Below are 57,671 nucleotides of genomic sequence, written 5' to 3'. Positions count from 1 at the left end.
AAATTCAATCTGTGAGCGTGACAACGACAAGCCTTGCACAAGAGAGTCAGCATATAGGATCGGTGCTCGATGTTATTCGGGGTATTGCGGAGCAAACCAATTTACTTGCACTAAACGCGGCAATAGAAGCCGCTCGAGCGGGTGAACAAGGACGAGGCTTTGCCGTTGTTGCAGATGAAGTTCGCACGCTTGCAAGTCGTACGGGTCAAAGCACAGATGAAATCCATAACATGATCGAGCGACTGCAAAAAGAAGCGCAGCAGGCCGTAGCAGCAGTTAAAATTAGCCAACAAATCTCGGAGCAAACGGTTGAACAGGTACAGCTTGCCGATAGCGCATTAACCGAAATTGAGCGCCTTATTGACGCTATCTCGGATATGAGTACCCACATCGCCAAAGCCACCGACGAGCAAAGTCTTGCAGCACAAGAAGTTAATGAGCGAATAGCTCAGCTTTCTGACTCCACCCATCACTCTTTGGATACCACACATTCACTCAACAACACCAGTGAGCAACTCACACGAGCAAGTCACGAATTGAGTGACATAGTTAATCGCTTTAGAGTATGATATCCGCCTTGCAGAGCACTTATAAGTGCTCTGCTTCTTGCCCTATAGATGATTGATATTCCTTATCTTGTCGATAAAAATAATCCGTGAGCATCTAAGCTATTTTACCGCTATATTGCCAATTTATTTGCTGAGCAAAATAGCCCGTGAAAATCTGTTTTATTATGTATCCTTGGGAGCGTGTAGAAGCTGAAAACGACAGCACGCTAAGACTTATCCACGAAGCCGTATCGCGCGGTCACGTCGTTGCCATCACTACCGTAAACAACCTCACTATTCGCGAAAGTGTCGCGAGTGCCTTCTGTGATGTATTTGTTGCGGGCCAAAAAGTATCTGACAACTTCGTGAGCTTTTACAACAAAGCTGAGTTTAAAAAAGTACAGCTTCCTTTGGCAGGTTTTGACGCGATATTTATGCGCGCTAATCCGCCGCTTGATACCTTAGCGATGAACTTTTTAGACTCTGTTCGTGATGACACTTTCATCATCAACGACATTGATGGCCTGCGTATCGCAAATAACAAGCTATACACGGCATCTTTCCAAGGCATTGCGAGAGAGTTTATTCCAAATACGCATGTATCTAAAAACAAAGAGTATTTAGAGCGTATATTCTCTGAGTCAGAGCAAGAGAAAATGATCTTAAAGCCGCTTGATGGCTTTGGTGGTCGCGGTGTTATCGTCGTTGAGAAACGCGCGAAACAAAGCTTTAGCTCACTCCTTGAATTTTATATTGGTGGCGACGAGGCAGGTAAAGGCAGCAACTACGTCATTTTACAAGACTATGTTGAAGGTGCCGACGAAGGTGATGTTCGCATCCTAATGCTTAACGGTGAACCGATTGGCGCCATGAAGCGTGTGCCTGCAGCAAATGAAGTGCGTGCCAACGTACATGCCGGTGGCAGAGTGGTGAAACACAAACTCACCAACCAAGAAAAAGCGTTATGTAAGCACATCGGCCCTAAGCTTGTGCGTGATGGTTTGTATTTTGTTGGCATTGACGTGATAGGCGGCAAGCTTATCGAAGTTAACGTACTCTCGCCTGGCGGGATAACCCGTATTAACCGTTTAAACCGCTGTAAGCTGCAAGTGCAAGTTATCGATTTTGTAGAAAGTGTGGTGCACGCCAAAGAGCTAGTAACGCATCGCAAAAACCAATTCCGTCAAGTAATAGAAGATGCTCATGCTATCTGAACAAGCCATCATTGCCGCGCTTGAAGCCGGCAAACCCATCAGTGGACAATTTGCTGAAGGTGCTTTTCACCTTGAAGTGAGAGAATACGTGCCTTATGTCGCCACTGCTGTACACGCAGGCCACCGTACCCGGGCTAGCCTAAAAGGCTGGTTCGCCATTAGTGATGCTGAGCGTTTACAAGAGGAAGATCCGTTTACCGACGGCATGATTGAATCATTACCCATCACGCTTATCGCGCGTGACTCACGTTACGAATACGATCTTAACCGTGCGCCAGAGCTTGCGATATACAAAGAAGCATGGGGTAAACAAGTGTGGAGCCAAGCGCTACCAAATGCAGACATAGATGTTAGCTTGTCAAAGCATGCAGCCTATTACCGTGTGCTCAGTGCGCTGTTAACCACGCTTGAGCGTAAGTTTGGTGCCTGCTTGCTATTTGATGTGCACAGCTATAACTATCAAATTCGTAGCTACCCTTATGCACCAACCTTTAATATTGGCACTGCACAACTTGATACCTTGCGTTTTCGCGCCGTATTAGATGAGCTGAAAAAACAGCTAGGACTGAAAAAACTGGCAGGCCAGCTGGTGGATTGTGCTGAAAATACCGTCTTTCAGGGCCATGGTTATCAAGCACAATATATTACCAGCCACTTTGATAACACCTTAGTGGTACCGCTGGAAGTCAAAAAAGTCTTTATGGACGAAACCAGTGGCGAATTATTCCCTGTGGTGTTTGAAAAACTACAGCGCAACATGCATGTTGCTTTGAGTAAAACGGCAAAAACATTTGCTAAAAATCACTGCTATAAGCCACTTCGCAAAGCAAAATCAACGTCGCAGCTTGACCCTGCGCTGATTAACGTGGACTCAGCGCTATACCGCATAGCCAGAAACCTTGAAACGCTGCATTACGTTAACCCAAGTAATATCGCACAAGAGAAACGTCGCTTTTTCTCGAAACGTCATTATCAGCCTGCGTTTAAATATCGCCCGCTGAAAATTGACCCGTATGAGTTTAAAGAGCAACTCTATCGCTTGCCCGTTGGAAAAATCCAAGATCCGATCGTAAAAGATTTATATCGTAAAGTGATCGACAGCTACGCCACTAAAATCGAACTGATCACCCAAATTGGTCGCGAGGCCTTTTTGTATAACTCGCTACGCTATTATGGTGAACCGGATTACAACGATATAAATAATGCGACCTTCTTGCTGCACGCGCGCGAAACCGAAACCTTGCCAAAAAAAGACATTACAGCCGAGCAAGCCTTAGTACGTTTTAATCAAGCGATTGAGACCATGGGCTTACCTTGTAAGGTCGCTATATCAAGCAAGCTCGTTGCCAAAGCAATGGTCGACAATAGTAAGCGTCTTCTGCTTGTAAATAGCAGTGCGATGCTATCTGAGCTTGATATCAATGCCTTGATAGAGCATGAAATTGGCGTGCACTTGCTCACGACCTTAAATGCTGACGCCCAGCAACTTAAAGTGCTGCACTTAGGCCTACCTGGCAATACCTACACCCAAGAAGGCCTTGCCATCTATCGCGAGTATCAATCTGGGCAAATAAATCTGACCCGATTAAAAGTATTAGCGCTTAGGGTGATTGCGGTTAACATGCTGCTTAAAGGCGATAAATTCTATCAAGTGTATGAGTTTTTAGCTGACTCGGGTGTATTAAACGTCAATGAAGCCTTTGCGCTGACCACGCGAATTTTCCGTGGTGGTGGTTTTACTAAAGATCATCTCTACTTAAAAGGCTTTAAAGACATAGTGCAGCTTGCCAATACTCGCAGCTTAGATAATTTATATCTCGGTAAAACGGGCATTGCGCACTTAGATGCGCTGGACGCGTTAGTAGAGCAAGGTATATTCACAAGGCCTAAATATCTGCCGGATACGAGCCGAGATCCTAAGCCAGATGCAATCCTAAGTTATTTAATTTCTTCAATTAAATAGGCCAAATTCGCCACTGTGGTTATACTAGTGCCATCTAGTATCTACCCAGTGGCTTTGTTTTGACACAACAGGAAATAGATTTACTCGCTTTTGAGCTGGCAAACCTTCGTCTCAAAGCCGATCTTACACTTGCACCGAAGTACAGTTACTTTTCAGATAAACCCTACCCGCTTGGTCGCTGCCTAGAAATTCGCGATGAAATGTTTAAACTCGTCACCACAGAGCTCAAGCAAAATTCAGAACGTTTATCTGTGCTCAGAAATTACATGCTTAAAGAAAGTGCCGAGCTCAAAAAAGTATGGGGTTCGCTACGCGATGAGTACTTTCAAAATGCGATGTTGGTGGGAGATTGGTATATAGATACCGCAAACGATACGGTCAATGCAAACAAACCCAGAGTTGAAATCAAACCCATCGCACAATCAGGCTTTTCAGCCATCACTAATTTCGAGCAGTTTGTGAAGATTGCTCGCGCTTACTGGCAAGTGGAGGTGTTTAAAAACACCGCCTTTCCAGCCATCGCGCCTTATTTACCGTTAATTTGTGTCAACGCAAAAGGCGCTACTTGGTTAGCTGCGGCCAATGACGATATGATCAAAGTCGCTACCAACAGTGAGTTTAGGTTATCTGAGCAAATCCTCTGTCAGCTGCCAGAGCCTGACACTAACCTAGTATCTCGCTGGCAGCAGACCCTAACTGGCATCGATGCTTTAGATGACATCTTATTGCAGACAGGAAAGCCCGAGGGGTTTTGCCAACTTTACAGAGCTGCCGAAAAAGCAGCGGATTTAGCATTTAGAGATAGAGTTGTACGCGCCTATATGAGCTTACCCAAAGGCGCGTAGCGTAGTGAATTAGAAAGAAGCGGGATAAGTCGGTTTTTCGTCCGTAATTTCCCATTTATCTTCTGTTGGTCTATCCACTCGACATTGATTTTGCTGTTGGAAACACCTGTCCTCACAGTTTTGTACTTGCATCGGATCTGAGTAATCTTTGCGACAGCTCATAGAACACGAACGTGAATCACCTTCGCAATCGACCGGCACATTGCTGACTCTAGTTGTAAAATGTCCACTACAGCCACTCACAAACACAGCGGCGAACACTGCTGCTACCCATAATTTTGTTGTCATTGTTCTGCTCTCAAAAACACCGGTTCTTGGGCCTTTTGCGTTGCTTCTTCACTAAAGCGGTATCCTGCAATATCAAACGCTTTCAGGCTTTCCAAATCCGATACTTGGTTCTCAATGATATACCTTGCCATCATACCGCGCGCTTTTTTCGCGTAAAAACTGATGACTTTGTATTGACCATTTTTACAATCTTTAAAGATAGGAGTGATAATGTCGCCTTTCAGCGCTTTCTTATCTACCGCTTTAAAGTACTCATTTGAAGCTAAGTTTACCAAGTATTGTGTCTGTGCCCCTTCCATGACCTTATTCAGTTTTTCAGCGATAATCGTGCCCCAAAACTCATACAGGTTTTTGCCACGCGGGTTACTTAACTTTGTACCCATTTCTAAACGATAGGCCTGCATTAAGTCAAGTGGTTTTAGGATGCCATACAGCCCAGATAAGATACGTAAATGATTTTGCGCATAATTTAAATTAGCCTCAGTTAGGCTTTGCGCTTCTAAACCAACATACACATCGCCATTAAAAGCAAAAATAGCTTGTTTAGCATTGTCTTGTGTAAAAGGCTCTGACCACTCGGCAAACCTTGCCGCATTTAAGCCAGCGAGCTTGTCGCTTATCTTCATTAAGCTACCGATCTGCTGTGGTGATAAATCGCGACAAACTTGAATAAGTGACTCGCTATGCTCCAGCAGCTCTGGCTGTGTGTGCATCTTGGTTGGTGCGGGTGTTTCATAGTCTAGGTTTTTCGCTGGAGAGATAACTGTGATCATGGTTTGCCTATTGACTTAGCTAGTAATTAATGTCAATTTCAACACTATCCCCAAGTAACTTCAAGTGTTTGTCCGCTTTCACTTGGGTTTAAGCAATTCGCTGTTACAGTACAGCTTCGCTTTACAACTCGACCTTATATAACAATAACCCTAAATAACGAGTGTGATATGTCGCCCGATACGGACATATGACCTATTCAGCTATTTAATGGTGTTGCAACATAAGGCGTCTAATATCACTTCGCTGTTATCAATATTGGAATGAGGAACACATGACTTCAGCATTAGATAGGCTAAAACAACATTCATCAATCGTCGCTGACACCGGTGACATTGAAGCCATCCGCAAGCTACAGCCTGAGGATGCAACAACTAATCCTTCTCTTTTACTTAAAGCGGCAGAGACGCCTGCTTATCAGCCTTATCTAACAGAAGCTTGGAATTATGCCAAAGCCAATGAAAGTGACGCTGAAAAGCAATTAGCGCTTGCTTGTGACTATTTTGCCGTTGTGATTGGTAAAGAAATCGCAAACTCTGTGCCGGGATATATCTCAACCGAAGTAGACGCACGTTTATCTTTTGATACCGAAGCGACTATCGCAAAAGCAAAAACGCTATTAAATTTATATGAAGCGCAAGGCGTAAGCAAAGACAAAATCTTGATTAAGATTGCATCGACTTGGGAAGGTATTAAAGCCGCTGAAGCACTGGAAAAAGAAGGTGTAAAGTGTAACCTAACGTTGCTATTTAGCGAAGCGCAAGCACGAGCATGTGCCGATGCAAACGTATTTTTAATCTCACCATTTGTTGGGCGTATTCTAGATTGGCACGTTGCCAACGGCCTAGAAAAACCAACTGATCCACTACAAGATCCGGGTGTACAATCTGTTCGTAGTATTTTTGAATTCTATAAGCAGCACGGTTATAAAACCGTTGTAATGGGCGCCAGCTTCAGAAATACAGGTGAAATTCTAGCCCTAACGGGTTGCGATAAGCTCACGATTAGCCCTTCTCTATTAGAAGAGCTTGCTGCAATGCCTGCAAACGAAGATTACCTACTTGAGGCTGACTTTGAGCCTAAAGCAAAACCTGCTGCGCTTAGCGAAAGTGAGTTCCGTTGGTTACATAACCAAGACGCAATGGCCACAGAAAAGCTTGCTGAAGGTATTCGCTCATTTGCCGATGCACAAGAAACACTAGTCGCACGCTTTAAAGCACTGTAAGCGCCTTAAACATTCGATTTCGAAACGCCGCATATTGCGGCGTTTTTGTTATCGCTCTCAATACAAAACTTTCTGAACACCTCCTAGATATCACCCGAATTGACCTTCATCAAACTGTCACTTGGTTTTAACTCAAAAGACACAATTGTGTTTTATTTTTATCCCGTCTGTGGTATATCAATATCACTTGAAGTGAAAATTGATGCCGCTACTTTCTGGTTTTGGTACAAAAAGCAAGCAACGCGGGGTTGTTTGTAGCGTACTTTAGCTATCAGACTTTTATCGGTTCCTCATATTGAGGTTTGCCAAATAGTATGAAGAAATCAACGGTGTCATTGCAGTTGTAGTGCTAACAACAGCCAAAGCAAATGCCACTTTAGGTTGTTTTTATCAATAGGAGATTTTCATGGATACCCTAGACGAGTTATTAGAATTATTAGAAAGTCCGGATACTAGGAAAAAAACTTCATCTAAGGGCAAAAAAAGAAAATGGCGTGAAATTGAAGCGCTAAAAGATAAACAGCGACTACGCAAAGAACTACAGGAATTGGATATTTTCGCAGACAGTGTTGATTTAGACGAATTTGATTTTAACTAAAAAGAGCGCCCTTCACGGCGCTCTTTTTTGTTGTTATACCAATTCGCTTAATTAAGTGGTCTATTTTGAGGCGAGAAAATCTTGTCGATAACAAGGCAAAAATTTTGCTATTTAGTTGTTCTAAATAATAAATTTTTAACGCAGTTAGCGTCAGATTTACTCCTTCAAATTGAGCAAGTATTAAGACTAATTGGTATTATAGCTCGGCCAATCGCCAGTCGATTGGCTGCTTATCCATTTGGGTGAGTAGCTGATTGGTTTTACTGAAATGGCCACTACCAAAAAAGCCGCGATGTGCTGAGAGCGGCGAAGGGTGTGGTGCGTGTAAAACATGGTGACGGTTTGTGTCTATGCTTTTACCCTTTTTCTGGGCGTGTGAGCCCCAAAGTAAGAAAATCACACCTTCGCTGTGGGCATTCAGCCTTTCAATCACTACATCTGTAAAGCGCTCCCAGCCCAAATGCTTATGTGAATGGGCTTGGCCTTGTTCTACTGTCAACACCGTATTTAACAGCAGTACGCCCTGTTTAGCCCAGTCAATTAGGTAGCCGTGATTAGGTATGCGAAAGCCGTCAATATCCTGCACTAATTCTTTATACATATTATTTAACGACGGCGGCGGCTTAATCCCTGGTAACACAGAGAAACATAGACCATGAGCTTGATTGGGGCCGTGATAGGGATCTTGCCCTAAAATCACCACTTTAACCTGATCAAAAGGCGTGACTTTGAACGCTTCAAATACCTGTTCATGGGGCGGAAACACATTTATACCTTGAGCGCGACGCTCTGCCACGTAATCCATGGTTTGTTTAAAGTAATCTTGTTGTTTTTCCTGACCTAACACGTCACTCCACGTTGTCATGCTTCACCTTTTTTCATCATATTATAATGGCTTCGAGAAGCGTCGAGTTTACCACATAAATCCGATATTCCCTCGAGCATACGATAGCTATAACGATGAAGCAGATCGGCATCTACCGAAATAGTTTGTTGGTACTTTACTGCAGGGATCGAAGGCCATTGCTGCCATGCAATTGCTTTGACCTCTTGTTTGGTCTTTTCTTCTGGGATCACAATCACTTGTGGTGATTTCAACAGAACATTCTCAATGCTAATTTGCGGATAGTCCGTGGTGGCGTCGGCAAAAACATTTTTCACATTACACACAGTAAATACTTGCTGTAACCAACTTTCGCCTCCCACTGTCATCAGCGGTGATGGCCACAATTGATAAAATACAGCTAAGCTAGCGCTTTGTTTATACTGGGTTTTTAGTTCATTTAAACGTTTAGCAAATAAATCAGCCTGTTGCTGTGCTTGAGCTCCAAGGCCAGTAATTTTACCTAGGCGTAGCAACTCTTCCGGTAGTTTATCTAGATATTTCGCTTCACTATAGATCACGTCAACACCAAAACTCTCTAGCTTTTCAAGCATAGGAACGTGACTTGCGTTTTTCCACGCGATGATAAGATCAGGCTTAAGTGCCAAAATTTTCTCAACCGAAATGCCTTGATAGTCACCAACTTGAGGCAGTTGCTTGGCTGATTCTGGATAATCTGCATAGGCTACCGTGCCTACAATCCGCTCCCCAGCTCCAATTGCATAAAGATTTTCAACAATATGAGGCGCAAGCGCGATGATCCGCTCTGCGGGCTTAGCACTAACACTAAAGGCAAAACCTAAAACAATAAATAAGGCGAATTTTAGCATCAGTAGTCAAACCCTTTTTGCGCCTTAATGCCGGCCTCAAACGCATGCTTCACATTACGCACTTCACTCACGGTATCTGCAAGCTCGGTCAGGCGTCGATGTGCACCGCGCCCAGTTACAATCACTGATTGCATGGTAGGACGGTTTTCTAGCGCCGTTATGACTTCGTCCAAATCTAGATAGTCATAGCTCAACATATACGTAATTTCGTCAAGCAATACCAAATCGATGCGTTCATCTTGTAGCCATACTTTCGCTTGCTGCCACGTCGCCTGGGCAGCGGCAGTATCGGTTTCACGGTTTTGCGTTTCCCACGTAAAGCCTGTTTTCATTACCGCAAATGGCACGCCGACTTTTTCGAGCAAATTGCGTTCACCGCAATCCCAGGTTCCTTTAATAAACTGTACAACTGCAGCGTTCATACCATGACCGACACAACGCGCAACGGTGCCAAAACCAGATGTTGACTTACCTTTACCGTTACCTGTGATCACTTGTAAAATGCCCTGCTCTTGCTGCGCCGCGGCAATTTTTTCATCGACTTGTTGTTTTACTTTTTGCTGTCGTTGCTGATGCTTCTCTTGTTGTTCGCTCATGTTATTCCTCAATTATTTTCATCAATTTTTGCCAATCTAAATGTGCTTCACAGCTGTCGGCAAGACGCGTAATTTGCTGCTCTCTGTGCTTCGCTAAATCAATCGCGGCTGTTCCCGCTTGCTTACAACCAGCCCAAGACAAGATAGCCTGTGTCGCGGTGACCGTATCAAATAAACCATGTAAATAGGTGGCTGCAATTTGATTATCTCGAGAGATAAAACCATCTTTCACACTGTTATTTGGATGTGTGCTAAATCGCAAGAATGGCAGCTCTAGTGCCGCTCCAGAAGAAATCCCTGCATGGATCTCGTAACCACAAATTTCAGCACTTTGCTCATCCAATTGGCAAATGCCAGATACTTGCGTCAGTACTTTTTGCTCTGAAAGTGTAGTATCAAAGTCAGCCAGACCAAGCCCAGCGACTTCACCGAGAGTTGATTCCACCGCATTTGGATCTCTGATGAACTTACCTAACATTTGCAAACCGCCACACACACCTAGTACCTTACCACCGTACCTCAGGTGCCGTTTGATTTCTTCTGCCCAACCCTGTTTGCGTAAGAAGGTTAAATCGCTCAACACATTTTTGCTGCCAGGCAGAATGATTAAGTCACAAGGACCGATAGATTCTTGATAGCGTACATAACGCAAATCCACTTCAGGGTTTAAGCGCAAGGTGTCAAAGTCGGTGTGATTGCTAATATGAGGAAATAGTAAAACCCTGACGCTTAACGATCCCCGTTCACAGATATTGTCCACCGTCACCGCATCTTCTGCATCGAGCGCTAAGCCATGCAAATAGGGCAATACCCCAAGTACAGGCTTACCCGTTTTTTGCTCGAGCCAGTCAAGTCCTGATTGCAATAACGCAATATCACCACGGAAGCGATTGATCACAAATCCTTTAACCAAGCTTTGTTCATAGTCACTTAATAGCGTAAGCGTGCCAACCAAGTGTGCGAACACCCCGCCTTTGTCGATATCAGCGATAATGATCACGGGGCATGCAACTTCAAAGGCAAACCCCATATTGGCAATGTCATTTTCACGCAGATTGATCTCAGCAGGGCTCCCCGCCCCTTCCACTATGCACAGCTCAAATTGTTTGCTGAGGCGTTGATGTGAGGAAAGTACGGCCTCCATCGCTACCTTTTTGTAATCATGATAAGCGGCTGCTTCCATATTGCTAATGGCTTTGCCGTGAATGATCACTTGTGCGCCAGTGTCAGAGTTTGGCTTAAGCAAAATAGGATTAAAGTCTGTAGATAGCGGGACTTTTGCGGCTTCGGCTTGGAGTGCTTGTGCCCGACCAATTTCACCGCCACAAGGTGTGACAGCACTATTTAGTGCCATATTTTGCGGCTTAAAAGGCGCAACAGATAAGCCTCTTCGTTGCAGCACCCGGCAAAGTCCCGCAACCAGTGTACTTTTACCGGCATCAGACGTGGTGCCCTGCACCATTAAGGTTTTCATACGTCTTGACCTTTTAAACATTGTGGCAAGCCTGCAATAACAAAATCGACTCTGTCGGCCACTTTAGCAATGTCTTGATGGAGCCAACCAGATTCATCAACAAACTCACGGCTTAGCTCGCCAAGCGGAATTATCCCATGTCCCACTTCGTTACTCACAAAAATAACAGTGGCAGCACAGCTTTCTAGTGCCGCCAGCACATGTTCTTTTTTGTCTATGGTCGCGGCCTTACCCATTTCGCATAAGCCAAAACTCAACCATAAGGTCAAACAATCGATAAGTAACAGCGCATCTTCGCGTGCAGTAGCAATAAGCTTATCAATATGCCACGGCTCTTCCACTAGCTGCCAGCGGCTATCGCGCTGCATCTGGTGAGCAAACACTCGGCTTTTCATTTCTTCATCTTGAGCTTTTGCAGTTGCAATATAGTAAAGTTCGTTCACCGCACCTTGCTCTAACATTAGAATAGCGCGCTGCTCTGCCAAGCGACTCTTGCCTGAGCGAGCACCGCCCAGTATTAACTGTATTTGTGCCATTAGAGATGACCCACAATAAAAAGCAAAATAACAAGCTCAGCAAGTTGCTGCGCAGCCCCTAAACAGTCTCCGGTGTAACCACCGAGCTGCGCGTTAAACCATTTAATGCACACAAGTCTTAACACAAATAAGCAAGTACACAGCATCAGCAAGTCGAACAGTGAAAGCGCAAGCCATGGCCAACAGAAAATTAAAATCGCGATGGTAGTAAGCGTAAGGCGAGTCGCCGCGGCACTCGATAGATATTTAGCTACAGGCTTAACTTTGCTCAGCTTATCAGCTTGTACATAGTCAAGTGCACCGATTAAAGACACCGCAAAGGCACGGCTTAGGCTATGGGCCAAAATAAGTGCAGCGAGTGTCACAGCAAAGTCATTAAAGAGCATGAGCAAAAGCGAAAATTTGGCCAATAACAGCAATATCAGCGCACAACTACCGTATGTACCAAGACGGCTATCTTTCATGATCTCAAGCTTTTGTTCACGGCTCCAGCCACCGCCAAAACCGTCAAAAACATCGGCAAAACCATCTTCGTGAAAAGCACCGGTAAGTAAAATACTCGCAGCCAGTGCAACAACGGCGCCGAACATTAGCGACACACCACCACTGGCAACATAGCCAAGCATGGCCGAGAAACTACCAACAAATAAACCGACTAAAGAAAAGTAACCACTCACTTCGTTAAGTTCATCGGATGAAGGGGCAGGATCCAAACGAATTGGCACCCGCGTTAAAAACACCACGGCAAGCTTAAACAGTCGCCACTCTTGTTGCCACAGCATTATGCGTCTACCACTTGCGTAACATGAGCATCGGCAAAGCTTGCCATTTCGCAAAAAAAGCCTAGCGCAGCTTGTAATAATGGTAACGCTAGAGCGGCGCCAGTTCCTTCACCCAAGCGCATATCTAAATGTAGTAATGGCTCAGCGTTTAACTGCTCTAACATTAACTTATGGCCTTGCTCCATAGAGCCGTGAGCAAACACCATATATTGCTTACTATGTGGTGCCATTCTACTTGCCAACATAGCCGCTGCAGTGGAGATAAAGCCATCCACTATGATTACTTTTTGTGCCCGTGCAACCGCCAGCATCGCACCAACCATTTGCACAATTTCAAAGCCACCAAGGCGCTGCAAAATGTGTTCTGGCGTCGCAAGCTTATCTTGATGATATTCTAGAGCCTGTTTGATAAGTACCCGCTTTTTGCAAAGCGTTTCATCGTCAATGCCCGTACCGCGCCCGACACATAATTCCACACTCGCCCCACTGAGCGCCGCTAAAATTGCAGCTGCAGAACTGGTATTGCCAATCCCCATTTCACCAAAAGCAATCACGTTGCTACCCGCTTCAATAGCGGACATCACCACTTGCTCTCCATATTCAAGTCCTTGCTTGAGCTGCATTTCGCTCATCGCGGACTGTTTATGGAAAGCATGAGTAATATCGCCAAGTCGCTGTGAGCGCAAATTCGGCGCAGGCTCACATGGCACTAGTGTGCCACAGTCTACTACGGTTAACTGCCAACCAAGTTGTCGACAAAAGACGTTGATCGCGGCCCCCCCCTGCACAAAGTTTGCAACCATTTGCCCAGTCACTTCGCTTGGCGCGATAGAAACCCCGTGACTTGCAATACCATGGTCGCCCGCAAAAACAAACATTGCAGGGCGTGTTATTGCTAACTGCTCTATGTCTAATTGCGTCTGCCCTTGTGAGAAGATCTGTACTAGCTGCACAGCCAAGGCTTCAAGCTTACCTAGCGCACCTAGCGGTTTGGTTTTTAAGTCGATGCGCTGTTGAATAAGCGTGTTTAAGCGAGTATCTAACGGTTTAACCATGGGTAACTCCGACGCCTCCAGAGCGGCGATTTTTGAAAATAAGCAATGCTAAGAAGAACACGCTGCCAATGGCGGCGGTGATCACCCCCACAGGAAGTTCCTGATTATCGATAAGAGTGCGCGACAATACATCCACCCATAGCATCAAAAGCGAACCGCAAAGCGCGGTGGCCACAAGCCCAATGACCTTTGCTTGCGAGATAAAAAAGCGTACGATATGCGGGATCATCAAGCCTACAAATCCGACTCCACCGCACGCAGCCACAAGTACTGCGGTGAGTAAGGAGCTCAATAACAACATACCTATTCGCACTCGTCCTACATTCACGCCAAGCGTGGTGGCGCTCTCATCTCCGAGTAACAAGGCGTTGAGCGGCCGACGCATCACTAAAAGCGTGATAAAACTCAGCAACACGACCAAACATGGAAGCCATAGCCATTGCCAGCTCGCCCTTGCAAACGAGCCTAGATTCCAAAACAAGATTGCACTGATGGCTTGAGGGTCACTCCAATAGAGCAACAAGCTAGTAAAGGCACTGAACAGAAAAGAAAGTGCGACGCCCGCCAAGAGCATAGTTTCCACCTGCTGTAGTGCATTGCGTTTTGCCACAAATAAAAGCAGCAAGATAGACAGCAAACTTCCGACAAATGCAGCCCCAGACATCATTAGGCTAGACTGTGCACCAAATAGCGCAATAAGCACCACCACACCGAATGAAGCACCTGAAGAAATACCAAATAAATAAGGATCAGCTAGCGGGTTACGCGTCACGGTTTGTAAAATAAGACCCGCTATCGCCAGTCCTGCTCCCGCGCTCATCGCCAGTAACGTCCGTGGCAGACGAAGCTCAACTACCACCCGTTGTTGAAGTACGTTGGGATCGAAATTAATAATCGCTCGTATAACCGTATGCCAAGATAAATCAATCGCACCGATCTTAAGTGCCATCAGCATGCTAAAACAGCACAAGCTCAATAGCAGTATCGATATCAACGCGATCCGCTTTGCGGCAATCATAATTGATACCCGTAATGAAAGCGTATATGTGGGATCTCACTGTTATTTGGCGGATGGCGGACAGTAGAAACCTCTGCACATACCCCAAAAACTTGGCTTAATAGGCTTTCGGTAATGACTTCAAGTGGCGACCCATCTGCAACAAGCTCACCGTTATTTAATACTAATAAGCGGTCGCACAAGGCGCTAGCCAAATTTAAGTCGTGAAAAGACGCAATGATAGTAACACCAAGCTGTTTGGCCAGCTCCATAATTTGGATTTGATATTTAATGTCCAAATGGCTGGTGGGCTCATCCATTATCAATACTTGAGGCGCTTGCACCATGGCACGTGCGATCATTGCCCTTTGCTTCTCCCCACCAGACAAGGAGCTAAAACATTGCTCTAATTTATGGCTCAATCCAACCTGCTCAATGGCATGTAAGATTGCCTGTTTTTCAGCAGCCGTCGTTGTCGCGAGCAGTGATTTGTTCGGTGTTAGCCCCATCAATACCATATCAAATAATGGCAGAGTAAACTCAGCGGGGATCTCTTGTAGCACCACAGCAACATGTCTCGCGTAGGCCTTACGGCCATAACTAGCTAGCGGCTTACCATTGAAAAGTAGCGACCCAGAACTTGGCGCTGTGTATTGATATAAAGTGCGCAGCAAAGTCGACTTTCCAGCACCATTCGGTCCGAGCAAACCAATAAATTCACCCGAATTAATAGCAAAGCTGAGTGCCTTTAAGATGGCTTTACCACCAAGCTGTACGCTAAGTTTATCGACTTGAAATTGTGGAGTGACTGCCATAGCACCTCTGATTGGGCACGGCAAAGTAGTAGCTTATAGAGAAGCGACAACTTTGACTTAAGTCTGCCCGCTTAAGTATATAGATAGGCCTTGGTATCTGACTTATGCAAGAGACAAGGCTCATACACTTACAGTTGCGGGGACAGTTGAGGACTCACACCTCATTCCCAATATCTGCCTATCACGAAATTTGCAATATTATGAAGTCTAGACGTCTAAAATACAACTTTTGGCCAAGCAGTTTGGCAGCTGTCGTAAAACACCTCAACTTTTACTATACCCGCATAAGGAATATCTATCTTCGATTGGTATGCAGTAAGCTCAGGCGATAGGTCAAGAATAAGTGCTACAAGCGCTTTTATTACTCCAGCATGTGCTACCACGGCGGTACACTCTTCACTTGGCGACGCCAAAATGCTGTGCCACCATGTGGCAACCCGATGATGAAAATCATACATAGACTCGCCCTCAGGAGGCGTGTGCAGCCAAGGGTTGTGCCAAAAATCGCCAATACTTGGAGATTGGGTTTCTCGCCAAAGCGTATCATATGGTTGTCCATCCCATAACCCAAAATCAAATTCGGCGAGATTTGGCTCCACGTCAACGGGGAGTTGATACTGCTTTGCAAAGGCTGTGGCTGTATTCAGGCAGCGCTTCCTTGGAGAGCTAATAATACGCCGCAGGCCACTTAGACTCGTTAACGATTGCAGCAATTGCTGAGCGCCTATGGTACTGAGTTCGGGATCTGTCACTCCAAGTAAATGGCCTGATAGGGTCGTTTCACCATGACGAACAAAATATAGCTGCCGCTGCATTTTTACTTAACCTAAGGTTTGTTACCCAAAAAGCAAAAACGCAAGCTAAGCTTGCGTTTTCAATTAATATTATTCTACGGTTACAGGATCTGGTTTTCTTTCCACATCTCTTCTTTTGCTAACCGCTTTTTGCGTTTATCGCATGGATCGTCGCAATCACAAATTTTGTCAATGCCCATTGAGCCCAAACCACCACAGCTACTTGCCATGGATTTCTTTTGTACGATAACGCCTACTGCCATCGCAACAGCGATAAGCATAAGTAAACCGAAAGTAAGGAGGAATAAAGACATTATCTAGCCCCTTTTATTGCTACATTGAATTGAGTGACGACGCGCAAATTATACGCTTTCATGACGTCACTCACAATTAAATTATGGGGTGTTGTAGAGCTTAATTCAAGTACGGCTGAAATGCTTCACTCGCGTAACTCTTGATCCCTTCAGGACTTTTATACATCAAATACACGGGGAGTTGATGCTCAGTGGCATACGCCTTTGCACGCTCCGTGCCCATCACAGTCAATGCTGTTGCTAAGCCATCAGCCGTCATCGCAGATGGATGCAGTACCGTTACTGATACTAGCTCATGTTTAACCGGGCGACCTGTTGTTGGGTCAATAAGGTGTGTAAAGGTTTCACCATCCATTTCATAGAAAATACGGTAGTCACCTGAGGTCGCAATGCCATTTTTGCCAGGCTCTATCACACGGTGAATTTGGCGTTGACCAACAGGCGCATCAGGTTTCTCGATAGCAATACGCCACTCACCATCCGGCTTCTTACCTGAAACTCGCAGCTCGCCGCCAATTTCAACCATATAGTCATGAATATCATGACTCTCAATCACCTCAGCGACCTTATCTATACCATAACCTTTAGCGGTTGCAGAAAATGATAATTCAAGTCCAGCAATTGTTTTAGCGAGGCCACTGTCATTTAAAATGAGCTTATCGACACCGATACGAGTGCGCATATCGTCTAACTCAGCCTGTGACGGACGCATTGTTGGTCTTTTGTCAGGACCAAATCCCCACAAATCGATAAGCGGTCCCATCGTAACATCAAGCGTTTTTGTCGACTTCCCAAGGCGGATAGATTCAGCAACTACCAAGCGAAAGTCTTCACTGATAGGCATAACGGTATTTGCCGCTAAACGGTTGAACTGGTTAATCTCAGAATCTGGGATATAGGTGGACATAGATTGATTAACAGTCTTTAATGCTTGTTCAACCTCATCGTGCAGCTGCGCTTGTGAGAGCGACTTTTCGCCAGGGAATACTTTGATGTTGTAGGTTGTGCCCATGGTTTTACCAGACAGCACGATTTCCTTGGCTTCAGGTTTGGCGTCTTGGCACCCTGTTAAAAAAACGAATAAAAACGAAATAATAAAAAATCTAGATAAAAAAGCGTAACTTGCTTGCATCAGAATTCCCTGAATTTAGTACCAACGGGTATAAAAAAGCCCTCGAGCAAAGTATTTTGCTGGAGGGCTTATATTCTAACTTAAGTTCATTGTTAGACCGAAACCTAATTAACCACCGAAGTCATCAAGTAGGATGTTTTCGTCTTCCACACCTAAGTCTTTAAGCATGTTAATAACTGCCGCGTTCATCATTGGAGGACCACACATGTAGAACTCACAATCTTCTGGCGCTTCATGGTCTTTAAGATAGTTTTCAAAAAGTACGTTATGAATGAAGCCCGTGTAACCTTCCCAGTTATCCTCTGGTTGAGGATCTGAAAGGGCAACATGCCATTGGAAGTTATCATTTTCTTCAGCTAGACCGTCAAAGTCTTCCACGTAGAACATTTCACGCTTAGAACGTGCACCGTACCAGAAAGACATCTTACGCTTAGAGTTAAGACGCTTAAGCTGATCGAAAATGTGTGAACGCATTGGCGCCATACCAGCACCACCACCAACAAATACCATTTCTGCATCTGTGTCTTTCGCGAAGAATTCACCGAATGGACCAGAAATAGTAACCTTATCACCTTCTTTAAGTGACCAGATGTACGATGACATCTTACCACAAGGTAATGTTAGGTTATTTGGCGGCGGAGTTGCGATACGTACGTTTAGCATGATGATGCCAAACTCTTCTGGGTAGTTAGCCATTGAGTACGCACGGATCGTTTCGTCGTCAACTTTAGACTCTAGCTTAAAGAAACCAAAACGTTCCCAGTCAGCACGATATTCTTCAGGAATATCATAGTCTGCATATTTAACATGGTGAGCTGGTGCTTCAATCTGAATGTAACCACCGGCACGGAAAGGTACAACTTCACCTTCAGGGATGCCTAGTTTTAGCTCCTTGATGAAAGTTGCTTTGTTATCGTTAGAGATAACAGTACATTCCCACTTCTTAACACCGAAGATTGATTCTTCAACTTCGATTTCCATGTCGTTTTTAACATTAACCTGACACGCAAGACGACAGCCTTCACGTGCTTCACCTTTAGAGATGTGGTCAAGTTCGGTTGGTAGAATATCACCACCACCTTCTTTAATATGTACGCGACACTGACCACATGAGCCACCGCCACCACATGCAGACGATACGAAAATACCCGCGTTTGCAAGTGCACCTAGTAGCTTACCGCCAGCAGGAGTCTTGATCGCTTTTTCAGGATCGCCGTTAATATCAATTGTAACGTCACCGCTTGCTACAAGCTTCGATTTCGCTGCAATGATGATAAGCACTAGCATCACAACGATAGCGATGAACATGCTTACGCCTAATACAATAGTTTCCATCGTATAGTTTCCTCGCTACCTTACAGTGAAATACCAGAGAATGACATGAAGCCAAAGCCCATTAGACCTACAGTAACAAAGGTAATACCTAAGCCACGTAAACCATCAGGAACGTCTGCATACTTCATCTTCTCACGAATACCTGCTAACAATACGATAGCAAGTGCCCAGCCCACACCTGAACCTAGACCATAAACTACAGATTCACCGAAGTTTAAGTTACGCTCAACCATGAATGATACCGCACCGAAAATCGCACAGTTAACTGTGATTAGCGGTAGGAAGATACCTAGTGCGTTATATAGCGCAGGGAAGAACTTATCCAATGTCATTTCTAGAATTTGAACAAGCGCTGCGATTACACCGATAAACGTCAAGAAGCGTAGGAAGCTAAGATCCACTTCAGGGAAGCCTAACCATTCCAATGCGCCCGGCGCTAGCACTGCGTGATAAACCAAGTTGTTTACTGGTACAGAGATACCAAGAACTACAACTACCGCAATACCTAGACCTAGCGACGTTGTTACTTTCTTAGATACCGCCAAGAAAGTACACATACCTAAGAAGAAAGACAAAGCTAAGTTTTCAATGAAAACTGCTTTTATAAATAAATTGATATATTGTTCCATCTCTCTCCCCTTATGCCTTCGCTTCTACTTGCTCTTTCTTCCAAGTACGTAGTGCCCAAATAAATGCACCTACGATGAAGAACGAACTGAATGGCATAACTAGTAGACCCATAGGCTGATACCAACCACCTTCAGAGATAAGTGGTAAGATTTCAACGCCAAACAATGTGCCCGCACCAAATAGCTCACGGATAAAGCCAACTGTTAGAAGTACAACAGAGTAACCTAAGCCGTTACCAATACCGTCAAGGAACGACATTGTTGGTGGTGACTTCATTGCGTATGCTTCTGCACGACCCATTACGATACAGTTAGTAATGATAAGGCCGATGAACGTTGATAGTTCTTTTGCTGTTGAGTAAACAACGGCTTGAAGCACTTGGTCTACAACGATTACTAGAGATGCAATAATCGTCATTTGTACAATGATACGCACACTTGAAGGAATGTGATTACGGATCATTGAGATAAATAAACTTGAAAACGCAGTAACCAATGTCAACGCAATTGACATGATAAGTGCATTTTTAAGGCTTGAAGTTACCGCTAGTGCAGAACAGATACCCAACACTTGTAGTGCAATCGGGTTGTTCGCAAAAACAGGACCAAACAAGACTTCCTTCATTTCTTTTGCATTAGCCATTAGTTCAATGCTCCTTTACGTACTTTCGCAAGGAATGGACCAAACGCTTTGTCGCTTGTCCAGAAATCTACTGTATGATCAACACCGTTAGAAGTAAGTGTCGCACCAGATAGACCGTCTACCTTGTGTTCGTTACCGCCAGCACTACCTTTAACTACATCGATAGGAAGCTCTTTACCTTCCCAAAGTGCAGTCCACTTAGGGTTTTGGATTTCGCCACCAAGACCAGGAGTTTCGCTGTGCTTATAAAAGTTGATTGACTTAATCGTCTCACCATCAGCTTCTAGCGCAAGGAAGCCATACATCACACCCCAAAGGCCATAACCTTGGATTGGTAGAATGATAGTAGACACTTTACCTTGGTCATCTTTTGCAAAATAAACTGGAGAGTTATTTGTGATACGTTGAATACCCGCTTTGTCTTCTGCTTTTGAAAGCTTGTAGCTACGTTTGGCATCAAACTTAGTCGCTTCAAAGTCAAAAGTTTCCGCTTTAACGTCTTCTACAAACTCACCTGTTTTAAGACTAACAACACGTGATTCGATATTTTGGTTAAAAACTTCAGATACGTTTTTAACTTTATCGTAGCCAGCAACGGCTAAAATGTTACGTTGAATATCTTCGTTTTTGTTTGCTTGTTGCATAGGGCGAAGCTGAACCGAAGCAAAAGATACTACGATTGCACACACTAAACATAAGCCAACAACTACGCCAAGCGTTTTGCCCATTGATTCATTATTAGTTGACACGTGCCAATCTCCTCTTCACATTAGACTGCACTACGAAGTGGTCGAATAGTGGAGCAAAAAGGTTAGCGAATAGGATTGCCAACATCATGCCCTCTGGGTATGCCGGGTTAACAACACGGATAAGCACAACCATTACACCGATTAGCGCACCGTATAACCACTTACCTTTGTCTGTGAAAGACGCAGATACAGGGTCTGTTGCCATAAAGAACATACCAAATGCAAAACCACCAAGTACTAAGTGCCAATGCCAAGGCATAGCAAACGCAGCATTTGTTTCAGAGCCAATTGCATTTAGAACGAATGACATTACAACCATACCAATGAATGTACCTAGTACGATGCGCCATGAAGCGATACGAACATAAACCAGGAACAAACCACCAAGTAAGATTGCTAGTGTTGATGTCTCACCTACAGAGCCTTGGATAAAGCCATAAAACGCATTAAACCAAAGGTCCATATTGCTGTAGTCTAGTGAACCTGCAGTTGCTTGACCTAGGTAAGTTGCACCAGAGAACGAATCAACAGCTGTCCACACTGTGTCACCAGAAATGTCAGCAGGGTATGCGAAGAATAAGAACGCACGGCCTGCAAGTGCTGGGTTTAAGAAGTTACGACCAGTACCGCCGAAGATTTCCTTCGCGATTACAACACCAAACGTAATACCTAACGCGGCTTGCCATAAAGGAATTGTCGCAGGCAGGATAAGCGCAAATAGAACCGAGGTCACAAAGAAGCCTTCGTTTACTTCGTGCTTACGAACTGATGCGAATAACACTTCCCAGAAGCCACCAACCGCGAACACGGTAGCGTAAATAGGCAAGAAGAAACACGCGCCATAGAACATCTTGGCGCCCCAACCTGCATCAGCGGTTAATTCACCACCAAGCGCTTGGAAGATAGCTACCTGCCAAGTATTAGCAAGCTCAAAACCGTTACCTAGTGCAAGCGCAGCTTGGTGACCGATGTTGAACATACCAAAGAACATTGCTGGGAACGTCGCCATCCACACTAAAATCATAATACGTTTTAGGTCGATATTATCGCGAACGTGCGTTGCACCTTTGTTTACATAACCAGGAGTATAGAAGATAGTTGCTACGGCTTCGTAAAGCGCGTACCACTTCTCGTGTTTACCACCAGGTTCAAAGTGAGGTTCAATGTCTTCTAAAAATTTCTTTAAGGCCATTTTTAACCTTCCTTCTCGATAGTAGTCAGGCAATCGCGTAGGATTGAACCGTACTCATATTTGCCCGGACATACGTAAGTACATAGTGCTAAATCTTCTTCATCTAGCTCTAGTGCACCCAACGAAATCGCAGAATCTAGATCACGTGAAATAAGATCACGTAATAATAGCGTTGGCAAAATATCGAGTGGCATAACACGCTCATAGTTACCGATTGGTACCATCGCACGCTTAGAACCACCAGTAGACGTTGTCATCTTGAACAAACGGCTAGGTGTTAAGTGTGAAATGAATGTACGTGTTACTGAGAATTTGTCACTACCCGGAGCGATCCAGCCAAATAGCTCTTTCTCGCGACCTTCAAGTAAAACTGATACTTGAGTATGGTAACGACCAAGGTAAGCGTGAGGGCCAGTTGCTGTTTTACCAGCTAACACAGAGCCAGAAATGACTCGGTTATCACCGTCTTCAAGCTCGCCTGCAACTAAATCTGTTAGCGACGCACCGACATGAGTTTTTACTAAGCGAGGGTTCTTAACTCGAGGACCTGCTAGAGCAATAACTCTGTCTGAGTAGATTTCACCTGTCAGGAACAACTTACCAAACGCGATGACATCTTGGTAACCAATGTGCCAAACTTGCTTGTTTGTACCTACAGAATCTAGGAAGTGAATGTGAGTACCCACGTTACCTGCTGGGTGCACACCTGCAAACTCATGAACTTCTACTTGTGAGATAGAAGAACTAGGTACGTTAGCACCCGCTTTCTTACACACAAATACTTTGCCTTCAGTCAAACGAGATACAACCGCTAGACCCGCTTCAAACGCTTCCACGTTTTCTGCGATGATAACAGCAGGATCTGCTGCTAACGGATTAGTATCTGTTGCTGTCACAAAGATTGAGCTAGGTGTTGCACTCGGCACAGCGACACGGCTGAATGGACGTGCACGAAGCGCTGGCCATTGACCAGACTCGATTAGCACTTCCTTCACTTTTTCAGAGTCTAAGTTGCTTAAATCAGCAGCTGAAAACTTCTCGAAAGTGATTTGCTCGTCGCCTTGAACTTCGATCACAACGGATTGAAGTACACGCTTAGCACCACGGTTAATTTCTTTAACTACACCAGAAGCTGGCGCAGTAAACTTGACGCCTGGGTTCTTTTTATCTTCAAAAAGAACTTGGCCTTTTTTGACTTGGTCATCCACACGAATATGCATGGTAGGACGCATACCGATGAATTCTTCACCTAGCACAGCTACTCGTTTGACGGCAGAACCATCATGAATAACTTGCTGAGGTGCGCCCTCTATTGGTAAGTCCAGACCTTTTTTTATGTTGATCATACGCACTTGCATTACATTAACGGAAAGAAACTGAAAATATCTTTAGTCACCACAGCGCCACCTCGTTTGTACTAAGTATTAGGTATAAAGAGCAGAAAGTTATGAGTCCGGATAGGGTTCCCAAACAAGCCCCTTTAAAATACCCCTCAACGCGCACAAAAAAGCAGCGTCGTGATAAAAGTCCTCACATATTTCTCTGATTTTAACATTAATCGTACTGAGTATGCGAGTGGAATTATGAAATTAATACGACTTTAACGTGGATTTAGATTAGTTGAAAAATCCATCACTGGAAGGAGTATAGACCAAAGTGGCATAGATAAAATTTTTCTTACCCTTATCTGCAAAATAAGTAAAAATTCACGGTCAAACAAAAACGGGCAAAGTACCAATTAGCACTTTGCCCGCAAAATCAAAAACAGTGAGATCAAAAACCGTGAAATTAAACGAGGTGACTAATTTCTACCGTTGCATCCACATCAGCTTCGTAATCTACGCCGTCAACTCCGAAGCCGAATAGCTTCAAGAATTCGTTGTGATAACCAACATAATCCGTCAATTCATCAATTGTATCGGTATCAACAGTATCCCAAATAGTTTGCACACGAGCTTGAACGCCGTCTTCTAGTTCCTTATAGTTTTGGAACAAGTGACCGCCATCATCAAAGCGTGGCGATTGACCATATAGATTTTCAGTAAACAACCCATGAATTTGCTCGATAGTTCCTTCATAAGTTCCATCACCTTTCATCACTTTAAATAGTGCAGAGATATAAAGAGGCATAATTGGAATAGCAGAGCTTGCCTGCGTCACTACTGCATTCAGTGAAGACACATAAGCTTCGCCATTAATATCAGCAGTGGTTTCGCGAATTGCCAGCGTTGCACGGTCCAAGTCTTCTTTTGCTTTACCAATAGTCGCGTGACCGTATATTGGCCAAGTCAGCTCTTTACCAATATAAGTATATGCCGTTGTCTTGAAACCATCAGCTAACACATCCGCTTGCTTAAGCGCATCAATCCAAAGTTCCCAGTCTTCACCACCCATCACTTTAACCGTATTGGCGATTTCGTCTTCGTTAGCAGCTTCAACTGTCATTTCATCAATAACACGCTTAGAAGTATTCAGGTTTTTAGTTGTGATAGCTGAGCCAATTGGCTTAAGTGTTGAAGAGTAAACTTCATCAGATTTAGGGTCTTTACGACGAGGAGACGCAAGGCTATATACCACTAAATCTACTTTACCCAGTTCAGCTTTGATGGTGTCGATGGTTTTTTGCTTCAACTCATCAGAATATGCATCGCCATTGATATTTTTCGACCACAAACCCGCTTCTTCTGCAGCTTGTTGGAAGGCAGCCGTATTATACCAACCCGCTGACGCGGTTTTCTTCTCTGAGCCTTCTTTTTCAAAGAAGATACCTAGCGTTTTCGCACCGGCACCAAATGCAGCCGTGATACGCGATGCCAAGCCATAACCTGTCGATGCACCAATTACTAATACATTTTTAGGACCATTTTCGATTTGGCCTTGTTGTTTTACGTATTCAATCTGTTCTTGAACGTGTGCAGCACAGCCTACCGGATGCGCATTAGTACAAATAAATCCGCGAATTTTTGGTTTGATGACCATAAGAGATCCTATCCATTGATTTGATACAAAATAAAAGTGAAATTGGTCTCACTTTATTAAAATTACTGCATAGTGTACTGGCAGATATGTAAAACACACATCTGATCAGCTATCGAACTTAGAACCACCCAAGCATTTTGGTGACTCTGGCGTCTGACCTTCTTTGTCTGAAAACTCTTCTGGTGTATAGGCATGGATGGCCAAAGCATGAATATGGTTTTGCAGCTCATCTTTTAGCACTTCATTTATCTTTCGATGACGTTGCAGCAGCCGCTGGCCAATAAATTGTTCGCTAACAACAATGACTTTAAAGTGAGACTCTTCGCCACGGCTGTGCATATGGCTTTCATTGATAACGTTCAGATGTTTGCACGCAACGGCTTCAGCTATTTTGTCATAAATCTGTGATTGCATTGACATTATACTTTGTCTCCTAGAGCAATTCGTGACGCTACTATACGCCGTTCAGCGCGTATTTCCAACACTTCGAAAGGTGAGATTAATACGCCCCTGAGTCACCTTGGTCTGCTTTGGCAAAGCATGTTGATAGTTGCGCTGACTATCACCTTGCATTACCAATAAGCTACCCGTTTCCAATAAAATGTCGGTTACAGAGTGGCTGACTTTGTGGCGTATTTTAAATTTGCGGGTCGCGCCAAGCGACAGTGAAGCAATTATGGGCGTCAAACCGAGCTCAGGTTCATCATCACTGTGCCAGCCCATGCTGTCTTGACCATTACGATAAAAATTGGCCAATACTGCATTAAAAGGCATGTTAAATCTGCGTTCTAGTGTTTGTCTGACCCCCAGCAATACCGAAGGCCAAGGAGCATTTTCAAGTCGCTTTCCCGAATAACTGTAATGCACGTCAGGGTCGGCAATAAATCGTTCAAGTCGAGGCGTTTGATGGGTCTTACCAAATAAGGTGATGGTATTTTGCTGCCACGCAAGGCTATTCAGTAGTACATTATATAGCGCTAGACTTTTATCGAAGCTAATAGCCTGTGCTTGATAGCTAAAACCGCACGGCAAGTTCCGTGCTTTGTCTACTGCTCTCATGTTAAACTACCCGCTGCTTTTATTTATAGAACATTCACATGACGACTGATGCAATTCTAGCCGGAAACCCTTTTACGCTACATAGGTTTCCACTCGATCAAAAAAATCGTAGCTTACAAGCTTGGGATTCAGCCGACGAATACCTGTTAGATTATGTCTTTGAACATCACCGCGATGCAAATCGTATTCTCATTCTCAACGATAGTTTTGGCGCATTATGCTGTGCACTTGCTGACAAGCACTGTACGGTAGTGACCGACTCTTATGTGAGTACCCTCGCCTATGAGTATAATTTAGAGGCCAACGAACTTGCGGACGCTAAGGTTGATGTACTCACTAGCATGGATGAGCTGCCAAAGGATATCGATCTGATATTAATAAAAATTCCCAAAAACTCAGGGCTATTGCAAGCGCAACTTGCACAGTTAAGTAAATTGACTATAGACATTCCCGTCATTGCGGCTGGCAAAGCAAAAGAAATTCACACCTCAACATTAAAAAGCTTTAGCCACTTTTTGACGGAGCCAACGACTAGCTTAGCGGTAAAAAAATCGCGTTTGGTGTTCAGCAAGACGTCAGCCAAAGCCATTGATAGTAAATTCCCTGTGTCTTGGCTGCTGGAAAAAACCGATTTTACCTTGTCGAATGAAGCAAATGTTTTCTCACGAGATTCTCTTGATATAGGCGCACGCTTTTTTATCAATTACCTCCCTATGGGGAAAAAGCCATTGAAGGTCATTGATCTTGGCTGCGGTAATGGTGTCATCGGATTGATGACGCTCGCAAAAATGCCAAATGCCACCGTCACCTTTATCGACGAGTCCGCGATGGCGGTGCATAGCGCGGAGCAAAATGTCGTGGATAACCTACCCGAGCGTGTCGCTGATTGTCAGTTCGTTCAAAACGACTGCCTTACGGGTTTTGAAAATTACGGTGCGGATCTGATACTGTGTAACCCACCATTCCATCAGGCCAACGCAATCACCGATCACATTGCTTGGCAGATGTTTTTACAAGCTAAGGCTGCGCTTCGCCAAGGGGGAGAGTTAAGAATTATCGGTAACCGCCACTTGGAATACGACGACAAACTCAAGCGTTTGTTCGGTAACAGCAAGACACTAGGCAACAACAAAAAATTCACTGTTTTAAGTGCAATAAAGAGGAGCTAACTTCATGCGTTTTTCATTGCTGATTATTTTGCTAACCTTGATACTCGTGGGCTGTGAAAGCTCACCACGCAGTGTCATTCTTCATCCGGAGTATCAAGGACCTTCGTCAAACGCGCTTGCCGCCAACGTGGCGGTCAAAGTAAACGATCTACGAACCACAAAATACACCATTCGCGTGAAAAACCAAGAGCCCGCACTTTACGTACCTGATGCTAATTTACCAGTTAATTTCAATCAGGTATTAACGCAAGCACTCACCGCACATGGCGCGCAAATAACACCGGTCGCTGCTGCGCAAATCACTGTGAATATCAATCGCTTTAAAGCCATTATTGATGAATCTTTCTCGACTCATCAAAGTGATGCTGAAGCTGACGTCACCGTACTGATAAAGCAAGGCGCTCGCAGTTTCGAAAAGCAATATAAAGGTAGTGCTAATTTAAATGGCCCACTAAAACACGACCAAGCCAAAGTCGAAGAGCAGCTCAACAACCTAGCTCAACAGGTTGTTACTCGAATCGTTCAAGATCCTGAATTTATTCAATTTGTGAGAGGAAGTTAATGAAAAAAATAATTCTAAGCTTAACCGTCCTATTATTAAGTATGAATGTATTTGCCGAAATGAACGGTAAATTCGTACAAAAGAATAATCTATTCCCTCGAGTTCAGATCAATACCAGTAAAGGGCCGATTATTGTCGAACTAGACAGATCGAGAGCGCCTATCACAGTAAATAACTTTTTAACTTACGTTATCAATAAAGACTATAACGGCTCTGTCTTTCATCGAGTTGAGCGTGATGAAGCCAACGAAAAAGACTTTGTTATCCAAGGTGGAGGTTACGACAAAGAGTACGATGGTATGTTTGAGCGCGAAGCTATCTTCAATGAAAGCGGTAATGGTTTGAAAAATGATATGTATACCATTGCCATGGCCTACCAAGACAACAAACCACACTCAGGTACCAGACAGTTTTTCTTTAATATGGATGACAACGATCACTTGAACCCGGGTAGAGGCTGGGGTTTTGCCGTGTTCGGAAACGTCTCTGAAGGCTATGAAACACTGGACGCAATTATGAAGGTGGAAACCGGCTACAATGAAAAGCTTGGCTATACCTTTATACCCAAAGAGCCCGTCATTATTCTTTCAGTCGAAGTATTAAAGCAGCCAGAGTAATACCCTTTTATGTTGATATCATCTAGCTTTTCGCAATATCTTGGTTATTACAAAGACAAACGTCTATTAACTGTCTTTGCTTTTGGAATAAGTAGCGGTTTTCCTTGGGTATTGATTGGCTCGGTGATGTCAGCTTGGCTTAAAGATGAAGGGTTAAGCCGTAGCACCATTGGCCTATTTGGCTTAGTATATGGCGCCTATACAATTAACTTTTTGTGGTCCCCACTCGTTGACCGCATAAAAATTCCCCTGCTGTATAATCGCTTAGGGCAAAGACGAAGCTGGATAGCAAGTTGCCAGTTTATTATTATTGTTGCCACCTTTGCATTAGCCACTATTTCAATTAAAGACCATCTTTCGCATGCTGCATTATTGTGCTTTATTATTGCGTTATTTTCAGCTACCCAAGATATTGCAATAGATGCTTATCGCATCGACATTTTACCAGAAGACGAAAGTGAAAAGGCAACAGCAGCGGCAGCGATGGCGACTTCAGGTTGGTGGTCTGGCTATGCCTTACTCGGTGCAATTCCGTTCTTTATGGCTGATTTACCCGGCTTTAGTTGGCCCATTATCTATCAGATGCTAAGCGTCATCGTAGTGTGTTTATTAGTTGTCACTTTGTTGGCAAAAGAACCAAAGTCTCATCGCGAGCAAGTACAGGCACAGCTACAGAAGAGTTACGAGCAAAAACTTAACCACAGCGCTTCATCAAATGCTTCTAAAAAGATCTATGCCTGGCTTGCCGTGACTCTGGTTGAACCCTTTAAGCGATTTTTTGAAAAAAATGGGGTTAAAACAGCATGCGCCCTACTCGCCTTTATTTTCCTATTTAAGATAGGAGAGGCCTTTTTAGCCCGTATGTCCATCGTATTTTATAAAGAAGTCGGTTTTACAAACACCCAAATTGGGCAATATTCAAAGCTTGGTACCGGTGTGATCACTATCGTATTTGCTTTTCTTGGCAGTATCTTTAACCATAAATACGGTATCGTGAAGGGCCTATTTGTTAGTGGTGTTGCAATGGCCGCATCAAATTTAATGTTTTCTTGGATTGCGATTGCAGGCCCTAAAGAACATCTATACGCGCTAGCAATTGTGGTGGACGGCTTTACCCAAGCTTGGTCACTGGTAGCAATGGTGGCGTTTATTTCTATGCTTTGTGATAGAGCGTTTAGCGCAACCCACTATGCCTTACTTGCATCACTTGGTAGCTTAGGCCGTACCGTGCTATCAGGCTATAGTGGTTTTGTGATAGATGATTTGCTTGGAGGTAATTGGGCACTCTTCTTCGCGCTAACTGCGCTTATGGTGCTTCCGTCATTATTGTTTTTATATTTAATTCGGCACAAGCTTTATGCTATTGAAAAGGCGTATCATGCTAACAAAAGCTAGAGGTGCAGGTCCTTGCACCTTTTACGTTCTTGCTAACTAAACACTTATTGATCTTCTTTGATTAGCTGTAAGCCTTCATAAGGATCAACTTCTAACGCTTCGCAGTAACGTAAAAACTCAATGACATCCAATCGACGCTCTTGGTTTTCAATTTTACCGATGAATGAATGAGGCGTACCTAACACCTGCGCAAGACTACGCATTGTGTGACCTTTCTCGTGGCGCTTTGATTTTAGCCACTTCGTTAGTTTGCCGTTTTCTTCAGAAGAAACCGTTTTACCCATCATAATTAAACATCTCCTACTAGATGAAAGACTAAATTATCTAAATGAAATATGCCCGTCTCATTTAGTTATTATCTAAATATTACAGTTGTAGCTTATCGAGGAACTCTACAATGCAAAATGTTAAGCCTGTATGAACTCAGCATTTTGCCTTTAGAACTCGATCAAGCTTACAGTTTACCCCGAATGCGGTACAACTTACCAGCTAGCTGCGATAAGTTATGCCAAACCAGTAACACGTAGACAAAATGTTAACTTGTCCCTATGTACCCAATTAGGTATAGACTAAAACACGAGTAACACCTAATTAATTTTTTACTTTTTCTTAATTCATTAAGGGTTGTAATATCCAGTAACACTTTAACAAATTTTTTAAAAAATGTACCAGTATTTGAAATAAATTATTTTTCTTTAAAAAATAAAAACTTACAGCTAACATTTACTAAGTGGTTAAAAAAGAGGCTATTACTAGATGATTCGATTACTGTTTTTACTGCCAATTCTATTGTGCTTAGGCTGGATTTACTTCCTTCGTTCTAACGGCGTGCCGCTTAAGCAAGGGAAAAAAGGCTTTATCTACATCTTAGTATTTTCATCTTTTGTTTTAGGCTTTTTTGTCTTAATGATGTATTTAACAGGTAGTTTGTGACGAATAAAGCAAATTGAGTTGTGATGGGTAGAAACAAAAAGAGCCATGACAAACGCATGACTCTTTAGTGGAACGTAGTGCGAATAAAGTCTAGACGCTGAAACTTGCGCCACAGCCACAAGTGGTTGTTGCATTGGGATTGTTCACAAAGAAACGTGCGCCCTCAAGCCCTTCAGTATAATCCACGATGCCGTCGATTAAATACTGAATACTCATAGGATCGACAACCATAGTGACACCGTTTTTTACGATTTCCAAATCACCTGGATTTACTTTTTCATCGAAAGTGAAACCATATTGAAAGCCTGAGCAACCGCCACCCGTTACATACACGCGTAGCTTAAGATTGGCATTCTCTTCTTCTTCAATAAGTTCCTTTACGCGGCTTGCGGCAGCGTCAGAAAACTGAATTGGTAATTGTTCAGACATAGATTTAGACCCCTAATCCTGTAATCTGCAAATTATCTAATACCTGAGTATTTTAATCAAGTATAGCGTTTGTACCAATTATCTTTGATAAATGATCTATTTTTGGAGGAAAGAACTCGTCGTTCACCTGTCTAAAGGTTTCTATTTATTTTTTGTCATAGAGAGATTTTTAACTCTGCACCTAACCTGCTATTGAATGTATATTGATATAAATTGGTATCTATATGCTAAACCAAAGGAAATAAGACTATTGCCTCAGTTAAGTTGCGTTAGCACAAGGACTTAGTGTAAAAAATTTGATATTCTTAAACGGTTTACTATTGTGGAATGACGTTCATGTCGTTGGATACATTAAGACGAAGCCTTGCAAAACCTAAAACTTCAGCGCAACTGTGCCTACTTGGTGCCGGTGCTGGCCTGCTTGCGGCGATACTTATCATTGCTTTTCGTCTTACTATTGAATTAATCCAAGGCACATTTCTCGATAAACCTGATGACTTTACCGAGCTTTCTGAGCTACATCGGCTATTTTTGCCTGTGCTTGCTGCGCTACTCATCGCGGTCTTTGCCGCCTTAACCGGGTTTAAGCATTACCGTTTGGGCATTCCATATGTGATCAACCGGATCAAACACCACTACGGTCATATGCCAATTTGGAATTCTGCGAACCAGTTTTTTGGTGGTGCCGTTGCTTTGATCAGTGGTTTCTCTGTTGGTCGAGAAGGACCATCTGTACACATGGGGGCAACAGCAGCGAGCATTCTATCAGAGCGTTTACATCTACCACTCAATGCCGCGCGAACTTTGGCCGGTTGCGGTGTAGCTGCAGGTATTGCTGCCTCATTTAACACTCCGCTCGCGGCGGTGATATTCGTTATGGAAGTCGTGCTCAGGGAGTATAAAATCCACATTTTCGTGCCCGTGATGTTAGCCTCAGTGATCGGTGCAATGAGCACGCAATATGTGTTTGGTAATAGTTCCGAGCTAGCGCTCATTCATATTACTCCGTTGAGTTTTTGGCATTACCCTTATTTAATTATTTGTGGTGCAGCATTAGGAGCGGTTGCATTTGCCTTTAATCAAAATCTAATGCTGATCATCAAAACTTTTAAGCCCATCAGTATGTTCCCTCGCCTTTTATTAGCGGGTTTAATTGCGGGATTAATTGGCTACGCCGTACCGGGAGCCATGGGTTCAGGTATGAGCGCTATCACCCAAGCCGTTGAATCTCCACATAACTTACAGCTACTCACCACAATATTGATTGCTAAGCTGATGGCGACTTTATTTGCGATTGGACTTGGTATTCCCGGTGGTATTATTGGTCCAGTGATTGGGCTTGGGGTTATCATGGGCACCTTGATGTCTTTCTTTGCCCAGTTTATTGAACCCAGCGTCGATGTTGCAGGAACTTATGGTGTACTCGGTATGGCAGGCTTACTTGCGGCGACTTTGCACGCCCCGCTTGCTGCACTCACAGCGGTAATGGAGCTGACTTCCAATCCAAAAATAATCGTTCCAGCTATGCTGGTGATCACCACAGCTTACGTTACGGCTTTACAGGCGTTTGGCAACCGCTCTATTTTTATCCAACAACTAGATTTCCAAGGGCTGCCTTACCAAGTATCCCCGGCAAAAGAGGCATTACAGAAAGTAGGAATAGTAGCCGAGATGGATGAGAATTTTAAACTGCTCTATTCCGATGACAAAGAGCAGATAAAGGAAACCCTATCCGCGGTTGATAGCCAAACACCGCTCATTGTTTATGATGAACAAAGCGGCTACCGCTTAGCCGAATACGATTTAAACTTAATCTCCGAGGGCAGCGTATCGGTCTCTTATATCGAGCTACAAGGACTAAGCACACAAGCGACCTTAGCAGACGCCTTTGATGTGCTAAAAGATAAACGTTCAGGCGCAGTGTATATCTACAACCAAAAGGATGAAAAACAAATACTTGGGTTATTGCGATGGGACCAAATTCGTCACATACTCACCACCAGAAACAGTTTACTCTAATCTAAAAAGTGGAATTTATAATGAGCTTATTGCTAACGTATAAAGCCTTACATATCTTTTTTATGATTGCCTGGTTTGCAGGGATTTTTTATCTGCCACGTCTCTTTGTGTACCACGCGATGACTGAAGAAAAATCTTGTAGCTCAATGCTCAAAATCATGGAGCGCCGCCTACTCTATTTTGTAACCCCATTTGCTATTCTCACCGCGGTGTTTGGAGTCTTAACGATTACAGAATATGGACGTGAGTGGTTTAAACACAGTATGTGGCTTCACTACAAATTGACCTTAGTGATTTTACTTTATATCTATCATGGCTATTGCTTTAAATTACTTGCCGATTTCAAACATGATCGCAATCGTAAAAGCGATAAGTTCTATCGTTTTTTCAACGAATTTCCCGTACTAATCCTATTAGCCATTGTCTTTCTTGCCGTTTTAAAACCTGCACTGTAACCGTGCATTATTGGGGGTACTTGGGTATAATATGCGCCCAAGTAACCGCCCACAATCTGCGTGTTATCTGGTTGGGTGAGCGACCTTGCAACCCGGTAGTCAATTTGTCTTTAGGAATCGCCAAATGTTCAGTTTCCAAGGTGAAAACATTCTTTCTGTCAATCAATTAGACAGAGATTCAATTGAACACATCTTCTCCATTGCCAAAAAAATGGAACCCTATGCTAAAAAGCAAAAACGTACCCAAGTACTTAATGGGGCGATTTTGGCAAATCTATTTTTTGAACCAAGTACGAGAACACGCGTAAGTTTCGGCACCGCATTTAACCTGCTGGGCGGCCTAGTTCGTGAAACCACAGGTATGCAAAGCTCAGCACTGGCAAAAGGCGAATCTTTGTATGATACCGCCCGTGTGATTTCAGCTTATGCTGACGCCGTGGCAATGCGCCACCCAGACGCAGGCTCAGTAGCCGAGTTTGCAACTGGTTCCGATGTTCCTGTCATCAACGGTGGCGATGGCCCTAATGAGCACCCGACTCAAGCACTGCTGGACTTACTGACGATTGACCGAGAGCTTAGCCGCTTTGGTACCGGAATTGACGGCATGCACATCGCCCTAGTCGGTGATTTAAAATACGGCCGCACCGTGCATTCTTTATCAAAGTTACTGAGTCACTACAAAGATATCCGCTTTACAATGGTTGCACCGGATGGCTTACAAATGCCTCAGTCTATTTTAGATGTCGTAGACAATGCCGGTCACCGTATAGAAGTCGTGTCTAAGATGGAAGGCAATTTAGCTGCCGATATCGTTTACCAGACTCGTATTCAAGAAGAGCGTTTCCCTTCTCAAGAAGAAGCAAACAAATACCGTGGTGGCTTTAGGATCAGCCAAGCGATTTATGACGCTCACTGTAAACCTAGCTCAGTATTAATGCACCCGTTACCTCGCGACAGCCGTAGCGATGCAAACGAGCTAGACAACGACCTAAATAATAACGACAACCTAGCTATCTTCCGCCAAGTTCAAAATGGTGTATTGATCCGTATGGCACTTTTTGCCCTAACGCTAGGTGTTGAAAACCAAGTGGAAAAACACGAGGTAGAAGTACCTTGGTTTAGCCGCAAACGTGAAAGCTAAAAAGGATCGACAATGACAATCAGTCAAGACTTATTCAAACGCGCCCAAGACTCAATCCCTGGAGGCGTTAACTCTCCTGTTCGCGCTTTTAATGGTGTAGGTGGTACGCCACTATTTATCACCAAAGCCGAAGGCGTTCACACCTTTGATGCCGATGGTAAACAGTACATTGATTATGTGGGTTCTTGGGGCCCGATGATCTTAGGTCATAACCATCCTGAGATTAAACAAGCAGTGCTTGAAGCGGTTGAAAATGGCCTATCGTACGGCGCGCCGACAGAAACTGAAATCCTAATGGCGGAAAAAGTAAAAGCGCTAGTACCATCTATTGAAAAAGTACGCATGGTAAGCTCTGGTACAGAAGCGACCATGAGCGCTATTCGCCTTGCTCGTGGTTACACCGGCCGCGATAAGATTTTAAAGTTTGAAGGCTGTTACCACGGTCACGCTGACTCTTTGCTTGTTAAAGCAGGTTCAGGAGCACTTACCATGGGCGTGCCTAACTCCCCTGGTATTCCTGCCGACTTTGCTAAGCATACGTTAACGGTTTCATTTAATAACCTTGATGAAGTAAAAGCAATTTTTGAGCAGTACAAAGATCAAATTGCCTGTGTGATCATCGAGCCTGTTGCTGGAAACATGAACTGCATTCCACCGGTAGAAGGCTTTTTAGAAGGCCTGCGCGAAGTATGTACTGACAATCAAAGTGTGCTTATCTTTGATGAAGTCATGACGGGCTTCCGTGTTGCTCTTGGTGGTGCTCAACAGTACTACAACATCACCCCAGACTTAACCTGTTTAGGTAAAGTGATTGGTGGCGGTATGCCAGTGGGTGCGTTTGGCGGTAAAAAAGAAATCATGGATTACATCGCCCCAGTTGGCCCTGTTTATCAAGCGGGCACGCTATCTGGTAACCCAATTGCCATGGCTGCTGGTTTAAAAGCGCTAGAGCTACTTTCAAAAGAAGGGCTGCACGCAGAGCTTGAAGCTAAGAGTAAAGCCCTGTGTGAAGGCTTCCAAGCGGCTGCTGATGAAGCAGGTATCGCGCTTACGACTAACTATGCAGGTGGTATGTTTGGCTTTTTCTTTACTGACGCTAAGAAAGTAACCAGCTATCAACAAGCAACTGAATGCGATCTAGAGCGCTTCAAAAAGTTCTTCCACCTGATGCTAGATGAAGGCGTTTATTTAGCCCCATCTGCATTCGAAGCGGGTTTCGTGAGCACAATGCATTCTGACGAAGAAATCGCTAACACTATCAATGCTGCAAAGCGTGCATTTGCCAAGTTGTAATCACAGATTACAACCCATATTAGTTTGTATTTAAAAAGCCCGCTCAGGGCTTTTTTTGTTTTTTCAGCTACGCTTTGAATAAGCTTTTCAGAAGCTTCGGTCTATTTAACCTAGGCTCAAGTTATTTAGGCGCACTTAGTTAATAACGCTGTGCAAAGTTAAAACTATCATACAGAGGAAGTGATGGCTGGATTTAATACACTAATTAATCCTGCAACCCGTTTGATGGCGCGGTTGCGATACAAAACCAAAATGGCCGTTGTATTTGGTATTTTATTACTACCGCTAAGCCTCAGCTTGTTTTTTCTAAACAGTGTACTTAACCATTCTATTTCTGTCAGTGAGATGCAGAGGCAAGGGCTCACGCTTTACCCTAGTATGTTGGAAAACATTTTAGCGGGTAAAGCTTCCGATAATTCAATTTTATTGCAACGCGCTAAACTACCTAAAGTGAGCGCCGCTGGCGCAAGCGCCCTTGAGCAGCTCTCTATTGCCTCTCAACTAGCCGTCGATGATGATCTTGGACGCAGTTACCTGAATCGCACGCTTGTTGAGTCTGCGCCAAGACTCATATCGCAAATCAATCAAATTGAGGCGCAGGCACGCGATATCATCAGTAGAGGCAGTTTTACTCCAGATAGTTTTATTGCACTGTCCAATTTAAACAAAGGATTACCTGGCGTCACGACACAATTTTCAGGCAAACTTAACATTGCTATCAATGATAACCAGCAACTCAAAAAGCAGCTTAGTCAGCCCTTAGCTGAGCTTGAGTCTAGCCTCTCTGATTACCAGCAAGCGGTGAAAACAGGCTTGTTAGATCCTGATGAACTGGCACTCTCACAAGCGCAATTTAACCGTTACTACCAAAGTGCAAGTGATGCTATCAAGCAGTTTGTTAATGTTGCAACACCCACGCTTGCCGCGCTTGTCGCTGAAAAACAAAACCAGCAACGGTGGATCAGAAACACCGTTGCCTTGGCTTCACTACTCGCACTGATCATCGCTATTTATCTTATGGTTGGCTTTTACTCCTCGGTCATGGGCACCATCACGATTTTCTCACATGCCGCACAGAGCGCTTCTCGAGGGGATTTAAGTATCAAAGCACAGACAACTGGCTCCGATGAGCTTAGCCAAATTATTGAACAATTTAATGCGGTACTACATGCCTTTATCTCTTTACTTGGTAACGTTCGATTAAGTAGTGACGAGCTACAGCAAGCAACGAGAACACTCAATAAGATAAGCCAAGATACTGAAAAGGATGTCGCCCAGCAGGAGAATAAAATCCAGTCTATCCACCACTCACTCGAGAATATGGCGCAGTCCGCTCGCTCGGTTGAGGATGCCGCATTTAGCGCAACAGAGCTAGCCTCCGTAGCAGCCAAACAAGTAAAGCAAAGTAGCTTCAATACCACAGCCCTTGCACAGCAAATGACCGAACTACAAGCTGAGTTTCAACAAAGTCGTGCAGCCTTAGATAAGCTAGCGGAAGACACGCAAAACATTAGTCAGGTGAGCTCCGCGATTAGAGAGATTGCCGAGCAAACCAATTTACTCGCGCTCAATGCCGCAATTGAGGCTGCTCGTGCAGGTGAACAAGGCCGAGGATTTGCGGTGGTAGCGGATGAGGTTAGAACGCTTGCGCAAAGAACGCAGCAACAAACGGAAGAAATACACAATATTATTCAATCTTTACAAGCTGCATCCAGAGACACGCAAGACAAAATGCGCAGCAGTGAAGACAATATGGCACAAAGTGTTATCGCCGCGAATGATACCAATGAAGTCCTACAGCACGCAGAGCAAAGCATGCGAGACATAGATGAACAAGGGAAACTGATCAGTCAGTTAGTGCAACAACAAACCCAAGCGACCGAACACGCATTGAATGAATCATCTGAGATCAGTAACTTAGCACAGCATACTCTGGGTTCCGCAAGAGCGGCCCAAAGTGATGCACAAAAACTTGGCAAGCTCTCACAAACTTTAAATAAAGAAATCGATAAATTTAAAGCTTAGAGACTGGCTAGGGTCAACAAACCCTAGCAGCCAGTAGTTTGCTCAACACCCAGGTCTTGGTTCGAACATGCTCTCTCTAATAGGTAGCTGCAATACAGGACCACAACTCGGAGGCGACTGCTTACCCGTTTTCGGATTGATAAACGCCCAGCGAATGGATTTTGGACGCTCATCAACAATCGCTTGTGGGTTTAGTGGTTTTAGGTAACGAATATAGAGCTCAAGCGCCCCTTGGCTGCCCGTTAATCCCGTTGGCTTGTTATCATCACGACCAATCCAAGCAACGGTGACCGTATTTTGGTCAAAACCGGCAAACCAGCTGTCTCTTAAATCATTACTCGTCCCCGTTTTCCCTGCAAGTTGAATTGAGGGGAAATGAAGATTGAGGCGTTTTGCCGTGCCTTTTTTAGTTACGCGCTTCATGCCATATTTCGTCATGTATACTGCATCGCTGTCTAGCGTTTGGCTTTTTTGTACAGGATGTTCGTATACCAGCTTACCCAGTGAATCGGTGATAGCCATGACGCTGGTCAACTCGCTCTGCTTACCATCTGCAGCAAGTGTGGTGTAGGCCTCTGCAACATCAAAACTGGATAGCTCTAACGCGCCCAACAATAAAGAAGGATAAAGTGGAATCGACTTAGAGACACCAAGCTCATTCAAAGTTTGTGCGACTCGATTAACACCCACATCCAGACCAAGGTTTACCGCTGGAATATTGATGCTATTGCTGAACGCTTCAAACATTGGCACTTGGCCTCTGAATTTATGATCAAAGTTCTCTGGAGACCAAACCTTACCTGAACCGTCGGTCACTTCAAGGGGACTGTCATCAAGTAGCATGCCCAAATGGTAGTTTGGATTCGACAAGGCACTCAAGTAAATAGCAGGCTTGACCAGTGAACCTATATTGCGCTCGGTGTCTAACACTCGATTAAAACCTGAAAACTTCAACTGACGACCAGCAACTAACGCCGATACACCCGCTTTTTCAACATTAACTGACAGCATTGCAGTTTCTAAATCTTCCGTTTTAAAGCGGCGCTCTAAGTAAGGCAAGCCCTTTTTAACGGCATCTTCCATCGCCGTTTGCTTTTGTAAATCGAGATAGGTAAAAATCCGAATTCCAGAGTCGACAATGTCATCATCAGGCACCAGTTTCTTTAACTCGCGATTCACCAACTCCAAATATCCAGGATAAGACTGCATACGGCTCGCTTTTAAAGGCTGTACGTCAATCGGCCTTGCCAGCGCTGCGCGGTACTCAGGCGTTGTGATAAGGTCGTTTTCCACCATTAGCCTTAAGACTAAATCACGTCTTTCCATTACCCGCTCAGGGTAGCGTCTTGGGTTATAAAAAGACGGCCCTTTCACCATCGCGACTAACATAGCGACTTGGTCAAACTCAAGCTCGTCCACCGGCTTACCAAAATAAAAATCGGCCGCAAGCCCCATACCATGAACGCCTTGATTATAGGCTTGCCCCAAAAACACTTCGTTCAAATAGGCTTCGAGGATTTCATCTTTGCTGTAACGGAAATCTAAAATCAATGCGATGAACGCTTCATTCACCTTGCGGATTAAGGTGCGATCTCTGGTGAGATAAAAGTTCTTTGCGAGCTGTTGCGTAAGCGTACTGCCACCTTGCACGGTTCGCCCTGCTTTGATGTTGGCATACAGCGCACGTAAAATAGACAGCGCAGAAACACCATGATGTTGGTAAAAGTCTCTATCTTCTACCACCAGCAGCGTTTCTTTTAAAATATTAGGAAATTTATCGAACGGAACAAACTCTCTGTCTTGCCGAGATTCATTGCCGATCCGAGCAATCTGCACTGGTTCTAAGCGAGCGTCAGCTAAGCGTCGACCTTGATTATCAACAATATTGGCAAGCTTCTTACCAGCAAAATTAAGCGTAAAAATACGCGCGGTTTCTGGGCCATCGTAGAATTCGAACGCGCGACGATGGATGGTGATTGTGCGACCTTGAACGGTATATTGACCGGTACGGCTGATACGATTTACACGGGAATAATTAAGCCGCTTCAGCTCCCACAGCACTTCATCCTCATTAAGGAACTGATCAGGAAAAAACTGCATCGATCTGGCATAAACCTGCACGGGAAGTTCCCATTTATTGCCTTCAAACTGGCGGCTTATTTTGGCGTCTAAGTAGATGATATAGATTGCTACAAGGAATATCGCCGCAATAGTCCCCTTCCAAAAGAAAGACCACAACGTGCTCAGTACACGGCCTTTAATTCTTTGCATCTTAGAACCGTTTTGCTGGGTATTGTTTTTACGCGAAGTGTTCGCTTTGACGTTTGAATTTTTGGCAGGTGTTCTTTTCTTTTTATCCGTCATGACCCAAGTAAAACTAAAAAATGAATCGCAAGATGGTAGGGTAACCTAAATTAACAACTGCTGAAAGTAGAATAATATTTATAAAGAAAAGTGAGCCCTGCTGGACTCACTTTGTTTAGACAACGAGAACTTTACAATATTGACCGAGAGCCAAATTGGTATTACTGTCCGCGAACTGTCACGAACTCGGGATAGGCATCTACGCCACAATCATGTTGATCCATACCGCTTAGCTCTTCTTCTTCACCAACGCGGATCCCCATGCTCGCTTTCAATACACTCCAAACAATATAAGAAGCAATGAAAACAAAACCTAAAATAGTGATAAGTCCCACAGCCTGACCTTGGAAAGTAGCGTCTGAGTTTGAAAATGGCACCATCATCACACCCAGCGCACCGCAGATACCGTGAACAGAGATAGCACCGACAGGATCATCAATTTTTGCTTTATCTAGCGCAACGATACTAAACACCACCAATGCACCGCCTATGGCACCGAGGATAAGCGCTAATACAGGTGTTGGAGAGGCAGGTTCTGCGGTAATGGTCACTAGACCTGCTAGTGCACCATTAAGCACCATAGTTAAATCCGCCTTGCCCCACATTAATTTACACACCAACAGTGCAGCAACCGCACCTGCAGCCGCCGCCGCATTGGTATTTAGCATGATTTGGCTGACCGCGATGGCATTTTCTTTGTCGGCAAGGAACAGTTGAGAGCCACCGTTAAAGCCAAACCACCCCATCCACAAAATAAATGTGCCTAGTGTAGCTAGTGGCATGTTGGAACCAGGAATTGGGTAAATCTCACCATTTTTGCCATATTTTCCTTTGCGCGCACCTAGTAACAGAACACCCGCTAGTGCCGCAGCAGCACCGGCACCATGCACAATGGCAGAACCGGCAAAGTCAACAAAGCCAAGCTCAGATAAGAAACCACCGCCCCACGTCCAATAGCCTTCTAACGGGTAGATAAAACCAGTTAACACCACACAAAATGCTAAAAACGCCCACAATTTCATACGCTCAGCAACAGCGCCCGAGACAATTGACATGGCCGTTGCAACAAATACAACTTGGAAGAAAAAGTCGGATTGCAGTGCATGGTCGGCATCCTTAGCAGCACTGCCAATGAGCGCGCCAAGACTTGGTAAAACCCCACCTTCGGCATTATTCACATACATGATGTTGTAACCAATAAGCAGATACATAGTACAAGCAATAGCGTACAGTGCGACGTTCTTGGTAAGGATTTCAGTGGTATTTTTTGAGCGTACTAATCCCGCTTCAAGCATAGCGAAACCGGCAGCCATCCACATAACTAAGACGCCAGAGATCAAAAAGTAAAAGGTATTTAATGAAAATTTTAGTTCTATTATTGTATTTTCCATTGCTCGGCTCCCCTTAAATGGCTTCTTCATCAAGTTCGCCGGTACGGATCCGAACAACTTGGTCTAAGTCGTAAACAAAGATTTTTCCATCACCAATTTTTCCAGTGAACGCAGCCTTTGTAACCGTTTCCACAACGCGCTCGGCGTTTTCGCTTAACGTTGCAATTTCTATTTTTATTTTTGGAATGAAATCGACTTGATATTCTGCACCGCGATACAGTTCGGTGTGACCGCGCTGACGTCCAAACCCTTTAACGTCAACGACCGTCATGCCTTCAATCCCCAGATCGGCTAACGCTTCACGCACCTCATCCAGTTTAAATGGTTTTATTATTGCACTTATCATTTTCATGCTGAGTCCCCTTAGGACAGTTGATCCTGTTGTATGCAGTAATCCAACCTTTATGCCAAATTTTTTATTCCTTAATTAACAATGAATTAAAGTGGGAGGTGGAATTTAACGCATAAAAAATGCACCATCTAGGTGCATTGATATTAAGTCTGAACTGAGTTGGTGCATAAACACCCAAATAACGAAAAGCTAATGCGCGATAACGCAATTTCGTTGTTTGTCCTTCGCTTTATAGAGCGCTTTATCAGCTTTGCGCATTACTTCGCTTAAACTCTTTGATTGGCAAGCCGCGAGGCCAATACTGATGGTGCAATAATGCTTACCCTCAGGAATTTTAAATGCTTGCTGTGCAAGGCGCTCTCTAAAGTCTTCTAGCATGTGCTTTGCCATCTTCATATCTGAGCTTGGAATAAGCAAAGCAAACTCTTCCCCACCAATACGTGCGACAATGTAGTGACCAAATGCACTACGCAGTAAATCAGCAACTTGTTTAAGTACATCATCACCGCTTTCATGACCATATTGGTCGTTAATAGATTTAAAATGATCGAGGTCTAACAATGCCAATATATGCTGGCTCGGTTTGTTTTTGATTAAACGCTCTGCTTGCTGACAGAAATAACGGCGATTATAAAGTCCTGTTAAATAGTCTCGATGCGCATATTCTTTGATTTCTGCAATCAAATTGAGCTGCTCCATCGTCTGCATGATACGGCAATGAAACTCTTCACTCATAAAAGGTTTTGCCAAAAAGTCATTGGCGCCGTATTTGATAAACTTAGCTGACAAACCATGACTTCCCGCGCCAGATAGACCTATAATCGCCAACTCATCTCGTCCGCGACTATTACGAACGGATTTCACCAACTCAAAGCCATCCATCGTCGGCATCGCAAAGTCTGTCAGCAGCAGTTTAATTTCATGGTCAGATAGCAACATCTCCAATGCCTGTTCGCCATCTTGCGCCTCAAGCACTGTAAATAATTGCTTTTCAAGCATTTGCTTCATTACCGCGCGACTGATCACAGAATCATCGGCGATCAGCGCCTTGCAACCTTGGTTTCTTAACAGTCTAGATGCTAACTTGACCGCGTATAGGTATGAATCACGGTTGTCTTTAATCACATAATCCACCACGCCCATTTCAAGCATTTGCTGGCGACTATATTCATCTATTTTTGAGGTCAGCACCACAGTGGGAATTTTGTGGCTAAGCGTGAGCTGCACGACCTCTGCGTCCATCGCATCGGGCAGCGTTAAATCTACCAGCGCCAATGTATATTGGTGCTGTGCTAAGAAGTCCTTACTTTCCTTGAGGGACCAAGCAAAATCGATTTCGACATCTAGATGCTGAGCAGCAAGGTGTCGCAATACCTGTTGTACGACTTTACTGTCTTCAACAATTAAAATTCTTTGCATGGATTGAGATCTCTTAAGTACAACGAGAAGCGCAGTGAAACAAGAATTTAACGGGGCTAAATACTTTATTACTACATAATAAAGTACTAAATATACGCGAATCTTGCACTAAAAAAAACCAAATCGGCTCAAATTCGTTACTTTTCGACAAATGAGGTTACAACAGTCTATTTTCAAACCTGCCGTTTTTTTTGTTGAGTTTGTCTCAATGGCTTTGAATTTCAGATGAAATACTTCTTTAATGCAGACATACCTAATGCAATACCGAGGAAGCAATGAAAAAACTACTACCACTATTGCTCGTGAGTTGTGCCCTGCTCTCAGCGCCAAGCATAGCTGAAGAGCACAACCGCGCAATTGAGATAGATCATAAAATAACAACTGAGCATAGAGCCGAAATAAAAGGTGAACGTATTAACTACACCGCAACAACAGGCACGCAGCCGGTGTGGAATGAAAACGGCGATGCAGTTGCAACGTTGCATTACACCTACTACAAACGCACAAAAATTAAAGATATGAGCAAACGTCCGCTGCTGATCTCATTTAACGGTGGTCCGGGCTCTGCTTCCGTGTGGATGCACATTGCCTATACTGGCCCAAGAGTATTAAAAATTGATGACGAAGGATATCCACTGCAACCTTACGGTTTGAAAGATAACCCATATTCAGTGCTAGATGTTGCCGATATTGTTTATGTAAACCCAGTCAACACAGGTTATTCTCGCGTACTCAAAAATGCTGAAGGTAAATATCCGAGTAAAGCCGAACAAACAAAGATGTTTTTTGGCGTCAACGCGGACGTGAAGTACTTAGCCGAATGGCTCAATACATTTATTCATCGCAATGAGCGTATGCTTTCCCCTAAGTACCTGATTGGCGAGAGCTACGGCACGACTCGAGTGTCAGGTCTTGCGCACGCGATGCAAAACAATCAGTGGCTTTATCTCAATGGCGTGGTGTTGGTATCTCCTACAGAAATCGGCATTAAACGAGAAGGTCCGGTTGAAGTGGCAAACCGTTTACCGTATTACGCTGCTGCCGCTTGGTATCACAAGGCGTTATCTTCTGAATTACAGAATAAAGATTTGCTCGAAGTACTTGCAGAGGTTGAACAATATACGGTTGATCAGTATCTTCCCGCACTCGCCAAAGGCGCATTTATCAGCGCCCAAGAAAAACAAAGTGTGACACAGGCCGTTGCTAAATATAGTGGCTTAAGCGAACGCTTTGTAGCTCAAAACAACCTAGATATTCCTACTGCAGCGTTTTGGAAAGAACTGTTGCGTGACCGTGGCTATACACTTGGTCGGTTGGACTCACGCTATCTTGGTATTGATAAAAGAGACGCCGGTTCTCGCCCTGATTATTGGCCTGAGCTGACCTCTTGGTTGCACTCATTTACGCCAGCGATTAATCATTACTTCGCAACGGAGCTCAACTATAAAACCGATGTAAAATATAATATGTTTGGTTCAGTTTACCCTTGGGATAACAGCGATAATAATGTCGGTGAGCAATTACGATTAGCAATGGCACAAAACCCTTACCTAAACGTGATGATCCAATCTGGCTATTACGATGGCGCAACGAATTACTTTGATGCCAAGTACAATATGTGGCAGCTCGATCCGAGCGGAAAAATGCGTGATCGCTTAAGCTTTAAAGGTTACCGCTCCGGGCACATGATGTATCTGCGTCATGAAGATTTACAAAAGTCGAACGAAGATCTCCGCGAGTTTATCTTAAAAACAACCCCCAAAGCGGATCAGTCTGCGCTTTACTAAATTCCCAACCCATTGTGGCCGCGCAAGCGGTCACTTATCTAATGCTCACCAGATTGTAAAAATTTCCTTTTATCCTTCTACAGTTACCTATAATCTAGATATACTCAATACTATCTCTCTACAACTTAGGCACGCACCATGAACGAGCAGTTTAAAGTCGTCTTCGTTGGCATGGCCGACGGTAAGGATCAACAAAGCGCCGCTATCGCAATTGCAGACAGGTTGAAAACCTCACCCTCAAAGATCCAGCAATTTTACGCTGGCAAAAACTTGTTTGCTCCTGCAGATAAAGCCAAAGCACTAAAACAGGTAAAATTACTTGCAAGCGCGGGGATCAATGCCAAGCTACAAAGCCAAACAGCCGCTACTCCAACCAACGCAGATCAAGAGCGCGTATTTGAAGCGTTGGATTACATCACCAGCAGTCTAATACGCATCGAAGAGCGATTAGAGGAACTTGAGCAACGCGTAGCACCAACTCCCCATACTAAAATAGAAGATACAACAGACGAAGAGTGGGAAACGAAGGAGCTATTTGATGAGCTAGACTTTGAGCCTAGCCCTCCGGCTAAATCTAAGACTTGGCTATATTACCTGCTCGCTGTATTAATTATTTTATTTATTCTACTTGGTGTAAGTTTGTTTTTCCCTGAGTGGCTCGCGTTAGAATGAGTAAAACTAATAACAACATAAATAAATCTCAAGTTACTCGTGCTGATTTGAGAAAAATGATTAGAAACGCAAGAAACTCGCTATCAGCAGAGCAACAGAAGGCAGCCGCGGCACACCTTAACATTAATTTTTTTCAACAAATAAAACTTCCTAAAAATGCCAATGTTGGGGTCTATATTCAAAACGATGGAGAACTAGATACATCCCTTTTAATTCAATCGCTTTGGGATAAAAAACACCAAGTTTTTCTACCCATAATCCACCCCTTTAATCATGCTAATTTGCTCTTCCAGAAGCATGAAAAAAACTCACCCATGAAGGCAAATCGCTATGCTATCTTGGAACCTAAGTTAGATTGTTCAGCAGTGGCACCGCTTGCATCATTGGATTTCCTTTTGATGCCTCTGGTTGCTTTTGATGAGCAAGGTAATCGCCTCGGTATGGGCGGTGGGTACTACGATAGAACATTAGCGTTACACTACGCTGAGCAGCGAGCTAAACCAGCACTTGTTGGTCTTGCTCATGATTGCCAGCAAGTTCCAAGCTTACCAACAGCAGCTTGGGATGTACCGCTCCCAACTATCCTCACTCCAACCCAACTATACACTTGGCCAAAAAATAATTTAGCAGGCAAATAGTTAAGCGCACTTTGAGGCACTTTTGACCATGACGCTGACACTTTGATTGAGTTATACTCCATACAACTTCAATGACAACTAAGTGTAGCGTTATGACTCAAGATGAAATGAAAAAAGCCGCGGCATGGGCAGCTTTGAACTATGTAGAAGAAAACACCATTGTTGGGGTTGGTACAGGCTCAACGGTAAACCACTTTATTGATGCGCTTGGCAGTATCAAGGATCAAATTAAAGGGGCAGTATCAAGCTCTGAAGCTTCAACAGAGAAGCTAAAAGCACTTGGTATTGAAGTTTTCGAGCTAAACGATGTGTCAGAGCTTGCGGTATATGTTGATGGCGCAGATGAAATCAACAGCACCAACGAAATGATAAAAGGCGGTGGCGCAGCACTGACGCGCGAGAAAATCGTTGCAGCTGTTGCCAAGAGATTTGTTTGTATCGTTGATAATACAAAGCATGTTGAGACGCTAGGCGCATTTCCACTACCTGTTGAAGTGATCCCAATGGCGCGTAGTTACGTGGCAAGAGAGTTACTAAAATTAGGTGGCGATCCAGTTTACCGTCAAGGCGTTATCACTGATAACGGCAATGTCATTCTTGATGTGCATGGCCTAGAAATTAGCGCAGCAAAAGCGCTTGAAGAAAAAATTAACCAGATTGTTGGCGTCGTGACTAATGGCTTATTTGCCGCGCGTGGCGCTGACGTTGTAATAACAGGCACTCCAGAAGGGCCTAAAATCAACTAGTGAGATTACAGATGAGCAAGGTTTCGTTATCAAAGGATAAAATTCGAATTTTGTTGTTAGAAGGCGTGCATCAAAGCGCTGTTGAGACGCTAAAGCGCAACGGTTATAGCAACATAGACTACGTTAAAACATCCTTACCGGAGCCTGAGCTGATCGAGCGGATCAAAGATGCTCACTTTGTCGGGATCCGCTCACGTACCCACCTTACAGAAGCAGTTTTAGAACAGGCTGAAAAGCTGGTCGCGATTGGCTGTTTCTGCATCGGCACCAACCAAGTGGATTTGGATGCTGCTAAAAAACGCGGTATCGCCGTATTCAACGCACCATTTTCTAACACCCGCTCTGTGGCTGAACTCGTCTTAGGTGAAATTCTCTTGTTATTGCGCCGTGTTCCTGAGCGTAACGCAAAGGCGCATCGCGGTGAGTGGGATAAATCTGCCGATGGTTCATACGAAGCCCGTGGTAAAACGCTGGGTATTATTGGTTATGGTCACATTGGCACCCAGCTTGGCATTATGGCTGAGAATATCGGGATGAACGTCGAGTTTTATGACATCGAAGATAAGCTCACGCTCGGCAACGCAACGCAGTTACACACGCTAACGCAACTGCTACAAAGAGCGGACGTGGTCAGTTTGCATGTACCAGAGACATCACAGACCAAAAACCTTATCGGCATGGCTGAAATTGAAGTGATGAAACAAGGCGCAATCCTAATTAACGCATCACGTGGAACGGTTGTTGATATCGACGCCTTAGCTGAAGCTTTAGCCGCGAAGAAACTTTCTGGCGCTGCTATCGATGTATTCCCCGTTGAACCAAAATCTAATCATGAAGAGTTTGTCTCACCACTACGCGAGTTTGACAATGTACTGCTAACCCCACACGTTGGTGGTTCTACCCAAGAAGCACAAGAAAACATTGGTGTGGAAGTCGCGGGTAAGTTGGCAAAATATTCAGATAATGGTTCAACAGTCACGGCAGTTAACTTCCCAGAAGTTTCTCTACCTGAATTATCAAACCGAAGTCGTTTATTACACGTACACGTAAACCGCCCAGGCGTACTAACGCAAATCAACCAAGCGTTCGCTCAGCACGGTATCAATATTGCGGCGCAATACCTACAAACGGATGAATCTATTGGTTACGTAGTTATCGACGTCGATAGCGACCACTCTGAAGTAGCACTGAAAGAGTTAAGTGCGGTTGAAGGAACTATCAGAGCACGTATTCTTCACTAATACCAATTGAATTAATTCTCTAATCAATTTGAAGGGTGAAATAGCATATTAGCTTCGTTAAAAATTTCTCATTTAGAACAACTAAATAGCAAAATTTTTGCCTTGCTACTAAAGCTATTTCCCCGCTTCAAGATAGATCATTTACTTAATACAACTGGTATAAGAAGAATCACACATAAAAAAACCAGTCGCTGTGAAGTGACTGGTTTTTTTGTATCAATTTGGCTTACGCCATGAAATCAACACCTTCTTTGATGTCTTTTTCAAGTGTCGCTAGCATGTCGTCTTTTGCTTTTTGCTCAAACGCGCTTAGCTCACCGTAAGGAAGTAACTTCTCTACACCGTTTTTACCAAGGATAACCGGCTGTGCAAAGAATGTTGCATCGCCTGTGTTACCTTCAACGTATGCGTACTCAAGTACTTCTTCACCTTGTAGACCTTTCACTAGTGAGAAGCAGAAACGTGCTGCTGCTGCACCCATTGAAAGTGTAGCTGAACCGCCACCCGCTTTAGCTTCAACCACTTCAGTACCCGCGTTTTGGATACGAGTCGTTAGTGCAGCAACTTCTTCGTCAGTGAACTCAACACCTTCAACTTGAGAAAGCAGAGGTAGAATTGTAGTACCTGAGTGACCACCAATTACTGGGATCTTAACTTCAGCAACGTCTAGACCTTTAAGCTCTGCGATGAAAGTTTCAGCGCGGATAACGTCAAGCGTTGTTACACCGAATACGCGAGCTGGATCATAAGTACCTGCTTTTTTGAACACTTCAGCAACGATTGGTACCGTGCCATTTACTGGGTTTGTGATGATACCAACAAGTGCTTTAGGGCAGCTTCTAACGATACCTTCAGCAAGTGTCTTGATGATACCTGCGTTAACGTTGAATAGGTCAGCACGGTCCATACCAGGCTTACGAGGCATACCAGCAGGGATAAGCACTACGTCAGCACCAGCAAGAGCTGGGTCTAGGTCGTCTTTACCATAACCCGCTACTTTTACCGCAGTTGGGATGTGAGATAAGTCAACTGCAACACCAGGTACAACAGGTGCAACGTCATAAAGCGCTAACTCAGAGCCAGCTGGAAGACCATTTTTAAGCAATAAAGATAGAGCTTGACCGATACCGCCAGCGGCACCTAATACAGCAACTTTCATTTGAATTCTCCATAATTTGAAGGTGGAATTGAGTGTGCAGTAAAGATAATGAAAAGCGCTGTTAAACACAAATTAATCACGGTTATTTTCGAGATTTTTTGACTAATGTCTTAAATAAAAGTGTAAAGATCGCGACACTTTGTACACTTATGCTTTACGACTGCCATTTTGGTCGCGCAAATTTGGGAATCTCGGCGGTTTTGTGTAGAATTTAAAGATTAGCCGTAAAAGAAGACAGACTATGCAGCCGCAAGAAAAACAAGAAGCACTGATCAAAGCATTTAAAGCCATTTTAAAAGAAGAAAACTTTGGCTCTCAAGGTGAAATTGTTGATGCTCTAAAACAACAAGGATTTGACAACGTCAGTCAGAGCAAAGTGTCGCGCATGCTGAGCAAGTTTGGTGCTGTGCGTACACGTAATGCCAAACAAGAAATGGTTTACTGCTTACCCGCCGAAATGAGCGTACCAACAGCAAAAAGTCCTTTACGTCAGTTAGTCGTTGATATTATGCACAACGAAATGATGATTATTATTCGAACCAGTCCTGGTGCTGCACAGTTAATTGCGAGGCTACTTGACTCATTAGGCACCGCAGACGGCGTATTAGGTACCATCGCTGGCGATGACACGATTTTTATTGCCCCTGCCAAAGTATCTGAAATCGACGTTACTTTAGATAAAGTAAAAACTCTGTTCGATAACGTTTAGTCTATTATTTTTATCGGTGCTAACTCACAGGTTAGCACATACTCTGATACTCTAGCTTCTACGAACACGCTTCCCGACTATCACGATAAACAGAATAAATTGCTTAACTTTACAGCAAAAAACGTTTGACATAATATGTCTAACTGTGGCAACTTTAGAAACACATGTGAGGCTTTCTCACAACGCATGGATGGTTTTTAAGCTGATTGACTAGCTTCTCGGATTTGTTTCCTACAGTGTCTCCGTCTTACCGGACACGAACGCTATTCGCTTCACTCAATCATCTCACATTCTATGATGCGGAACTCACCGCTTGATACACACAAAGACACCTTACGGCGCTGAGTGGACAATTCACTTACTTAACCGCTTAAAAGGAAATGCAAGGAACTAAGGATCAGCAATGGAATTTTTAAATACTGCATTTACGTTTCCCACTGTTATTTTTTCAACACTACTACTGATAGTGTTGTTGTTCTGGCTAATTGCTTTACTCGGTTTTGCTGATATCGATATCTTAGAAGGCGATGTTGATATTGAAACCGAAGGCGCAAGCTCTGGTTCTTTTTGGGAAGTCGCTTTTGGCGGCGTCCCTGTGAGTATTTCATTGAGTTTAATCATCGCGCTGGGCTGGATTGTCAGTATTTATGTACAACAGTTTTTTGCTTACCTACTAGGCAATGGCATTTTCTACTACCTGATGGGCACGGTATTTATGCTTGTTAGCCTCATTGCTGCATTACCACTAACCGCCGTCATTGTAAGACCATTACGACGCTTTTTCGAAAGCCAAGAAACCACATCAAAGCAAGCGCTGGTTGGGCTCGAATGCGTTATTGCAACATCGAGAGTTAGCAACACGTTCGGTCAAGCCAGAGTATATATTCAAGGAACAGAGCAACTCATCGAAGTGCGCTCGGATGAAGATAACACTTTCACACTAGGAGACAGTGCCTTACTTATCGAACATGACACCCTTACACATAGCTACACGATTGTGGCTAAACCTTGGTAATAGTACGGAAAATAACGGAATTTAGGAACGAGTTGGTATAGCTAATACCAGCTCAAACAATATAGCGCAACGCAGGAAAAAACATGGAATTTCTAAACAACCTCGGACCGGTGCTCGCAATCGTGGGCATATCCATCGTCATTATTTTTGCCATTCTACTTCTGATTGGAAAGTTCTACCGCAAGGTTGAACAAGGTCAGGCATTGATCATCAACAAGATGAAAAACGAGCCGGATGTCACGACTACAGGCGGCATTGTGCTACCTGTGATCCATAAAATGGAAGTCATGGATATTTCAACTAACCGCATGGTATTGGAGCGTCGTGAAAACAGCGGCCTGATCTGTAAAGACAATATCCGTGCCGACATCGCCATCACTTTTTACATTCGCGTAAACGAAAACAAAGAAGATATCCTACGCGTTGCTAAACAAGTTGGCTGTGCCCGCGCATCGGCACCAGAAACCTTACAAGCATTATTTGAGGCAAAATTCTCCGAAGCCTTGAAAACCGTTGGTAAGCGCATGAATTTTGAGGAGCTATTTACCCATCGTAATGAGTTCCGAGATTCTATTAAAGAAGTGATTGGACAAGATTTATCTGGCTATACGTTAGAAGATGTGGCGATTGATTATCTTGAACAAACCTCTATCGACAAGTTAGATCCAAATAACATTCTTGACGCTGAAGGTATTCGCCGTATTACCGAAAAAACCTCACGCCAAAACGTGGAAACGAACCAACTTAAATGCGATGAAAAAGCGCAAATCGACAACCAAAATCAAGCAGCCTTTGAAAAAGCCGCAGAAGTCGAGCGCCAACGAGAAGATGCCAGCGCGAGACAGCGTCGTGAAATCGAATCGGTGCGCGCTCGCGAAGCCGCAGAAGCTGAACGTGTTAAGCATGAAGAGCGCTTAAAAGCCGAAGAAGCACGCCTCAAAGCGGACGAAGCAATTGCAATTGCAGAGCACAATAAACAGCGTGAAATCGATGTTGCAGAGCAAAACCGCCTTCGCTTACTCGGTATAGAAGAAGAAAAAGTCACGCGTTCTCGCCAGATTGAAATTATCGAACGTGAGCGTGAAACCGAAATACTACGTATTCAAAAGGCCAAAGCGCTAGAAGTTGAACGTAAAGAGATTGCCGATGTTCAGCGTGAACGGGTTGCCGTTGAGAAAACCGTTGCCGAGGAACAAGAGCGCATCAAAGACGTGCAACGTATTGCTGAAGCCGAGCGTGAAAAGCAAGCGAAAATTATTCTTGCTCAAGCTGAGGCCGAAGAAGCGTTGGTTAAAGATATTGAAGCGGCTAAAGCTAAAGAGCAAGCTGCCGAATTTAAAGCCCGTGAAATGGAAAAAATGGCCGCAGCAGAGCTACGTATTGCGAACCAAACCGCAGAGTCGAAGAAAATTCTTGCCGAGGCTGCTCAGGTTGAAGCTGCTGCACCTGGTCTTGCAGAAGCCGATATCATCAAGGCTAAAGCCGCAGCAAGTGCGATACAGGGTGAAACAGACGCCAAAGTGCTACAGCAAAAGCTAGAAGCCGAAGCACAAGGTAAACGTGATATTGGCCGCGCCGAAGCCGATGTACAGGCAGCAATGGCAGAAGCAACTAAGAAGCAAAGTGAAGCCGAAGCGCAAGGCAAACGTGAAATTGGTTTGGCAGAAGCTGAGGTTCAATCAGCAATGGCTGAGGCAATTGAAAAACAAGGTGAAGCAGAAGCTATCAACCTTGAGCGTAAGATGTCAGCAGAAGCCAAAGGCCTTACAGAGAAGCTGGAAGCACTGAATAAGATGGATAAAGACGCCCGTGAATACGAAGGCTTCACGCTACAGTTAAACCAACAGAAAGAGCTGACGCTTGCGAGTATCGAAGCGAACAAGCAGGTTTCTGCAAGTCAGGCTGAAGTATTAGGTAAAGCACTGAGCGGTGCTGATATCAACTTTATGGGCGGCGACGGCCAGTTCTTTAACCAATTTATGAATGCCATCACAGTGGGCAAGTCAATTGACGGCTTAGTCGGCGAAAGTAAGACGGTACAAACCGTATTTAAAGATCACCTAAACGGTGAGCGTAATTTGATGGACGACCTAAAAGGGGTGTTGGCTGGTGCTAATGCGTCGTCGGAAACGCTAAAAAACATCAACATGAGTAAGTTCTTCCAACAACTAAGCAATAGCTCAGATGCGGACAAACAGCAGCTACTCAAGTTACTTGGCGGCTCGTTAAATGGCAGTAAACAAAGCGAACCACTAGAGTAATTAACCCTGAGGAGTCAATCTGCTTGGCTCCTCTCCCCCATTTGCGACAGCGCACATAGGAAAGCAAAGAATGACGGAAGCAACGCAACAAGCGCCAGAGCGAACGCTCGAACAAGACTCTTATCAACTGATTAAACGCCGACTTAGTAACTTTGGCAGCGAACTGAAAAGTCAAATAGATAAACTCAACCAACAGCGTGTTGATACTTTTGGCAGCACCGAGCTTAAAGTGAAAGGTCGAGCAAGAGTTCGTACTGAGCATAACTGCGTACCGCGCGACATCGTACTGATCGGCGACAAGCTTATCTTTGCTTATAATGTCTTTATGGGGCTTAAACAAAATACCCAAGTCAGCGATGTATTCACCGTACAAAAGCTACACTTGCAAGAAGATCATTACGAAATAGAACCTTACCCGCAAGAAACCAAATTCCTCACTGATCAACGTTTCTTACGGGACTTCGCCGAACTATACACGTATTACAAAGACACCCGTCTACAGCACCTATTTGTTAAATCAAACAAGCTTTTTGCACTATTTCAGATTGGCGAAAAGCTCTCTGATGTCCGCGTGTTTCGCTGGCAAATCGCCAAAGACGAAACCTTAGATTACATTGATAACCGAGGAGAGCGTGACCTAGGCGAAGTGGAAAACTTTGACTTTGAATGGCAAAAAACCGATCGCGCCGATCACGTCGAAGGCCGTCACCCACATATTAATGTAAACGACAAAGTATTTATTGAAGTATCGAGTGGCAAACTCACCGTAAAAATAGAAAACAATACCCAAAGCGGTGAAGGTATTTATCAAGAAGCCGTTGATGACGCCAGTCAATCACTCGCAGATTGCGATTTACGTTTTGCCGAAGTTGGCGAAATGGTGTTGTTAAAGTTACTTCCCTACCGAGAAAAACAATGGCGTTATTTTATTTATAATTGCCGCACCCAACAGGTATTGCGCCAAGATGCGCTGGGTGGTGCCTGTGTTCAATTACCTGAGAACCAAGGAATTATTTTTCCTGGTGGCTATTATTTACAATCTGGGCAAACACGCTATTTTGACGACCAACTGGACGATTTAATTTTCCATCGCCAGATCAAATCACCCAATGGTGAAGATGTACTGTATATCTTCTACGAACCAAACGAGGGTCGCTACGCACTTTTCTCTTACAATATTATTGAGAAAAACCTGCAAAATCCTATTTATTGTCATGGCTATGGAATTTATGACGATGGCTTAGCGCTAACCTTTAAAGCAGAGCCTGAGCCTGAGCGCGTGCACCCTATTCAAATCTGGCAAAGCCCATTTTGTGGCAGCGAGTTTGCCGCACAAGCCCCTCGCGCAAGCGGCTTATTTGGCCGGATCGGCAACCCGGATTTAGTACGCGCGATTTCTGATTTATACAGTGTGTTCAAAGCCATTAACGAACAAAGCCCCACGGTCTTTCATTATGAAGATTTAATTGCCCTCACCCGCAGTATTTTAGACCGCTATCATTGGCTTGCTGAAGCGGACTTTGCAGACGTCACAGCAAAACTACATGAAATTTTTGAAACTTCGGAGCAGGTACTCGACGAATTTGAAAAGGTAAGCCAAATTGAGGCCGACGCTCGGCGCGCAGAAGCGGAAATAGAGCAAGCCATGCAAGATGTGCTTCGCGAGGTGAGACCTGATAGCTTTAAAACAGCGGAGCAATTCGTTCAGAGCTTAGAATCTCTCAAACGCTTGAAAGGCAAAGTGATAAGCCTTGAAGAAGTGAAGTATATCAATCTTGGCGCGCTATCTGTCATGCTGCAGCAGATTGATGAGCAAACCTTGAGTTTAAGCCATAAAACCGCGGAGTTCTTGCAGCAAGATAGTGCTTTGGCGCCCTACTACGAGCAACTAGACTCCTTAGAGCAAGCCAGAGCACAGACAGAGAGTGTCACCGAGCTTAACGGCTTTTTGGCAACCTTGGAAACCTTGAGCGCTGAACTTGATTTGCTCAACCATACCATGCTGGATCTCGACATTGACGATAGCCGCATTCGCACTAAAATTTTGGAAGATGTCAGCGCCATTTATGGTCAAGTAAACCGCGCCAAAGCAGCGTTAGAAATCCAGAAAAAGAGCGTGGGTAGTGTTGAAGCAAAAGCCGAATTCGCGGCTCGCTTTAAGCTTTTCAGCCAAAGTATTACCAGCGGTCTAAGCGCTGCCAAAACCCCAGAGCAATGTGACGATCAGCTCTCTCGCTTACTTATCCAATTAGAAGAGCTCGAGTCTCAATTTAGTCAGTATGATGAGTTTTTAACGGAGATCTTGGCTAAACGTGATGACGTTTATGAAAGCTTTGAGGCGCATAAACAGCAGCTCATCGACGAAAGACAGCGCCGAGCACTAAGCCTAGCAAACGCTGCTGAGCGTATTTTACAGGGGGTGAATCGACGCTCGCAAAGTTTTAAAACCTTAGACGACATCAATAGCTATTTTGCCTCCGATCCTATGATTGGCAAGCTGCGTGATTTAACGCAAGAGCTAAAGCGCCTAAGCGATGAAGTGAAGGCGGATGATATTCAAGCCAAACTCAAGGCCTGCAAAGATCAAGCAATCCGCGCTTTGCGAGACAAGCAAGATATTTACATTGATGGTGGCAATACCGTTAAAGTCGGCAAACATGCGTTTAGTTTCAATAAACAAATCCTTGATTTGACTTTGCTGCCTCGTGGTGAACAGCTGATGTTACACCTCACCGGCACTGAGTATTTCGATACTATTCCTGACGCCACTGTCAATCAACAACTCAATGACGCAAGCACATACTGGCAGCAAAACCTGATCTCAGAAAATCGTCACTTATATCGAGGCGAGTACCTTGCAGCTCAAGTATTAGCAGCTGCGGAGCAAGACGGCAACGACTTTAGTCAAGCAGATCTAGAACTTGCCGTTGATGACGGAAGTTTACTGCCCATCGTACAAAAATTTGCAGAACCCAGATATCAAGAAGGCTATGAAAAAGGCATTCATGATCAAGATGCCAGCCTGATCTTAGCTAATTTACTAAAACAAAAACGACAGCTTGAGTTACTCGTCTACCCTGCTAGCTGTCGAATTGCGGCACAGCTATTTTATACTCAACAAAGCAAGGCTGAGCTAGCTGAATTGGCGTTTCAGGCCACACAAGCAGAGCTGATGGCAACGAAGTTAGATGACCATAGTTTTAGCCAACAGCTAAGCAAAGAATTGAGTGAAAAGATCACGGCATTTTGCCAACAAAATTTATCGAGCTATTTAACCGAGCTACACCGCTTTTCAGGCGAGTTAAGCGCAACTTACTTAATTAAAGCCCTTGCCAAGCAAGTTAAGCCGAGACAATTTGATTTGGCTTCACCTGCAAAACACACCAGCGAGCAGTTTATCTCGATGGCAAAGGCCAAAGGCGTTTGGCAACAGCTTGAAGACTCATTAACACATTTGACTAAACTTGTGGACAAATCCCGCCTGTTAAGCAGCTGGCTGCGCGCCTATGGCAGTAAGCAAAATGAAAGTACTGAGACCTTGCTTGAGGCCGCTAACTGCATTTTGCTTTCCACCCAGTTAGATATCACATACCAAGTCAAAGAAGCCGACATAAAAACCGAAATTTCAGGTTT

Annotated in this window: 54 protein-coding genes and 1 riboswitch (2 of these 55 cut by a window edge); of the genes, 24 read left to right on the top strand and 30 right to left on the bottom strand. The window is 44.1% G+C overall.

Annotated features, from left to right (window positions below):
* The 4 genes from NH462_RS09295 to NH462_RS09280 form a co-directional block, all read left to right on the top strand.
* Positions 1 to 569, top strand: the 3' end of a protein-coding gene (locus NH462_RS09295) for a methyl-accepting chemotaxis protein (RefSeq protein WP_253105492.1). The gene continues 1,072 nt to the left of window position 1, outside the view; only the last 569 of its 1,641 coding nucleotides appear in the window; the start codon falls outside the window, past its left edge; the stop codon is at positions 567 to 569.
* 146 nt (positions 570 to 715) lie between these two features.
* Entirely contained in the window at positions 716 to 1,762 is a 1,047-nt protein-coding gene (gshB, locus tag NH462_RS09290; RefSeq protein ID WP_253105491.1) for a glutathione synthase, read from the top strand.
* Entirely contained in the window at positions 1,746 to 3,725 is a 1,980-nt protein-coding gene (locus NH462_RS09285) for a flavohemoglobin expression-modulating QEGLA motif protein (protein ID WP_253105490.1), read from the top strand. The genes gshB and NH462_RS09285 overlap by 17 nt, the downstream gene beginning before the upstream one ends.
* A 59-nt stretch (positions 3,726 to 3,784) precedes the next feature.
* Positions 3,785 to 4,570 carry a hypothetical protein gene (locus tag NH462_RS09280; RefSeq protein ID WP_253105489.1) on the top strand — a complete coding sequence of 262 codons (786 nt, stop codon included), beginning with the start codon at positions 3,785 to 3,787 and terminating at the stop codon, positions 4,568 to 4,570.
* Positions 4,571 to 4,579: 9 nt separating this feature from the next.
* Here the strand turns inward: NH462_RS09280 and NH462_RS09275 are convergent, their stop codons facing one another.
* Together NH462_RS09275 and yaaA are read right to left on the bottom strand one after the other, a co-directional pair.
* The gene (locus NH462_RS09275; RefSeq protein ID WP_145957331.1) at positions 4,580 to 4,858 is read right to left on the bottom strand and encodes a hypothetical protein; all 279 of its coding nucleotides are present in this window, start codon (positions 4,856 to 4,858) and stop codon (positions 4,580 to 4,582) included.
* Positions 4,855 to 5,631 (bottom strand): peroxide stress protein YaaA, encoded by a 777-nt coding sequence (gene yaaA, locus NH462_RS09270; RefSeq protein WP_010606114.1) that lies wholly within the window; start codon positions 5,629 to 5,631, stop codon positions 4,855 to 4,857. Before yaaA ends, NH462_RS09275 begins: the two co-directional genes overlap by 4 nt.
* Before the next feature lie 272 nt (positions 5,632 to 5,903).
* Between yaaA and tal the strand changes: the two genes are divergently transcribed.
* Complete coding sequence (gene tal / locus NH462_RS09265; protein ID WP_253105488.1) at positions 5,904 to 6,854, top strand: transaldolase; 951 nt, start codon at positions 5,904 to 5,906, stop codon at positions 6,852 to 6,854.
* 406 nt (positions 6,855 to 7,260) lie between these two features.
* Positions 7,261 to 7,452: a DUF3545 family protein gene (locus tag NH462_RS09260; protein ID WP_010372168.1), complete on the top strand. Its 192-nt coding sequence runs from the start codon at positions 7,261 to 7,263 to the stop codon at positions 7,450 to 7,452.
* A 196-nt stretch (positions 7,453 to 7,648) separates the two neighbouring features.
* Here the strand turns inward: NH462_RS09260 and ung are convergent, their stop codons facing one another.
* From ung to NH462_RS09155, 21 genes are all read right to left on the bottom strand, one after another.
* Positions 7,649 to 8,317 (bottom strand): uracil-DNA glycosylase, encoded by a 669-nt coding sequence (gene ung, locus NH462_RS09255; protein WP_010372170.1) that lies wholly within the window; start codon positions 8,315 to 8,317, stop codon positions 7,649 to 7,651.
* Entirely contained in the window at positions 8,314 to 9,165 is an 852-nt protein-coding gene (locus tag NH462_RS09250; RefSeq protein ID WP_253105487.1) for a cobalamin-binding protein, read from the bottom strand. Before NH462_RS09250 ends, ung begins: the two co-directional genes overlap by 4 nt.
* Positions 9,165 to 9,761, bottom strand: coding sequence for a cob(I)yrinic acid a,c-diamide adenosyltransferase (gene cobO, locus NH462_RS09245; protein ID WP_010372173.1), 597 nt, complete (start codon positions 9,759 to 9,761; stop codon positions 9,165 to 9,167). The genes NH462_RS09250 and cobO overlap by 1 nt, the downstream gene beginning before the upstream one ends.
* A gap of 1 nt (position 9,762) precedes the next feature.
* Positions 9,763 to 11,235, bottom strand: coding sequence for a cobyric acid synthase (locus NH462_RS09240; RefSeq protein ID WP_253105486.1), 1,473 nt, complete (start codon positions 11,233 to 11,235; stop codon positions 9,763 to 9,765).
* Positions 11,232 to 11,771: a bifunctional adenosylcobinamide kinase/adenosylcobinamide-phosphate guanylyltransferase gene (cobU, locus tag NH462_RS09235; RefSeq protein ID WP_253105484.1), complete on the bottom strand. Its 540-nt coding sequence runs from the start codon at positions 11,769 to 11,771 to the stop codon at positions 11,232 to 11,234. Before cobU ends, NH462_RS09240 begins: the two co-directional genes overlap by 4 nt.
* Positions 11,771 to 12,553 carry an adenosylcobinamide-GDP ribazoletransferase gene (locus NH462_RS09230; RefSeq protein WP_253105482.1) on the bottom strand — a complete coding sequence of 261 codons (783 nt, stop codon included), beginning with the start codon at positions 12,551 to 12,553 and terminating at the stop codon, positions 11,771 to 11,773. Before NH462_RS09230 ends, cobU begins: the two co-directional genes overlap by 1 nt.
* Positions 12,553 to 13,608, bottom strand: a complete 1,056-nt coding sequence (gene cobT, locus NH462_RS09225) for a nicotinate-nucleotide--dimethylbenzimidazole phosphoribosyltransferase (RefSeq protein ID WP_253105480.1) — start codon at positions 13,606 to 13,608, stop codon at positions 12,553 to 12,555. Before cobT ends, NH462_RS09230 begins: the two co-directional genes overlap by 1 nt.
* On the bottom strand, positions 13,601 to 14,626 hold the full coding sequence (locus NH462_RS09220) for an iron ABC transporter permease (RefSeq protein WP_253105479.1): 1,026 nt from the start codon (positions 14,624 to 14,626) through the stop codon (positions 13,601 to 13,603). Before NH462_RS09220 ends, cobT begins: the two co-directional genes overlap by 8 nt.
* Positions 14,623 to 15,420: an ABC transporter ATP-binding protein gene (locus NH462_RS09215; RefSeq protein WP_206472237.1), complete on the bottom strand. Its 798-nt coding sequence runs from the start codon at positions 15,418 to 15,420 to the stop codon at positions 14,623 to 14,625. Before NH462_RS09215 ends, NH462_RS09220 begins: the two co-directional genes overlap by 4 nt.
* Positions 15,421 to 15,489: 69 nt before the next feature.
* A riboswitch (cobalamin riboswitch) is annotated at positions 15,490 to 15,645 on the bottom strand.
* Complete coding sequence (locus tag NH462_RS09210) at positions 15,636 to 16,235, bottom strand: histidine phosphatase family protein (RefSeq protein ID WP_010372191.1); 600 nt, start codon at positions 16,233 to 16,235, stop codon at positions 15,636 to 15,638. Its footprint overlaps the riboswitch before it by 10 nt.
* Before the next feature lie 80 nt (positions 16,236 to 16,315).
* On the bottom strand, positions 16,316 to 16,528 hold the full coding sequence (nqrM, locus tag NH462_RS09205; RefSeq protein WP_010372193.1) for a (Na+)-NQR maturation NqrM: 213 nt from the start codon (positions 16,526 to 16,528) through the stop codon (positions 16,316 to 16,318).
* A gap of 100 nt (positions 16,529 to 16,628) precedes the next feature.
* Positions 16,629 to 17,660 carry an FAD:protein FMN transferase gene (locus tag NH462_RS09200; protein WP_253105477.1) on the bottom strand — a complete coding sequence of 344 codons (1,032 nt, stop codon included), beginning with the start codon at positions 17,658 to 17,660 and terminating at the stop codon, positions 16,629 to 16,631.
* Positions 17,661 to 17,768: 108 nt separating this feature from the next.
* Entirely contained in the window at positions 17,769 to 18,995 is a 1,227-nt protein-coding gene (gene nqrF / locus NH462_RS09195) for an NADH:ubiquinone reductase (Na(+)-transporting) subunit F (RefSeq protein ID WP_010372196.1), read from the bottom strand.
* A gap of 20 nt (positions 18,996 to 19,015) precedes the next feature.
* Entirely contained in the window at positions 19,016 to 19,624 is a 609-nt protein-coding gene (nqrE, locus tag NH462_RS09190) for an NADH:ubiquinone reductase (Na(+)-transporting) subunit E (protein WP_010372198.1), read from the bottom strand.
* A gap of 10 nt (positions 19,625 to 19,634) precedes the next feature.
* Positions 19,635 to 20,267: an NADH:ubiquinone reductase (Na(+)-transporting) subunit D gene (locus NH462_RS09185; RefSeq protein WP_010372200.1), complete on the bottom strand. Its 633-nt coding sequence runs from the start codon at positions 20,265 to 20,267 to the stop codon at positions 19,635 to 19,637.
* Positions 20,267 to 21,016 carry a Na(+)-translocating NADH-quinone reductase subunit C gene (locus NH462_RS09180; protein WP_010372202.1) on the bottom strand — a complete coding sequence of 250 codons (750 nt, stop codon included), beginning with the start codon at positions 21,014 to 21,016 and terminating at the stop codon, positions 20,267 to 20,269. The genes NH462_RS09185 and NH462_RS09180 overlap by 1 nt, the downstream gene beginning before the upstream one ends.
* Positions 21,006 to 22,208, bottom strand: a complete 1,203-nt coding sequence (locus tag NH462_RS09175; RefSeq protein WP_017216396.1) for an NADH:ubiquinone reductase (Na(+)-transporting) subunit B — start codon at positions 22,206 to 22,208, stop codon at positions 21,006 to 21,008. The genes NH462_RS09180 and NH462_RS09175 overlap by 11 nt, the downstream gene beginning before the upstream one ends.
* Positions 22,209 to 22,210: 2 nt before the next feature.
* Positions 22,211 to 23,554, bottom strand: a complete 1,344-nt coding sequence (locus NH462_RS09170; protein WP_010372207.1) for a Na(+)-translocating NADH-quinone reductase subunit A — start codon at positions 23,552 to 23,554, stop codon at positions 22,211 to 22,213.
* Positions 23,555 to 23,996: 442 nt separating this feature from the next.
* Positions 23,997 to 25,187: an enoyl-ACP reductase FabV gene (fabV, locus tag NH462_RS09165; protein ID WP_253105475.1), complete on the bottom strand. Its 1,191-nt coding sequence runs from the start codon at positions 25,185 to 25,187 to the stop codon at positions 23,997 to 23,999.
* Positions 25,188 to 25,292: 105 nt separating this feature from the next.
* Positions 25,293 to 25,607, bottom strand: coding sequence for a BolA family protein (locus tag NH462_RS09160; protein WP_010372214.1), 315 nt, complete (start codon positions 25,605 to 25,607; stop codon positions 25,293 to 25,295).
* A gap of 45 nt (positions 25,608 to 25,652) precedes the next feature.
* On the bottom strand, positions 25,653 to 26,246 hold the full coding sequence (locus tag NH462_RS09155; RefSeq protein WP_253105474.1) for an alpha-ketoglutarate-dependent dioxygenase AlkB: 594 nt from the start codon (positions 26,244 to 26,246) through the stop codon (positions 25,653 to 25,655).
* Positions 26,247 to 26,284: 38 nt separating this feature from the next.
* Here NH462_RS09155 and NH462_RS09150 point away from each other — a divergent pair, with 38 nt between their 5' ends.
* From NH462_RS09150 to NH462_RS09135, 4 genes are read left to right on the top strand one after another with little or no spacing between them, the layout of a single operon-like run.
* The gene (locus NH462_RS09150; RefSeq protein WP_253105473.1) at positions 26,285 to 27,415 is read left to right on the top strand and encodes a methyltransferase; all 1,131 of its coding nucleotides are present in this window, start codon (positions 26,285 to 26,287) and stop codon (positions 27,413 to 27,415) included.
* A 4-nt stretch (positions 27,416 to 27,419) separates the two neighbouring features.
* Positions 27,420 to 27,977, top strand: coding sequence for a YajG family lipoprotein (locus NH462_RS09145; protein WP_010372222.1), 558 nt, complete (start codon positions 27,420 to 27,422; stop codon positions 27,975 to 27,977).
* Positions 27,977 to 28,594: a peptidylprolyl isomerase gene (locus tag NH462_RS09140; protein WP_010372225.1), complete on the top strand. Its 618-nt coding sequence runs from the start codon at positions 27,977 to 27,979 to the stop codon at positions 28,592 to 28,594. The genes NH462_RS09145 and NH462_RS09140 overlap by 1 nt, the downstream gene beginning before the upstream one ends.
* A gap of 9 nt (positions 28,595 to 28,603) precedes the next feature.
* Complete coding sequence (locus tag NH462_RS09135) at positions 28,604 to 29,989, top strand: MFS transporter (RefSeq protein ID WP_253105472.1); 1,386 nt, start codon at positions 28,604 to 28,606, stop codon at positions 29,987 to 29,989.
* Positions 29,990 to 30,033: 44 nt separating this feature from the next.
* Here the strand turns inward: NH462_RS09135 and NH462_RS09130 are convergent, their stop codons facing one another.
* Together NH462_RS09130 and erpA are read right to left on the bottom strand one after the other, a co-directional pair.
* Positions 30,034 to 30,276: a helix-turn-helix transcriptional regulator gene (locus NH462_RS09130; RefSeq protein WP_017216404.1), complete on the bottom strand. Its 243-nt coding sequence runs from the start codon at positions 30,274 to 30,276 to the stop codon at positions 30,034 to 30,036.
* 736 nt (positions 30,277 to 31,012) lie between these two features.
* Positions 31,013 to 31,351: an iron-sulfur cluster insertion protein ErpA gene (erpA, locus tag NH462_RS09125; protein ID WP_010372235.1), complete on the bottom strand. Its 339-nt coding sequence runs from the start codon at positions 31,349 to 31,351 to the stop codon at positions 31,013 to 31,015.
* Positions 31,352 to 31,687: 336 nt separating this feature from the next.
* On the opposite strand from erpA, the gene NH462_RS09120 reads away from it, so the two are divergent.
* The 5 genes from NH462_RS09120 (at position 31,688) to NH462_RS09100 (ending at position 38,284) form a co-directional block, all read left to right on the top strand.
* Complete coding sequence (locus NH462_RS09120) at positions 31,688 to 33,370, top strand: chloride channel protein (RefSeq protein WP_010372240.1); 1,683 nt, start codon at positions 31,688 to 31,690, stop codon at positions 33,368 to 33,370.
* A gap of 20 nt (positions 33,371 to 33,390) precedes the next feature.
* Positions 33,391 to 33,825 (top strand): CopD family protein, encoded by a 435-nt coding sequence (locus NH462_RS09115; protein WP_010606087.1) that lies wholly within the window; start codon positions 33,391 to 33,393, stop codon positions 33,823 to 33,825.
* Between the two features lie 124 nt (positions 33,826 to 33,949).
* A complete protein-coding gene (locus tag NH462_RS09110) occupies positions 33,950 to 34,966 on the top strand; it encodes an aspartate carbamoyltransferase (RefSeq protein ID WP_010372246.1) in 1,017 nt (338 codons plus the stop codon).
* Between the two features lie 12 nt (positions 34,967 to 34,978).
* Positions 34,979 to 36,259 (top strand): glutamate-1-semialdehyde 2,1-aminomutase, encoded by a 1,281-nt coding sequence (hemL, locus tag NH462_RS09105; RefSeq protein ID WP_069023007.1) that lies wholly within the window; start codon positions 34,979 to 34,981, stop codon positions 36,257 to 36,259.
* Between the two features lie 183 nt (positions 36,260 to 36,442).
* On the top strand, positions 36,443 to 38,284 hold the full coding sequence (locus NH462_RS09100; RefSeq protein WP_253105471.1) for a methyl-accepting chemotaxis protein: 1,842 nt from the start codon (positions 36,443 to 36,445) through the stop codon (positions 38,282 to 38,284).
* A 42-nt stretch (positions 38,285 to 38,326) separates the two neighbouring features.
* Here NH462_RS09100 and mrcB read toward each other — a convergent pair whose 3' ends face one another.
* The 4 genes from mrcB to NH462_RS09080 all read right to left on the bottom strand — a co-directional run bounded on the left by mrcB (position 38,327) and on the right by NH462_RS09080 (position 43,810).
* The gene (gene mrcB, locus NH462_RS09095; RefSeq protein WP_253105470.1) at positions 38,327 to 40,648 is read right to left on the bottom strand and encodes a penicillin-binding protein 1B; all 2,322 of its coding nucleotides are present in this window, start codon (positions 40,646 to 40,648) and stop codon (positions 38,327 to 38,329) included.
* 161 nt (positions 40,649 to 40,809) lie between these two features.
* Positions 40,810 to 42,039, bottom strand: a complete 1,230-nt coding sequence (locus NH462_RS09090) for an ammonium transporter (protein ID WP_253105469.1) — start codon at positions 42,037 to 42,039, stop codon at positions 40,810 to 40,812.
* A 13-nt stretch (positions 42,040 to 42,052) separates the two neighbouring features.
* Complete coding sequence (locus NH462_RS09085; RefSeq protein WP_010372259.1) at positions 42,053 to 42,391, bottom strand: P-II family nitrogen regulator; 339 nt, start codon at positions 42,389 to 42,391, stop codon at positions 42,053 to 42,055.
* A gap of 189 nt (positions 42,392 to 42,580) precedes the next feature.
* On the bottom strand, positions 42,581 to 43,810 hold the full coding sequence (locus NH462_RS09080; protein ID WP_010372263.1) for a diguanylate cyclase: 1,230 nt from the start codon (positions 43,808 to 43,810) through the stop codon (positions 42,581 to 42,583).
* A 275-nt stretch (positions 43,811 to 44,085) separates the two neighbouring features.
* Between NH462_RS09080 and NH462_RS09075 the strand changes: the two genes are divergently transcribed.
* The 5 genes from NH462_RS09075 to serA all read left to right on the top strand — a co-directional run bounded on the left by NH462_RS09075 (position 44,086) and on the right by serA (position 48,894).
* Complete coding sequence (locus NH462_RS09075) at positions 44,086 to 45,597, top strand: carboxypeptidase (protein ID WP_010372266.1); 1,512 nt, start codon at positions 44,086 to 44,088, stop codon at positions 45,595 to 45,597.
* Positions 45,598 to 45,735: 138 nt separating this feature from the next.
* The gene (locus NH462_RS09070) at positions 45,736 to 46,269 is read left to right on the top strand and encodes a hypothetical protein (protein ID WP_010372269.1); all 534 of its coding nucleotides are present in this window, start codon (positions 45,736 to 45,738) and stop codon (positions 46,267 to 46,269) included.
* Entirely contained in the window at positions 46,266 to 46,907 is a 642-nt protein-coding gene (locus tag NH462_RS09065) for a 5-formyltetrahydrofolate cyclo-ligase (RefSeq protein ID WP_253105467.1), read from the top strand. The genes NH462_RS09070 and NH462_RS09065 overlap by 4 nt, the downstream gene beginning before the upstream one ends.
* A gap of 92 nt (positions 46,908 to 46,999) precedes the next feature.
* Positions 47,000 to 47,653 carry a ribose-5-phosphate isomerase RpiA gene (gene rpiA, locus NH462_RS09060; RefSeq protein ID WP_253105465.1) on the top strand — a complete coding sequence of 218 codons (654 nt, stop codon included), beginning with the start codon at positions 47,000 to 47,002 and terminating at the stop codon, positions 47,651 to 47,653.
* 11 nt (positions 47,654 to 47,664) lie between these two features.
* Positions 47,665 to 48,894: a phosphoglycerate dehydrogenase gene (gene serA, locus NH462_RS09055; RefSeq protein WP_010372278.1), complete on the top strand. Its 1,230-nt coding sequence runs from the start codon at positions 47,665 to 47,667 to the stop codon at positions 48,892 to 48,894.
* A gap of 226 nt (positions 48,895 to 49,120) precedes the next feature.
* On the opposite strand, the gene mdh is transcribed toward serA, so the two are convergent.
* Positions 49,121 to 50,053, bottom strand: coding sequence for a malate dehydrogenase (gene mdh / locus NH462_RS09050; protein WP_010372282.1), 933 nt, complete (start codon positions 50,051 to 50,053; stop codon positions 49,121 to 49,123).
* 241 nt (positions 50,054 to 50,294) lie between these two features.
* Between mdh and argR the strand changes: the two genes are divergently transcribed.
* From argR to NH462_RS09030, 4 genes are all read left to right on the top strand, one after another.
* Positions 50,295 to 50,762, top strand: coding sequence for a transcriptional regulator ArgR (gene argR / locus NH462_RS09045; RefSeq protein WP_010372285.1), 468 nt, complete (start codon positions 50,295 to 50,297; stop codon positions 50,760 to 50,762).
* Positions 50,763 to 51,165: 403 nt separating this feature from the next.
* Positions 51,166 to 51,777 (top strand): OB-fold-containig protein, encoded by a 612-nt coding sequence (locus NH462_RS09040; protein WP_010372286.1) that lies wholly within the window; start codon positions 51,166 to 51,168, stop codon positions 51,775 to 51,777.
* 83 nt (positions 51,778 to 51,860) lie between these two features.
* On the top strand, positions 51,861 to 54,038 hold the full coding sequence (locus NH462_RS09035; RefSeq protein ID WP_253105463.1) for a hypothetical protein: 2,178 nt from the start codon (positions 51,861 to 51,863) through the stop codon (positions 54,036 to 54,038).
* Between the two features lie 70 nt (positions 54,039 to 54,108).
* On the top strand, positions 54,109 to 57,671 hold the 5' portion of the coding sequence (locus NH462_RS09030) for a DNA repair ATPase (protein WP_253105461.1). 1,936 nt of this gene lie beyond the right edge of the window; 3,563 of the gene's 5,499 nt are visible here — the first part of the coding sequence; it begins with the start codon at positions 54,109 to 54,111; the stop codon falls past the right edge of the window.

Source organism: Pseudoalteromonas sp. OANN1 (assembly GCF_024124685.1).
GTDB lineage: Bacteria > Pseudomonadota > Gammaproteobacteria > Enterobacterales > Alteromonadaceae > Pseudoalteromonas > Pseudoalteromonas piscicida.
The sequence above is the reverse complement of the archived record's forward strand: the minus strand, read 5'-3'. Positions and strand labels throughout refer to the sequence as shown.

Bases quoted from the DNA above. Each gene is read 5' to 3' on its own strand.
- NH462_RS09085 (WP_010372259.1), bottom strand. From the start codon at position 42,391: ATGAAAATGATAAGTGCAATAATAAAACCATTTAAACTGGATGAGGTG.
- NH462_RS09285 (WP_253105490.1), top strand. From the start codon at position 1,746: ATGCTCATGCTATCTGAACAAGCCATCATTGCCGCGCTTGAAGCCGGC.
- NH462_RS09155 (WP_253105474.1), bottom strand. From the start codon at position 26,246: ATGAGAGCAGTAGACAAAGCACGGAACTTGCCGTGCGGTTTTAGCTAT.
- NH462_RS09145 (WP_010372222.1), top strand. From the start codon at position 27,420: ATGCGTTTTTCATTGCTGATTATTTTGCTAACCTTGATACTCGTGGGC.
- NH462_RS09150 (WP_253105473.1), top strand. From the start codon at position 26,285: ATGACGACTGATGCAATTCTAGCCGGAAACCCTTTTACGCTACATAGG.
- NH462_RS09075 (WP_010372266.1), top strand. From the start codon at position 44,086: ATGAAAAAACTACTACCACTATTGCTCGTGAGTTGTGCCCTGCTCTCA.
- mrcB (WP_253105470.1), bottom strand. From the start codon at position 40,648: ATGACGGATAAAAAGAAAAGAACACCTGCCAAAAATTCAAACGTCAAA.
- mdh (WP_010372282.1), bottom strand. From the start codon at position 50,053: ATGAAAGTTGCTGTATTAGGTGCCGCTGGCGGTATCGGTCAAGCTCTA.
- ung (WP_010372170.1), bottom strand. From the start codon at position 8,317: ATGACAACGTGGAGTGACGTGTTAGGTCAGGAAAAACAACAAGATTAC.
- NH462_RS09260 (WP_010372168.1), top strand. From the start codon at position 7,261: ATGGATACCCTAGACGAGTTATTAGAATTATTAGAAAGTCCGGATACT.
- serA (WP_010372278.1), top strand. From the start codon at position 47,665: ATGAGCAAGGTTTCGTTATCAAAGGATAAAATTCGAATTTTGTTGTTA.
- NH462_RS09230 (WP_253105482.1), bottom strand. From the start codon at position 12,553: ATGCTGTGGCAACAAGAGTGGCGACTGTTTAAGCTTGCCGTGGTGTTT.
- NH462_RS09240 (WP_253105486.1), bottom strand. From the start codon at position 11,235: ATGAAAACCTTAATGGTGCAGGGCACCACGTCTGATGCCGGTAAAAGT.
- yaaA (WP_010606114.1), bottom strand. From the start codon at position 5,631: ATGATCACAGTTATCTCTCCAGCGAAAAACCTAGACTATGAAACACCC.
- NH462_RS09080 (WP_010372263.1), bottom strand. From the start codon at position 43,810: ATGCAAAGAATTTTAATTGTTGAAGACAGTAAAGTCGTACAACAGGTA.
- NH462_RS09130 (WP_017216404.1), bottom strand. From the start codon at position 30,276: ATGATGGGTAAAACGGTTTCTTCTGAAGAAAACGGCAAACTAACGAAG.
- hemL (WP_069023007.1), top strand. From the start codon at position 34,979: ATGACAATCAGTCAAGACTTATTCAAACGCGCCCAAGACTCAATCCCT.
- argR (WP_010372285.1), top strand. From the start codon at position 50,295: ATGCAGCCGCAAGAAAAACAAGAAGCACTGATCAAAGCATTTAAAGCC.
- nqrF (WP_010372196.1), bottom strand. From the start codon at position 18,995: ATGGAAACTATTGTATTAGGCGTAAGCATGTTCATCGCTATCGTTGTG.
- nqrE (WP_010372198.1), bottom strand. From the start codon at position 19,624: ATGGAACAATATATCAATTTATTTATAAAAGCAGTTTTCATTGAAAAC.
- NH462_RS09040 (WP_010372286.1), top strand. From the start codon at position 51,166: ATGGAATTTTTAAATACTGCATTTACGTTTCCCACTGTTATTTTTTCA.
- NH462_RS09090 (WP_253105469.1), bottom strand. From the start codon at position 42,039: ATGGAAAATACAATAATAGAACTAAAATTTTCATTAAATACCTTTTAC.
- NH462_RS09200 (WP_253105477.1), bottom strand. From the start codon at position 17,660: ATGCAAGCAAGTTACGCTTTTTTATCTAGATTTTTTATTATTTCGTTT.
- cobU (WP_253105484.1), bottom strand. From the start codon at position 11,771: ATGGCACAAATACAGTTAATACTGGGCGGTGCTCGCTCAGGCAAGAGT.
- rpiA (WP_253105465.1), top strand. From the start codon at position 47,000: ATGACTCAAGATGAAATGAAAAAAGCCGCGGCATGGGCAGCTTTGAAC.
- NH462_RS09115 (WP_010606087.1), top strand. From the start codon at position 33,391: ATGAGCTTATTGCTAACGTATAAAGCCTTACATATCTTTTTTATGATT.
- cobO (WP_010372173.1), bottom strand. From the start codon at position 9,761: ATGAGCGAACAACAAGAGAAGCATCAGCAACGACAGCAAAAAGTAAAA.
- NH462_RS09135 (WP_253105472.1), top strand. From the start codon at position 28,604: ATGTTGATATCATCTAGCTTTTCGCAATATCTTGGTTATTACAAAGAC.
- NH462_RS09160 (WP_010372214.1), bottom strand. From the start codon at position 25,607: ATGTCAATGCAATCACAGATTTATGACAAAATAGCTGAAGCCGTTGCG.
- NH462_RS09110 (WP_010372246.1), top strand. From the start codon at position 33,950: ATGTTCAGTTTCCAAGGTGAAAACATTCTTTCTGTCAATCAATTAGAC.
- NH462_RS09170 (WP_010372207.1), bottom strand. From the start codon at position 23,554: ATGATCAACATAAAAAAAGGTCTGGACTTACCAATAGAGGGCGCACCT.
- erpA (WP_010372235.1), bottom strand. From the start codon at position 31,351: ATGTCTGAACAATTACCAATTCAGTTTTCTGACGCTGCCGCAAGCCGC.
- NH462_RS09215 (WP_206472237.1), bottom strand. From the start codon at position 15,420: ATGGCAGTCACTCCACAATTTCAAGTCGATAAACTTAGCGTACAGCTT.
- NH462_RS09220 (WP_253105479.1), bottom strand. From the start codon at position 14,626: ATGATTGCCGCAAAGCGGATCGCGTTGATATCGATACTGCTATTGAGC.
- fabV (WP_253105475.1), bottom strand. From the start codon at position 25,187: ATGGTCATCAAACCAAAAATTCGCGGATTTATTTGTACTAATGCGCAT.
- NH462_RS09070 (WP_010372269.1), top strand. From the start codon at position 45,736: ATGAACGAGCAGTTTAAAGTCGTCTTCGTTGGCATGGCCGACGGTAAG.
- NH462_RS09210 (WP_010372191.1), bottom strand. From the start codon at position 16,235: ATGCAGCGGCAGCTATATTTTGTTCGTCATGGTGAAACGACCCTATCA.
- NH462_RS09175 (WP_017216396.1), bottom strand. From the start codon at position 22,208: ATGGCCTTAAAGAAATTTTTAGAAGACATTGAACCTCACTTTGAACCT.
- cobT (WP_253105480.1), bottom strand. From the start codon at position 13,608: ATGGTTAAACCGTTAGATACTCGCTTAAACACGCTTATTCAACAGCGC.
- NH462_RS09120 (WP_010372240.1), top strand. From the start codon at position 31,688: ATGTCGTTGGATACATTAAGACGAAGCCTTGCAAAACCTAAAACTTCA.
- NH462_RS09250 (WP_253105487.1), bottom strand. From the start codon at position 9,165: ATGCTAAAATTCGCCTTATTTATTGTTTTAGGTTTTGCCTTTAGTGTT.
- NH462_RS09100 (WP_253105471.1), top strand. From the start codon at position 36,443: ATGGCTGGATTTAATACACTAATTAATCCTGCAACCCGTTTGATGGCG.
- tal (WP_253105488.1), top strand. From the start codon at position 5,904: ATGACTTCAGCATTAGATAGGCTAAAACAACATTCATCAATCGTCGCT.
- NH462_RS09185 (WP_010372200.1), bottom strand. From the start codon at position 20,267: ATGGCTAATGCAAAAGAAATGAAGGAAGTCTTGTTTGGTCCTGTTTTT.
- nqrM (WP_010372193.1), bottom strand. From the start codon at position 16,528: ATGTCTTTATTCCTCCTTACTTTCGGTTTACTTATGCTTATCGCTGTT.
- NH462_RS09035 (WP_253105463.1), top strand. From the start codon at position 51,861: ATGGAATTTCTAAACAACCTCGGACCGGTGCTCGCAATCGTGGGCATA.
- NH462_RS09275 (WP_145957331.1), bottom strand. From the start codon at position 4,858: ATGACAACAAAATTATGGGTAGCAGCAGTGTTCGCCGCTGTGTTTGTG.
- NH462_RS09140 (WP_010372225.1), top strand. From the start codon at position 27,977: ATGAAAAAAATAATTCTAAGCTTAACCGTCCTATTATTAAGTATGAAT.
- NH462_RS09065 (WP_253105467.1), top strand. From the start codon at position 46,266: ATGAGTAAAACTAATAACAACATAAATAAATCTCAAGTTACTCGTGCT.